The organism is Nocardioides aestuarii (genome assembly GCF_039527245.1).
In the GTDB taxonomy this organism is placed as follows: Bacteria; Actinomycetota; Actinomycetes; order Propionibacteriales; family Nocardioidaceae; genus Nocardioides; species Nocardioides aestuarii.
In genome coordinates this window covers 111552-166617 of record NZ_BAAAJT010000002.1, presented here as the reverse complement: position 1 = coordinate 166617, position 55066 = coordinate 111552, and the positions used below count along the sequence as shown (strand labels likewise).

Annotated in this window: 57 protein-coding genes and 4 tRNA genes (2 of these 61 only partly in view); 35 read left to right on the top strand and 26 right to left on the bottom strand. The window is 71.6% G+C overall.

Annotated elements, in window-relative coordinates; all coding sequences use genetic code 11:
• Together acnA and ABD091_RS00910 are read left to right on the top strand one after the other, a co-directional pair.
• On the top strand, positions 1-920 hold the end of the coding sequence (gene acnA, locus ABD091_RS00915; RefSeq protein ID WP_343915227.1) for an aconitate hydratase AcnA. It extends 1750 nt beyond the left edge of the window; 920 of the gene's 2670 nt are visible here — the last part of the coding sequence; its start codon lies off the left edge, out of view; it ends in the stop codon at positions 918-920.
• Positions 917-1651, top strand: a complete 735-nt coding sequence (locus ABD091_RS00910) for a sulfite exporter TauE/SafE family protein (protein ID WP_343915226.1) — start codon at positions 917-919, stop codon at positions 1649-1651. Before acnA ends, ABD091_RS00910 begins: the two co-directional genes overlap by 4 nt.
• Positions 1652-1661: 10 nt before the next feature.
• Here ABD091_RS00910 and ABD091_RS00905 read toward each other — a convergent pair whose 3' ends face one another.
• Complete coding sequence (locus ABD091_RS00905) at positions 1662-1967, bottom strand: hypothetical protein (RefSeq protein WP_343915225.1); 306 nt, start codon at positions 1965-1967, stop codon at positions 1662-1664.
• Between the two features lie 10 nt (positions 1968-1977).
• Positions 1978-2403, bottom strand: coding sequence for a PaaI family thioesterase (locus ABD091_RS00900; RefSeq protein WP_343915224.1), 426 nt, complete (start codon positions 2401-2403; stop codon positions 1978-1980).
• 68 nt (positions 2404-2471) lie between these two features.
• Between ABD091_RS00900 and ABD091_RS00895 the strand changes: the two genes are divergently transcribed.
• Positions 2472-4199: a DEAD/DEAH box helicase gene (locus ABD091_RS00895; protein ID WP_343915223.1), complete on the top strand. Its 1728-nt coding sequence runs from the start codon at positions 2472-2474 to the stop codon at positions 4197-4199.
• Positions 4200-4207: 8 nt separating this feature from the next.
• Here the strand turns inward: ABD091_RS00895 and ABD091_RS00890 are convergent, their stop codons facing one another.
• Both ABD091_RS00890 and ABD091_RS00885 read right to left on the bottom strand, forming a co-directional pair.
• A complete protein-coding gene (locus ABD091_RS00890; protein WP_343915222.1) occupies positions 4208-5539 on the bottom strand; it encodes a M20/M25/M40 family metallo-hydrolase in 1332 nt (443 codons plus the stop codon).
• Positions 5536-7719: a prolyl oligopeptidase family serine peptidase gene (locus ABD091_RS00885; RefSeq protein WP_343915221.1), complete on the bottom strand. Its 2184-nt coding sequence runs from the start codon at positions 7717-7719 to the stop codon at positions 5536-5538. The genes ABD091_RS00890 and ABD091_RS00885 overlap by 4 nt, the downstream gene beginning before the upstream one ends.
• Here ABD091_RS00885 and ABD091_RS00880 point away from each other — a divergent pair.
• From ABD091_RS00880 to ABD091_RS00855, 6 genes are read left to right on the top strand one after another with little or no spacing between them, the layout of a single operon-like run.
• Entirely contained in the window at positions 7675-9564 is a 1890-nt protein-coding gene (locus ABD091_RS00880; RefSeq protein WP_343915220.1) for an ABC transporter substrate-binding protein, read from the top strand. The genes ABD091_RS00885 and ABD091_RS00880 overlap by 45 nt on opposite strands.
• On the top strand, positions 9561-10631 hold the full coding sequence (locus tag ABD091_RS00875; RefSeq protein ID WP_343915219.1) for an ABC transporter permease: 1071 nt from the start codon (positions 9561-9563) through the stop codon (positions 10629-10631). The genes ABD091_RS00880 and ABD091_RS00875 overlap by 4 nt, the downstream gene beginning before the upstream one ends.
• A gap of 52 nt (positions 10632-10683) precedes the next feature.
• On the top strand, positions 10684-11604 hold the full coding sequence (locus ABD091_RS00870; protein ID WP_343915218.1) for an ABC transporter permease: 921 nt from the start codon (positions 10684-10686) through the stop codon (positions 11602-11604).
• Positions 11601-12572, top strand: a complete 972-nt coding sequence (locus ABD091_RS00865) for an ABC transporter ATP-binding protein (RefSeq protein ID WP_343915217.1) — start codon at positions 11601-11603, stop codon at positions 12570-12572. Before ABD091_RS00870 ends, ABD091_RS00865 begins: the two co-directional genes overlap by 4 nt.
• On the top strand, positions 12569-13588 hold the full coding sequence (locus ABD091_RS00860; RefSeq protein ID WP_343915216.1) for an ABC transporter ATP-binding protein: 1020 nt from the start codon (positions 12569-12571) through the stop codon (positions 13586-13588). Before ABD091_RS00865 ends, ABD091_RS00860 begins: the two co-directional genes overlap by 4 nt.
• Before the next feature lie 5 nt (positions 13589-13593).
• A complete protein-coding gene (locus tag ABD091_RS00855; protein ID WP_343920847.1) occupies positions 13594-14697 on the top strand; it encodes an aromatic ring-hydroxylating oxygenase subunit alpha in 1104 nt (367 codons plus the stop codon).
• Here ABD091_RS00855 and ABD091_RS00850 read toward each other — a convergent pair.
• Positions 14675-15835, bottom strand: a complete 1161-nt coding sequence (locus ABD091_RS00850; RefSeq protein ID WP_343915215.1) for an RNA polymerase sigma factor — start codon at positions 15833-15835, stop codon at positions 14675-14677. The two genes, ABD091_RS00855 and ABD091_RS00850, sit on opposite strands and share 23 nt — an antisense overlap.
• On the bottom strand, positions 15832-16239 hold the full coding sequence (locus ABD091_RS00845) for a YciI family protein (protein ID WP_343915214.1): 408 nt from the start codon (positions 16237-16239) through the stop codon (positions 15832-15834). Before ABD091_RS00845 ends, ABD091_RS00850 begins: the two co-directional genes overlap by 4 nt.
• 136 nt (positions 16240-16375) lie before the next feature.
• On the opposite strand from ABD091_RS00845, the gene ABD091_RS00840 reads away from it, so the two are divergent.
• From ABD091_RS00840 to ABD091_RS00830, 3 genes are read left to right on the top strand one after another with little or no spacing between them, the layout of a single operon-like run.
• Positions 16376-17707, top strand: coding sequence for an HNH endonuclease (locus ABD091_RS00840; protein WP_343915213.1), 1332 nt, complete (start codon positions 16376-16378; stop codon positions 17705-17707).
• A gap of 47 nt (positions 17708-17754) precedes the next feature.
• Positions 17755-18324: a GNAT family N-acetyltransferase gene (locus tag ABD091_RS00835; RefSeq protein ID WP_343915212.1), complete on the top strand. Its 570-nt coding sequence runs from the start codon at positions 17755-17757 to the stop codon at positions 18322-18324.
• A gap of 16 nt (positions 18325-18340) precedes the next feature.
• Positions 18341-18631, top strand: coding sequence for a hypothetical protein (locus tag ABD091_RS00830; RefSeq protein WP_343915211.1), 291 nt, complete (start codon positions 18341-18343; stop codon positions 18629-18631).
• Here the strand turns inward: ABD091_RS00830 and ABD091_RS00825 are convergent.
• The 5 genes from ABD091_RS00825 to ABD091_RS00805 are packed head-to-tail and all read right to left on the bottom strand — an operon-like array spanning position 18621 to position 22747.
• Positions 18621-19340: an MOSC domain-containing protein gene (locus tag ABD091_RS00825; RefSeq protein ID WP_343915210.1), complete on the bottom strand. Its 720-nt coding sequence runs from the start codon at positions 19338-19340 to the stop codon at positions 18621-18623. The genes ABD091_RS00830 and ABD091_RS00825 overlap by 11 nt on opposite strands.
• A gap of 9 nt (positions 19341-19349) precedes the next feature.
• Entirely contained in the window at positions 19350-20093 is a 744-nt protein-coding gene (locus ABD091_RS00820; protein WP_343915209.1) for a sirohydrochlorin chelatase, read from the bottom strand.
• A 16-nt stretch (positions 20094-20109) separates the two neighbouring features.
• Positions 20110-20853 (bottom strand): phosphoadenylyl-sulfate reductase, encoded by a 744-nt coding sequence (locus ABD091_RS00815; RefSeq protein WP_343915208.1) that lies wholly within the window; start codon positions 20851-20853, stop codon positions 20110-20112.
• The gene (locus ABD091_RS00810; protein ID WP_343915207.1) at positions 20850-21020 is read right to left on the bottom strand and encodes a hypothetical protein; all 171 of its coding nucleotides are present in this window, start codon (positions 21018-21020) and stop codon (positions 20850-20852) included. The genes ABD091_RS00815 and ABD091_RS00810 overlap by 4 nt, the downstream gene beginning before the upstream one ends.
• On the bottom strand, positions 21017-22747 hold the full coding sequence (locus ABD091_RS00805) for a nitrite/sulfite reductase (protein ID WP_343915206.1): 1731 nt from the start codon (positions 22745-22747) through the stop codon (positions 21017-21019). Before ABD091_RS00805 ends, ABD091_RS00810 begins: the two co-directional genes overlap by 4 nt.
• Before the next feature lie 275 nt (positions 22748-23022).
• Here ABD091_RS00805 and ABD091_RS00800 point away from each other — a divergent pair, with 275 nt between their 5' ends.
• On the top strand, positions 23023-24471 hold the full coding sequence (locus ABD091_RS00800; RefSeq protein WP_343915205.1) for a glycine hydroxymethyltransferase: 1449 nt from the start codon (positions 23023-23025) through the stop codon (positions 24469-24471).
• A gap of 3 nt (positions 24472-24474) precedes the next feature.
• Here ABD091_RS00800 and ABD091_RS00795 read toward each other — a convergent pair whose 3' ends face one another.
• Both ABD091_RS00795 and ABD091_RS00790 read right to left on the bottom strand, forming a co-directional pair.
• Positions 24475-25158 carry a response regulator gene (locus ABD091_RS00795; RefSeq protein ID WP_343915204.1) on the bottom strand — a complete coding sequence of 228 codons (684 nt, stop codon included), beginning with the start codon at positions 25156-25158 and terminating at the stop codon, positions 24475-24477.
• Positions 25155-26744, bottom strand: a complete 1590-nt coding sequence (locus ABD091_RS00790; RefSeq protein WP_343915203.1) for a sensor histidine kinase — start codon at positions 26742-26744, stop codon at positions 25155-25157. Before ABD091_RS00790 ends, ABD091_RS00795 begins: the two co-directional genes overlap by 4 nt.
• A 122-nt stretch (positions 26745-26866) precedes the next feature.
• Between ABD091_RS00790 and ABD091_RS00785 the strand changes: the two genes are divergently transcribed.
• Entirely contained in the window at positions 26867-28210 is a 1344-nt protein-coding gene (locus tag ABD091_RS00785) for a cation:dicarboxylate symporter family transporter (RefSeq protein ID WP_343915202.1), read from the top strand.
• A 245-nt stretch (positions 28211-28455) separates the two neighbouring features.
• Here ABD091_RS00785 and ABD091_RS00780 read toward each other — a convergent pair whose 3' ends face one another.
• Positions 28456-30117, bottom strand: a complete 1662-nt coding sequence (locus ABD091_RS00780; protein WP_343915201.1) for an acyl-CoA dehydrogenase family protein — start codon at positions 30115-30117, stop codon at positions 28456-28458.
• Positions 30118-30134: 17 nt separating this feature from the next.
• On the opposite strand from ABD091_RS00780, the gene ABD091_RS00775 reads away from it, so the two are divergent.
• The 3 genes from ABD091_RS00775 to ABD091_RS00765 all read left to right on the top strand — a co-directional run bounded on the left by ABD091_RS00775 (position 30135) and on the right by ABD091_RS00765 (position 34213).
• Positions 30135-31061, top strand: a complete 927-nt coding sequence (locus ABD091_RS00775) for a YihY/virulence factor BrkB family protein (RefSeq protein ID WP_343915200.1) — start codon at positions 30135-30137, stop codon at positions 31059-31061.
• Between the two features lie 115 nt (positions 31062-31176).
• A complete protein-coding gene (locus ABD091_RS00770; RefSeq protein WP_379189211.1) occupies positions 31177-32166 on the top strand; it encodes a potassium channel family protein in 990 nt (329 codons plus the stop codon).
• A 52-nt stretch (positions 32167-32218) separates the two neighbouring features.
• A complete protein-coding gene (locus ABD091_RS00765) occupies positions 32219-34213 on the top strand; it encodes an ATP-binding protein (protein WP_343915198.1) in 1995 nt (664 codons plus the stop codon).
• A gap of 15 nt (positions 34214-34228) precedes the next feature.
• Here ABD091_RS00765 and ABD091_RS00760 read toward each other — a convergent pair whose 3' ends face one another.
• Complete coding sequence (locus tag ABD091_RS00760; RefSeq protein ID WP_343915197.1) at positions 34229-34606, bottom strand: response regulator transcription factor; 378 nt, start codon at positions 34604-34606, stop codon at positions 34229-34231.
• Positions 34603-35577: a PAS domain-containing protein gene (locus ABD091_RS00755; RefSeq protein ID WP_343915196.1), complete on the bottom strand. Its 975-nt coding sequence runs from the start codon at positions 35575-35577 to the stop codon at positions 34603-34605. Before ABD091_RS00755 ends, ABD091_RS00760 begins: the two co-directional genes overlap by 4 nt.
• 234 nt (positions 35578-35811) lie before the next feature.
• Here ABD091_RS00755 and ABD091_RS00750 point away from each other — a divergent pair, with 234 nt between their 5' ends.
• From ABD091_RS00750 to ABD091_RS00740, 3 genes are all read left to right on the top strand, one after another.
• Positions 35812-36138 (top strand): hypothetical protein, encoded by a 327-nt coding sequence (locus tag ABD091_RS00750; protein ID WP_343915195.1) that lies wholly within the window; start codon positions 35812-35814, stop codon positions 36136-36138.
• Between the two features lie 48 nt (positions 36139-36186).
• Positions 36187-36555: a VOC family protein gene (locus ABD091_RS00745; RefSeq protein ID WP_343915194.1), complete on the top strand. Its 369-nt coding sequence runs from the start codon at positions 36187-36189 to the stop codon at positions 36553-36555.
• Positions 36556-37305: 750 nt separating this feature from the next.
• Positions 37306-37566 carry a GlsB/YeaQ/YmgE family stress response membrane protein gene (locus ABD091_RS00740; protein WP_343915193.1) on the top strand — a complete coding sequence of 87 codons (261 nt, stop codon included), beginning with the start codon at positions 37306-37308 and terminating at the stop codon, positions 37564-37566.
• A gap of 178 nt (positions 37567-37744) precedes the next feature.
• Here the strand turns inward: ABD091_RS00740 and ABD091_RS00735 are convergent.
• The 3 genes from ABD091_RS00735 to ABD091_RS00725 form a co-directional block, all read right to left on the bottom strand.
• Positions 37745-37819: transfer RNA gene (locus ABD091_RS00735), tRNA-Val, on the bottom strand.
• Between the two features lie 20 nt (positions 37820-37839).
• A tRNA-Cys gene (locus ABD091_RS00730) sits at positions 37840-37913 on the bottom strand.
• 44 nt (positions 37914-37957) lie between these two features.
• A tRNA-Gly gene (locus tag ABD091_RS00725) sits at positions 37958-38030 on the bottom strand.
• Positions 38031-38136: 106 nt separating this feature from the next.
• Between ABD091_RS00725 and ABD091_RS00720 the strand changes: the two genes are divergently transcribed.
• The gene (locus tag ABD091_RS00720; RefSeq protein ID WP_343915192.1) at positions 38137-38958 is read left to right on the top strand and encodes an aminotransferase class IV; all 822 of its coding nucleotides are present in this window, start codon (positions 38137-38139) and stop codon (positions 38956-38958) included.
• 3 nt (positions 38959-38961) lie between these two features.
• Here ABD091_RS00720 and ABD091_RS00715 read toward each other — a convergent pair whose 3' ends face one another.
• Positions 38962-39387, bottom strand: coding sequence for an SsgA family sporulation/cell division regulator (locus ABD091_RS00715; protein ID WP_343915191.1), 426 nt, complete (start codon positions 39385-39387; stop codon positions 38962-38964).
• Positions 39388-39473: 86 nt separating this feature from the next.
• Here ABD091_RS00715 and ABD091_RS00710 point away from each other — a divergent pair, with 86 nt between their 5' ends.
• The 5 genes from ABD091_RS00710 (at position 39474) to thrS (ending at position 43604) form a co-directional block, all read left to right on the top strand.
• The gene (locus ABD091_RS00710; RefSeq protein WP_343915190.1) at positions 39474-39992 is read left to right on the top strand and encodes a PGPGW domain-containing protein; all 519 of its coding nucleotides are present in this window, start codon (positions 39474-39476) and stop codon (positions 39990-39992) included.
• Positions 39993-40055: 63 nt separating this feature from the next.
• Positions 40056-40127 (top strand) — tRNA-Val (locus tag ABD091_RS00705).
• Positions 40128-40222: 95 nt separating this feature from the next.
• On the top strand, positions 40223-40999 hold the full coding sequence (locus ABD091_RS00700) for a hypothetical protein (protein ID WP_343915189.1): 777 nt from the start codon (positions 40223-40225) through the stop codon (positions 40997-40999).
• Positions 40989-41576 (top strand): HAD-IA family hydrolase, encoded by a 588-nt coding sequence (locus ABD091_RS00695; RefSeq protein ID WP_343915187.1) that lies wholly within the window; start codon positions 40989-40991, stop codon positions 41574-41576. The genes ABD091_RS00700 and ABD091_RS00695 overlap by 11 nt, the downstream gene beginning before the upstream one ends.
• Before the next feature lie 39 nt (positions 41577-41615).
• The gene (gene thrS, locus ABD091_RS00690) at positions 41616-43604 is read left to right on the top strand and encodes a threonine--tRNA ligase (protein WP_343915185.1); all 1989 of its coding nucleotides are present in this window, start codon (positions 41616-41618) and stop codon (positions 43602-43604) included.
• A gap of 10 nt (positions 43605-43614) precedes the next feature.
• Here the strand turns inward: thrS and ABD091_RS00685 are convergent, their stop codons facing one another.
• On the bottom strand, positions 43615-44277 hold the full coding sequence (locus ABD091_RS00685; protein WP_343915184.1) for a Type 1 glutamine amidotransferase-like domain-containing protein: 663 nt from the start codon (positions 44275-44277) through the stop codon (positions 43615-43617).
• A gap of 29 nt (positions 44278-44306) precedes the next feature.
• Positions 44307-45698: a sulfatase-like hydrolase/transferase gene (locus ABD091_RS00680; protein WP_343915183.1), complete on the bottom strand. Its 1392-nt coding sequence runs from the start codon at positions 45696-45698 to the stop codon at positions 44307-44309.
• A gap of 128 nt (positions 45699-45826) precedes the next feature.
• Here ABD091_RS00680 and ABD091_RS00675 point away from each other — a divergent pair, with 128 nt between their 5' ends.
• Positions 45827-46531 carry a TetR/AcrR family transcriptional regulator gene (locus tag ABD091_RS00675; RefSeq protein WP_343915182.1) on the top strand — a complete coding sequence of 235 codons (705 nt, stop codon included), beginning with the start codon at positions 45827-45829 and terminating at the stop codon, positions 46529-46531.
• A gap of 9 nt (positions 46532-46540) precedes the next feature.
• On the opposite strand, the gene ABD091_RS00670 is transcribed toward ABD091_RS00675, so the two are convergent.
• Positions 46541-47674 carry an SGNH/GDSL hydrolase family protein gene (locus ABD091_RS00670; RefSeq protein ID WP_343915180.1) on the bottom strand — a complete coding sequence of 378 codons (1134 nt, stop codon included), beginning with the start codon at positions 47672-47674 and terminating at the stop codon, positions 46541-46543.
• Entirely contained in the window at positions 47671-48255 is a 585-nt protein-coding gene (locus ABD091_RS00665) for a TetR/AcrR family transcriptional regulator (RefSeq protein WP_343915179.1), read from the bottom strand. The genes ABD091_RS00670 and ABD091_RS00665 overlap by 4 nt, the downstream gene beginning before the upstream one ends.
• Positions 48256-48417: 162 nt before the next feature.
• Between ABD091_RS00665 and ABD091_RS00660 the strand changes: the two genes are divergently transcribed.
• From ABD091_RS00660 to ABD091_RS00650, 3 genes are read left to right on the top strand one after another with little or no spacing between them, the layout of a single operon-like run.
• Positions 48418-48828 carry a hypothetical protein gene (locus tag ABD091_RS00660; RefSeq protein ID WP_343915178.1) on the top strand — a complete coding sequence of 137 codons (411 nt, stop codon included), beginning with the start codon at positions 48418-48420 and terminating at the stop codon, positions 48826-48828.
• Between the two features lie 15 nt (positions 48829-48843).
• The gene (locus tag ABD091_RS00655) at positions 48844-49383 is read left to right on the top strand and encodes an HIT family protein (protein WP_343915177.1); all 540 of its coding nucleotides are present in this window, start codon (positions 48844-48846) and stop codon (positions 49381-49383) included.
• Between the two features lie 13 nt (positions 49384-49396).
• Complete coding sequence (locus tag ABD091_RS00650) at positions 49397-49711, top strand: DUF2568 domain-containing protein (RefSeq protein ID WP_343915176.1); 315 nt, start codon at positions 49397-49399, stop codon at positions 49709-49711.
• Here the strand turns inward: ABD091_RS00650 and ABD091_RS00645 are convergent.
• Complete coding sequence (locus ABD091_RS00645) at positions 49708-50874, bottom strand: N(5)-(carboxyethyl)ornithine synthase (protein ID WP_343915175.1); 1167 nt, start codon at positions 50872-50874, stop codon at positions 49708-49710. The genes ABD091_RS00650 and ABD091_RS00645 overlap by 4 nt on opposite strands.
• Before the next feature lie 79 nt (positions 50875-50953).
• On the opposite strand from ABD091_RS00645, the gene pgsA reads away from it, so the two are divergent.
• From pgsA to ABD091_RS00620, 5 genes are read left to right on the top strand one after another with little or no spacing between them, the layout of a single operon-like run.
• On the top strand, positions 50954-51574 hold the full coding sequence (gene pgsA / locus ABD091_RS00640) for a phosphatidylinositol phosphate synthase (protein ID WP_343915174.1): 621 nt from the start codon (positions 50954-50956) through the stop codon (positions 51572-51574).
• 33 nt (positions 51575-51607) lie between these two features.
• Positions 51608-52516, top strand: coding sequence for a pyridoxal 5'-phosphate synthase lyase subunit PdxS (gene pdxS / locus ABD091_RS00635; RefSeq protein ID WP_343915173.1), 909 nt, complete (start codon positions 51608-51610; stop codon positions 52514-52516).
• Positions 52513-52941, top strand: coding sequence for a RidA family protein (locus tag ABD091_RS00630; protein ID WP_343915171.1), 429 nt, complete (start codon positions 52513-52515; stop codon positions 52939-52941). Before pdxS ends, ABD091_RS00630 begins: the two co-directional genes overlap by 4 nt.
• On the top strand, positions 52938-53540 hold the full coding sequence (gene pdxT, locus ABD091_RS00625) for a pyridoxal 5'-phosphate synthase glutaminase subunit PdxT (protein ID WP_343915170.1): 603 nt from the start codon (positions 52938-52940) through the stop codon (positions 53538-53540). Before ABD091_RS00630 ends, pdxT begins: the two co-directional genes overlap by 4 nt.
• An 11-nt stretch (positions 53541-53551) precedes the next feature.
• The gene (locus ABD091_RS00620) at positions 53552-54316 is read left to right on the top strand and encodes a YebC/PmpR family DNA-binding transcriptional regulator (RefSeq protein WP_343915169.1); all 765 of its coding nucleotides are present in this window, start codon (positions 53552-53554) and stop codon (positions 54314-54316) included.
• Between the two features lie 36 nt (positions 54317-54352).
• Here the strand turns inward: ABD091_RS00620 and ABD091_RS00615 are convergent, their stop codons facing one another.
• Positions 54353-55066 carry the final stretch of a PhoX family protein gene (locus tag ABD091_RS00615; RefSeq protein ID WP_343915168.1) on the bottom strand. It continues 1323 nt past the right edge of the window, so the window shows 714 of its 2037 coding nt (coding positions 1324-2037); its start codon lies beyond the right edge, outside the window; its stop codon occupies positions 54353-54355.

Genomic DNA, 55066 nt, shown 5'->3' with positions numbered 1-55066 from the left:
TCTGGCCCGCGCCCGACGAGGTCGAGCGGGTCATCGCCGAGGCGGTCAACTCCGACATGTTCGGCGACTCCTACTCCGACGTCTTCGCGGGCGACGAGCGCTGGCGCTCGCTGGAGACCCCCGAGGGCAACACCTTCGAGTGGGACGCGGAGTCCACCTACGTCCGCAAGCCCCCCTACTTCGAGGGCATGCCCGAGGAGCCGGAGGCGGTCACCGACATCGACGGCGCCCGCGTGCTCCTCAAGCTCGGCGACTCGGTCACCACCGACCACATCAGCCCGGCTGGTGCGATCAAGAAGGACAGCCCGGCGGGGCGCTACCTGCAGGAGCACGGCGTCGACCAGCGCGACTTCAACTCCTACGGTTCTCGCCGCGGCAACCACGAGGTCATGATCCGCGGCACGTTCGCCAACATCCGGCTGCGCAACCAGCTGGCCCCGGGCACGGAGGGTGGCGTCACGCGCGACTTCACCAAGGGCGGCGAACAGACCTCGGTCTTCGAGGCGAGCGAGAACTACGTGGCCGCCGGTACGCCGCTGGTCGTCCTGGCCGGCAAGGAGTACGGCTCCGGGTCGTCGCGCGACTGGGCCGCCAAGGGCACCGCGCTGCTGGGCGTGAAGGCGGTCATCGCCGAGTCCTACGAGCGGATCCACCGCTCGAACCTGATCGGCATGGGCGTCATCCCGCTCCAGTTCCCCGAGGGCGAGTCGGCCGAGAGCCTGGGGCTGACCGGTGAGGAGAGCTTCTCGATCACCGGCATCACCGAGCTCAACGACGGCACCACGCCGCGCACCGTGAAGGTGAAGGCCGGCGACGTCGAGTTCGACGCCGTCGTGCGCATCGACACCCCCGGCGAGGCGAACTACTACCGCAACGGCGGCATCATGCAGTTCGTCCTGCGCAACCTGCTGCGCGGGTGATCCTCGGGGTCGAGGCCTGGGTCCTGATGGTCCTGGCGACCGCGCTGCTCGTCGGCGCGGTCGTCCAGGGCACGGTGGGTCTGGGCCTCGGCCTCGTCGCTGCGCCGGTCGCGAGCCTGGTCTCGCCGTCCCTGGTCCCCGAGCTGATGCTCTGGCTGGCGCTCTTGATGGCCCTCCAGACCGTCGCGACCGAGCACCGCGGCACCGACTGGCGCGGCCTCGCGTGGGCGCTCCCGCCCCGGGTGGTCGGCACCGGCCTCGGCGTGTGGGTGGTGGCGACGGCGCCCGACCGGGTCGTCGGGATCGCGGTGGCCCTGATGGTGCTCCTCAGCGTCGCGCTGACGGCGCGCACGGTGACGCTGCCGGTGAACCGGATCACCCTGCCGGTCGCGGGTCTCGTCTCCGGGGTGGCCGGCACGGCGACCTCCATCGGGGGCCCGCCGCTCGCGATCCTCTACCAGCGGGCGGAGCCGCGGGTGCTGCGCCCGACGCTTGCGGCCTACTTCGCGATCGGTGCGGGGATCAGCCTGCTGGGGCTCGGGGTCGCGGGAGAGCTGCGCCTCGACGTCCTGCTGCTCGCGCTCGTCCTCGCGCCCCTGCTCGTCGCCGGCTACCTCCTCGCCCGCCCCGTACGTCGCCGCGTGCCCGCGCAGCGGGTGCGGACCTGGGTGCTGGCCGTCTGCGGGACGTCGGCGACGGTGCTGCTCGTCGTCTCCCTGGCCTCCGGGTAGCGCGCCGTGGTCACGAGCGGCGCTGGAGCTCCCACGCCGCGGTGATCGCGCCGCGGATCGCGTCGGCGTCGCCGAGCTCGAGGTCGGCGAGCACCTTCATGTGAGCCTCGAGGGGAGGGGCGACCGAGAACGTCCCGGGGTGATCCGCGACGAGCTGCTCGCGGGCGTCGAAGTCGCTGCGCACCAGCAGGAAGCGCTCGTCCTCCTGGCGCGCGACGAGCCGGTTGTCGACGTACCACGCCACCCGACCGGGGTGCCCCTTCCGCTTCACGCCGGTCAGCGACTCGGCGTGGGCGGCGACGTCGTCGAGGTCCATCAGGGGTCTGTCAACGCAGGTTCTGGAGCCGGACCTGGCCGTGGGCGACGAGCCTGCCGTCGGCGTCGGTCGTGTCGACGGTCCACACCTGCTGGGAGCGGCCGCGGTGCACGGGGCGGGTCACGGAGGTCAGCCGCCCCTCGGTGACGGCGCGGTAGAAGTCCGTGGTGTTGCTCACCCCGACGACCCTGCCGTCGTCACCGAGCCAGAGCGCCGCGGCCATGCTGCAGAGTCCCTCGACGACCATCGCGTGCACCCCGCCGTGGACGATGCCGTAGGGCTGGTGGGTGTCCGGACCCACGCTCCACGAGGCGTCGATGCCGTCGCCGTCCATCCGGTCGAAGGTCATCGCCATGGAGTCGCGCAGGGGCGCGACGACGGCGAAGGAGGCGTCGAAAGCGGGGCTGGAGGTCACGTCGTCGGTCTGTCGATCCACGTCGAGCACCCTAGTCCGGCCCGGCGAGGAATCCCGCCGGGCTGTCCGCTGGGCCTACCGTTGGCCCCATGCCTGACCCCACGCCCGACTCGCAGCCCGACGAGACGCAGAACCTGACCCCGTTCGACCAGCTGGGTCTCGACGACCGCGTGCTCGACGCACTGCGTGACGTGGGCTACGAGACCCCGTCGCCGATCCAGGCGGCGACCATCCCGACGCTGCTCGAGGGGCGCGACATCGTCGGCCTCGCCCAGACCGGCACCGGCAAGACCGCGGCCTTCGCGCTGCCGGTCCTCTCGCGCCTCGACCTGAAGCAGAAGTCGCCCCAGGCGCTCGTCCTCGCCCCGACCCGGGAGCTCGCCCTCCAGGTCTGCGAGGCCTTCGAGCGCTACGCCGCCCACATGCCCGGCGTGAAGGTGCTGCCGGTCTACGGGGGCCAGGGCTACGGCGTGCAGCTCAGCGCCCTGCGCCGCGGCGTCCACATCGTCGTCGGCACCCCGGGCCGGATCATGGACCATCTCGAGAAGGGCACCCTCGACCTCACCGAGCTCCGGTTCCTCGTGCTCGACGAGGCCGACGAGATGCTCAATATGGGATTCGCCGAGGACGTCGAGACGATCCTCGCCGACACCCCCGAGGACAAGCAGGTCGCGCTCTTCTCGGCCACCATGCCGGCCCAGATCCGGCGGATCTCGAAGAAGTACCTCAAGGACCCTGACGAGATCACGGTCAAGAACAAGACCGCGACCGCCACCAACATCACCCAGCGCTACCTCACGGTCTCCTACCCCCAGAAGGTCGACGCTCTGACGCGCATCCTCGAGGTCGAGAACTTCGAGGGCATGATCGTCTTCGTCCGGACCAAGAACGAGACCGAGACGCTCGCCGAGAAGCTGCGCGCGCGTGGCTTCTCCGCCGCGGCGATCAACGGCGACGTGCCTCAGCAGGTGCGCGAGCGCACGATCGGCCAGCTGAAGGACGCCAAGCTCGACATCCTCGTCGCCACCGATGTCGCCGCCCGCGGCCTCGACGTCGAGCGGATCAGCCACGTGGTCAACTACGACATCCCGACCGACCCGGAGTCCTACGTCCACCGGATCGGTCGCACCGGTCGCGCCGGCCGCAGCGGTGACGCCATCTCATTCGTGACGCCGCGCGAGCGTCACCTCCTGCGCTCGATCGAGAAGAACAACCGGACGTCCCTCACGCAGATGCAGCTGCCGACCGTCGACGACGTCAACACCACCCGGCTCGCGCGCTTCGACGACGGGATCTCCGAGGCGCTCGGCGAGACCGAGCGCGTCGCGTTCTTCCGCGACGTCGTCAGCCACTACGTGCGCGAGCACAACGTCCCCGAGGTGGACGTCGCCGCGGCGCTGGCGGTCGTGCTCCAGGGGGAGACCCCGCTGCTGCTCGAGCCGGAGCCCGAGCGCCCGGCCCGTCGTGAGCGCCCCGACCGCGACGAGCACCGCGAGCGCGGCCCCCGTCAGGCAGGCGGCCACCCGGACGGGGTGCCGATGGCGACCTACCGGATCGCGGTCGGCAAGCGCCACAAGGTCGAGCCGCGCCAGATCGTCGGCGCGCTCGCCAACGAGGGCGGCCTCCACCGCAAGGACTTCGGCAAGATCTCGATCCGCCCCGACTTCTCGCTCGTGGAGCTGCCCGCGGAGCTGCCGAGGGGCGCCGAGCAGCGGCTCGCCGACACCCGGATCTCCGGCAAGCTGATCGAGCTGCGCCGCGACACCGGCGGCCCGAAGGGCGCCCGGAAGCCCTACAAGAAGAAGCACCGCGACTGACGGCTCCGTCAGCCGAGCAGGCGCCTCACGAGGTCGAGGTGGAACCGCGCCGAGAGGGTCAGGTCGTCGACGTGGATCCGCTCGTTCGCGTTGTGGAAGCCGGCGGCGATCACCTCGGCCGGCGTGCTCCGGAACGGCGAGAAGCCGTACGCCGCGGTGCCGCCCGCCGCACGGAGGTGGACCGAGTCGGTGAACCCGGTGCACAGCACTGGCAGCAGCAGCGCCTCGTCGCCCTCCTCGGCCAACCACGCCGCGACCGCGTCGGGCAGCAACCCGGTCACGGGTGAGCTGCTGCCGGGCACCATGTCCTCGCACCACTCCAGCTCATAGCTGCCCGCCCCGAGCCGGGCGCGGACCGCGTCCGCGACCTGCTCGCGGGTGGTGCCGGGCAGGATCCGGCAGTCGAGCTCGACGTGGGCGCGGGCCGGCATCACGTTGCGGGCGGTGGAGGCCCCCAGCACCGTCGGTGCCATCGTGGTCCCCGGGAGCGACGGCAGCTCGTGGCCGAGGGTCGGGTGGAGCGCGGCCGCCTCACGGAGGTCGGCCGCCAGGTCGGTGACCGGACGCTGCAGCAGTGCCTCCACGGTCGCGGTGACCTCGGGGGAGTCGACCACGTCGGGCATCCCGGAGCCGACCCGGGTGATGAGCTCGGCCAGGATCGGCACCGCGTTGTCGCCGAGCTCCGGCATCGAGGCGTGACCGGACTCCCCGACCGCGACGACCCGGACCGGGCAGGTGCCCTTCTCGCCGATCGAGAACGTCAGCGCCTGCCGACCGTCGCTCAGCGGGAGCCGCGAACCGGCGCCCTCGTTGATCGCGAGGTCGGGGCGGATGTCGGGTCGCTGCTCGAGCAGCCAGCGCATGCCGACGTCGGCGCGGCCGTCCTCCTCGTCGGCGACGGCGATGAACCAGAGGTCACCGCGGGGCCGGAAGCCCTCGCGCGCCAGCCGGGCGATGGCGACCGCCCGCGCGGCGACCTCGTCCTTCATGTCGACGGCGCCGCGGCCGTGGAGGAAGCCGTCGTCGTCGACGACGGCGCCGAACGGGTCGTGGAGCCAGTCCTGCCCGTCGACGGGGACGACGTCGGTGTGGCCGACGAGGGCGAGCGAGGGCGCGGACGGGTCGGTGCCGGGGATGCGGGCCACGACGTTGGCCCGCTCCGGCTCCCGCGCGACCAGCTCCACGTCGACGCCGTGGCCGGCCAGGTAGTCGTGGAGGTAGTCGGCGGCGAGCGTCTCGCTGCCGGTGAAGCCACGGTTGGTGGTGTCGCGCCGGATCAGCTCCTGCGCGACCTCCAGCACCTCGGCGGCCAGTCCGACGTCCGTGCTCTGCTCGCTCACTGCTGCTCCTTCGAGGTCGTGTCGGGGTCCACCATGCCGAACCGGTCCAGCAACCACGCGAAGACCTCGGCCTCGTAGGCGAGGTGGCCGGTGCGGCCGGAGGGCCCGACGTGCGCGCCGGCTCCGACCTCGCAGCGGAACAGGCAGCGCGGCGACCACTCCGGGTCGCTCGCCCGGAGTGCGGCCACCCACTTCGCGGGCTCCCGCACCATCACCCGGGGGTCGTGCACCGCGCCGGTCACCAGCAGGTCGGGGCGCCCGCCGGCGGGCGGGATGTTGTCGTAGGGGGAGTAGCCCATCATCCAGCCGAACTGCTCCGGGTCGCGCGGGTCGCCCCACTCCTCCCACTCGGTGATGGTCAGCGGCGTCGTCTCGTCGAACATCGTGGTGACGACGTCGACGAAGGGCACCTCGGCGACCACCGCGCACCACCGGTCGGGTCGCTGGCTGAACACCGCGCCCTGGAGCAGGCCGCCGGCGCTGAGCCCGCGGCTGGCGATCCGGTCGGGGTCGACCAGCCCGGCGGCGGCGAGGCCGTCCGCGACCGCGGCGTGGTCGTCGAAGGTGTGCTGCTTGGCGGCGAGCTTGCCGTCGAGGTACCAGTGCCGGCCCTCCTCGCTCCCGCCCCTCACGTGGGCGTGCACCCACACGACGCCGCGGTCGAGCAGCGACGGCAGTGCGGGGTCCCACTCGGGCTCGAAGGTGTAGCCGTAGGCGCCGTAGGCGTAGAGCACCGCGGGGGCGGAGCCGTCGAGCGGGGTGTCGCGGTGGCGCATCACCGTCGCCGGGACCAGCACCCCGTCCTTGCTGGGGAACAGCATCCGCTCCACGGCGTACGCCGCCGCGTCGAAGCCCGGGGCCTCCCGGCGCAGCACCTCGTGGAGCTCGCCGGTGGCGAGGTCGACCTCGCTCCACACGGGCGGTGACAGCCACGACTCGTCCTCGACCATGATCCGGTCGACGTCGTACTCGGTGGTGGCGGCGAGGTGGACGCCACCGCCCGGGACCCGGGTGGTGACGGGGGTGCCGGTGCCGGCGAGGTCGTCGTGGGGGAGGAGCAGCAGCTGGTGGGACCCGCCGGTGCGGACGGAGAGGACGACGCCACCCCCGAAGGCGTCGGCACGCTCGAGGTGGACCGACGGGTCCTCGGGACGGGCCTCGGTCCACGCCGTGTGGTCGAGCCCGTCGGGTCCGGGCACCGGGGAGGTCATCAGCCGCTGCTCGGTGCGGTCGTCGACGACGACCAGCAGGTCCTCACCGCCGGGGTGGCGCCGGTGGTCCACGCGGTAGCGCACGCCCTCGCGGCGACCGCCGGCCCGGCGGGGCCCCGACTCCGGGTCGTGGGCGTCGACCAGGAAGACCTCGGCCGTCGTGTTGCTCTCGGCCCAGACGACGACCCAGTCGCCCGACCGCGTCGCCCGCAGCCGCAGCTCGAAGCGCTCGTCGGGCTCCTCCTTCACCAGCACGTCGTCGGCCACCGGGGTGCCGACGCGGTGGCGCCACACCTGGAACGGGCGGTAGGCCTCATCGTGGACGGTGTAGAAGAACCACCGGGAGTCGGCCGACCACGCGGCCCCGTAGTAGGTCCGCGGCACCTCGTCGGGCAGGTCCTCGCCGGTGCGGAGGTCACGGAACCGCAGGACGTAGACCTCGTCCCCATCGGTGTCGGCCGACCACGCCAGGAGGTTCTCGTCGGGGCTGACGAGGGTCAGGCCGAGCTCGAGGTAGTCCTGGCCCGCGGCCACCTCGTTGACGTCGACCAGGATCTCGGGTGCTTTCGCTGAGCGGTCCGTAACGTCACCGAAATCGTCGTCTCGCGGGTCGGACGAGAAAGAATCCGTGGTATTGACGGCCGAATCGTTACGAATTTCTCGGCAGATGCGCGGATAGTCCCTTCCGGCGGGCGTCTCGGTGTAGTAGTAAAAACGCGAGCGATTCCAGCGGGGGGACAGCTCGGTCGCTGGCAGGCGGCCGACCATCTCGGACCCGAGGTCCGTGGACAGGGAGTGCAGATGAGCAACCGCAGCGTCATACCAGGACCGCTCGGCCAGGAGATGGGCCCGCACGTCGGGCGCGTCGGCGGCGTGCATCCACGCGAAGGGGTCCGGCCGGGTCACCCCGTGCTCGGTCCAGTCGTGGGGCTCCTGGCGCGCCTCGGGCGGTCGCTGTTCGGTCGTCACGGCGGCCAACGTAGCGCCGTCCGGCTCGTCGGTGTCGCCGCGGTGGTCGCGGCGTCGCTCTCGCCGGTCGCGCCGGCGAGTGCCGCGAGCGACGACGAGGCGGTCTTCACCGTCGCCTACCTGAACGAGGTCGACTCGTTCAACCCGTTCCTCGGGATCGAGGCGTCGTCCTTCGAGATGTGGTCGTTGATGTACGACTCGCTGACCGGCTACACGATGGAGGACATGCAGCCGGCACCGTCCCTGGCCACCGAGTGGGAGGCGTCGGAGGACGGCCTCACCTGGACCTTCACGATGCGCGACGATGCGACCTGGTCCGACGGCGAGCCGCTCACCTCGGCCGACGTCGCCCACACCTACGGCCGGATCCTGGACGGCGGCCCCGAGCGGTCCACGTGGGGTTCCTACCTCAAGGGCGTCACCGACGTCGCCACTCCCGACGACACGACCGTCGAGCTGACCTTCGACAAGCCGAGCTCCTCGATGCCGCTGCTGCCGATCCCGATCGTCCCCGAGCACGTCTGGAAGGACATCTCCGAGGACGACGTGAAGGACTACGCCAACGAGCCCGACGACGGCGGTGTGGTGGGCTCAGGTCCGTTCATCCTGCGCGAGGGCACGGCGGGCGGGTCGACCTACACCTTCGACCCCAATCCCGACTACTGGGGCGGAGCGCCCCACATCGACGGCATCGTCTTCCGCGTCTTCAAGTCCGAGGACCCCGCGATCCAGGCGCTGATCAAGGGCGAGGTCGACTTCGTCGAGGGGATCAGCGCGCTCCAGGTCCAGTCGCTCGAGGGTCAGGACAACATCGAGGCCATCAACGGCGACTCGCCGGGGTTCGACGAGATCGCGTTCAACGTCGGCTCGATCGACACCAAGACGGGTGACCCGATCGGCGACGTCAACCCGGCGGTGACCGACCAGGCGTTCCGCTGGGCGCTCAACTTCGCCGTCGACCGCGACAAGATCATCCAGACCGCCTACCAGGGCGGCGGCCAGGCCGGTTCGACGATCATCCCCCCGGCCTACGACGGCTACCGCTGGGAGCCGCCGGCCGAGGACGCCCCGACGTTCGACCTCGACAAGGCAGGACAGCTGCTCGACGAGGCCGGCTACGCCCTGGGCGGTGACGGCCAGCGCACGATGCCGGACGGCAGCGCGATGACGCCGCTGCGCCTGTTCAGCCGCAGCGACTCCCAGACGTCGCAGGACGTCATGGAGTTCTTCGCGGAGTGGCTCGACCAGCTCGGCATCCCGCACGAGCTCCGGTCGGTCGAGAGCAACAACCTCACCAAGATCATCCTCGACGGCGAGTTCGACGCCTTCGAGTGGGGCTGGTACGTCGAGCCCGACCCGAGCTCGATGCTGTCCTACATGACCTGTGACCAGCTCGGCGGCTGGTCGGACTCCTGGTACTGCAACGACGACTACGACGCGCTCTTCGAGCAGCAGCAGGTCGAGCTCGACACGGCCGCCCGCGAGGAGCAGGTCAAGCAGATGCAGGAGATGCTCTACTACGACGCGCCCTACCTCGTGACCGCCTACAGCAGCGTGGGTGAGGCCTGGCGCACCGACCGGTTCGCCTGCATGCGGCCCCAGCCCGACCCCGGCGGCGTCTACCTGGTCCAGTACGGCGTCTACAACTACAAGAACATGCGGCCGGCCTCCGAGGCCGACGCCTGCGCCGGTGAGGAGGGCGTCACCCAGGCGTCGTCGCCGACCGCCGACGACGGCCTCGGGACGGGCGTGCTGGTCGGCGGGGGCCTCGTGCTCCTGCTCCTGCTCGGTGCCGGTGGTGTGGTGGCGATGCGCCGCCGCGGGTCGGTGGGTGACCGCGAGTGACGGTCGGCGCCCTCGCCGAGGCGGAGGCCTCCGACGGCCACGACGGACCGGAACGGTCCGCCGGTGGTCGTGGGCGCAGTCGTCGCCGCAGCTACGGCCGCTACGCGCTCGGCAAGACCCTCGGGGCGCTGGGCAGCCTGTTCTTCGCCCTGGTGGTCAACTTCTTCCTGTTCCGGGTCCTCCCCGGTGACCCCGGCCGCAACCTCGGCCGGGGTCGGATGGAGTCGCCCGAGGACCTCGCGGCCTTCAACCAGGCCTACGGGCTCGACCAGCCCCTCCCGCTGCAGTTCCTGACCTTTCTCAAGGGGACCTTCACCGGCGACCTCGGCACCTCGCTGCGCTACCGGGTCCCGGTCACCGACCTGCTCGTCGACCGCATGTGGCCGACGTTGCTGCTGGTCGGCACCGCGACCCTGCTGGCGATGCTGATCGGGGTCTGGATCGGGGTCGTCGGGGCGTGGAACCGGGGTGGCGGCTTCGACCGCTTCTCCAGCGGCGCCTCGCTCACCCTCTACTCCATGCCGGAGTGGTGGCTGGGCCTGCTGCTGATCGCTACGCTCGCGGTCGGGATCGGCCCGGTCCCCGGGTTGTTCCCGACCGGCGGGCTGACCACGCCGGGCGTCGACCCGTGGTCGGTCGCGGGGATCGCCGACACGGCGTGGCACCTGGTCCTTCCCGTGCTCACGCTCACGATGGCCTACCTCGCCGACTACTCCCTGATCATGCGTTCCTCGTTGCTCGAGGAGATCGGCGAGGACTACCTGACGACCGCCCGGGCCAAGGGCCTGCGCGACGTCCAGGTCCGCAACCGTCACGCCGTGCGCAACGCGCTGCTGCCGACGACGACCGTCATCGCCCTCAGCTTCGGGTGGGTGGTCGCGGGCGCGATCACGGTCGAGACGGTGTTCTCGATCCCGGGTCTCGGCCTGCTCTCCACCGAGGCGCTGTCGGTGCCCGACTACCCGGTGCTCCAGGGGACCTTCCTGGTCGCCACGGCCGCGGTCATCCTCGCCAACCTCGCGGCCAACCTCGTCTACGGCCTCCTCGACCCGCGGGTCCGCGCATGATGCACCCCATTCGAATGCTCGCTCCGCTCCGCTTCGAACGGGGACCCCGAACATGAGCGCCGCCGAGCAGTCACCGGTGCGCGTCACCGCGCGTCAGCTGGCGCGCCAGCGGCGACGCGCGGCGTGGGCCGACGGGTGGCGCGAGTTCCGCACGCGGCGCGCCGGGATGGCCGGGCTGGTCGTGATGCTGGCCTTCGTCGCGCTCGCGATCCTGGCACCCGTGATCGCCGACCCCGAGGGTCTCGAGGTCACCAAGGCGACCGGCGGCGTCCTCGAGCCGCCCTCGGGCGAGTTCTGGCTCGGCACCGACGACAAGGGCCGCTCGGTGCTGACGCTGCTGATCTGGGGCACCCGGGTCTCGCTGCTCGTCGGCCTGCTGGCGACGGTGCTCTGCATGGTCATCGGCACCCTGATCGGCTTGCTCTCCGGCTACTTCGGCGGTCGGACCGGCGCGATCCTGTTCCGCTTCACCGAGTGGTTCCTGGTGATCCCCTTCCTGCCGCTCGCCATCGTGCTCGCGAGCGTGCTCGGTCCCTCGCTGCTGACGATCGCGTTCGTCATCGGTGTCACGTCGTGGCCGAGCACCGCCCTGCTGATCCGCAGCCAGACGCTCTCGATCAAGGAGCGGGCCTACCTCGAGCGGGCTCGGGCGCTCGGCGGCGGACGGTGGCACCAGATCAGCCGACACATCCTGCCCAACGTGATGCCGATGGTCTTCGCCAACACCACCCTGACCGTGACCATCGCGATCCTGTCCGAGACGACGCTCAGCTTCCTCGGGCTCGGCGACCCCACGCGGATCTCGTGGGGCTCGATGCTCGACGACGCCTACAGCGTCGGGGCGATCACCACCGGCTCGTGGTGGTTCATCGTCCCTCCGGGTCTGGCCGTGGTGCTCGTGGTGCTGGCCTTCAACCTCGTGGGCCAGGCCCTCGAGGACGTGCTCGACCCCCGCCTGAGAGGACGCAAGTGACAGCCAGGCTGCTCGAGATCGAGGACCTCTCGGTCACCTACCGCACGGGAGAGGGCGACGTCCCGGCCGTGCGGGGCGTCTCCCTCACCGTCGACCGGGGCGAGATCGTGGGCGTCGCGGGGGAGTCGGGCTGCGGGAAGTCGACGCTGGCGTCGACGGTGCTCCGCCTCCAGCCGCCGTCCGCGGAGGTGAGCGGCGCGGTTCGGGTGCTCGGCGACGACGTCATGACCATGCGCTGGGGCGACCTGCGGACCCTGCGCTGGGCGGGGGCGTCGATCGTCTTCCAGGGCGCGCTCCACTCGCTCAACCCCGTCCACCGCGTCGGCCGCCAGATCGCCGAGCCGATCGAGCTCCACGAGCCCGACCTCGCCGAGGGTGAGGTCACGAGGCGGGTGGGCGACCTGCTGGAGCAGGTCGGGCTGCCGGCCGCCCGCGCGGCGGCCTACCCCCACCAGCTCTCGGGTGGCCAGCGGCAGCGCGTCATGATCGCGATGGCGCTGGCGTGCAAGCCCGACCTGGTCATCGCCGACGAGCCGACCACGGCGCTCGACGTCATGGTGCAGAGCCAGGTCCTCGACGTGTTGTCGGGGCTGGTCGCCGAGCTCGGCGTCGGGATGCTCTTCATCAGCCACGACCTGTCGGTGCTGGCCGACCTCTGCGATCGCATCGCGGTGATGTACGCCGGCCGGGTGGTCGAGCTGGGCGCGGCGGACGAGGTCTTCACGCGGCCGCTCCACCCCTACGCCGCTGCGCTCTCCGCGGCGTTCCCGCGCATCGGCGATCCCGCCGCGCGCTATGCACCAGCCGGCCTCGGCGGGGACCCGCCGGACCTGCGGCTGCTGCCGGACGGTTGCCCCTTCACCCCGCGCTGCCCGCGTGCGGTCGAGGAGTGCAGCCACGCCGAGCCGCCGCTCGCGACGTACGACGCCGGCCGTCAGGCCGCCTGCATCCGGGTGGGTCAGGCATGAGCGGGGAGCTGCTGACCGCGACCGGCGTGCGGGTCGAGTTCGCCACCCGTGGCGGACAGGTCGCCCGCGCGCTCGACGGCGCCGACGTCCAGCTGTCGCCGGGCGAGGTCCTCGCGCTCGTGGGGGAGTCCGGGTCGGGCAAGACGACCCTGGCCCGCACGCTGATGGGCCTGGAGAAGCCGGCAGCGGGCGAGGTCCGCTTCGGCGACCGGCCGCTCGACTACTCGGTGAAGGGTCTGCGCCACCTGCGGCGACGGGTGCAGATGGTGCTCCAGGACCCCGCGGGCGCGCTCAACCCGCGCCACACGGTCTACGACTCGGTGGCCGAGGGGCTCCGGATCCACGGGCTCGTCGACGGTGACCCCCAGGGTCGGTCGGAGACCGAGACCGTCGCGGCCGCACTGTCGTCGGCCGGGCTCCGTCCGCCGGAGGCCCTGTTCCTGCGCTACCCCCACGAGCTCTCGGGTGGGCAACGGCAGCGGGTCCTGATCGCCGGCGCGCTCGCGATGGCGCCCGACCTGCTCGTCGCCGACGAGCCGGTCTCCTCGCTCGACGCCTCGATCCGCGGCGAGATCCTGGCGCTGCTGCTCAAGCTCCGCGAGGAGCTCGGGCTGGGGGTGCTGGTCGTGACCCACGACCTGGGGCTGGCCTGGAACATCGCCGACCGGGTGGCGGTCATGTATCTCGGCCGGGTCGTCGAGCAGGGTCCCACCGAGGAGGTGCTGTCCGACCCCCAGCACCCTTACACCCAGGCGCTGCTCTCGGTCGTCCCCGAGACCGAGCGGATGGAGCCGGTGGTGCTCAAGGGAGAGATCCCCGACCCGACGCGGATCCCCGGCGGGTGCCGCTTCCACCCGCGCTGTCCGGCGCTCGCCGACGGCACCGCCGCGGCGGCCGGTGTCGCCGACGCCTGCCGCGGCACGGCGCTCCCGGTCCTGCCGGCCGACCCGGCCGGACACGTGGTGGCGTGCCATCTGGCCACGCTGGTCGGTCAGGCGGGAGAATCGTCGTCGTGACCCGCATGATGCCCGCCGTCCGCTACACCTCGCCCGACGTCCTGGCGTGGGAGCGGCGACATCTCTTCGCCGGGATGTGGACCTGCCTCGGCCGGCTCGAGGAGCTGCTCGGTCCCGACGTCACCCAGCGGGCCGTCGCTGTCGGCGACGTCCCGGTGCTCCTCGTGCGCGACGGGTCCACCGTCCGGTCCTTCGCCAACACCTGCCGCCACCGCGGCCACGAGCTCCTCCCCGACGGGGAGACCTCCGGCCGGGCGTCCGTGCTCTGCCCCTACCACGCGTGGACCTACCGGCTCGACGGGTCGCTCCAGGCCGCCCCCGGCTTCCGCGAGTCGCCCGACTTCGCGGGCGGGGAGCACGGCCTCGTCGAGCTGCCGGTCGAGGTGTGGCAGGGGTGGGTCTTCGGCCACGCCCGCGCGGCGCTCGGGGACACCTCGGTGCCGTCGTTCGCCGACCACGTCGGCGCGCTCGAGGGCATCGTCGCGCCGTACGACGTGGCGGCGTTGGTGCTCGGTGACCGCCACTCCTACGAGGTCGCGGCGAACTGGAAGGTGATCGCCGAGAACTACCACGAGTGCTACCACTGCCCGCTGATCCATCCCGAGCTGTGCCAGGTCAGCCCGCCGACCAGCGGCGACAACTACCACGGGCTCCCCGGCCAGTGGGTCGGCGGCTCCATGGAGCTGCGCGACGGGATGGCGACGATGTCGCTGACCGGCGAGTCCGGCGGCCACCCGATCCCCGGGGTGCCGCCCGAGCGCGTGGAGTACGTCCACCTGCTGCCCAACTTGCTGATCTCGGCCCACCCCGACTACGTCATGACCCACCGGCTGGTGCCGCTCTCGCCGGACCGGACCTGGATCGAGTGCTCCTGGTACCTCCAGCCCGGTCCCGACGGCGAGGCGCCCGACGCGTCGTGGGCGACCGAGTTCTGGGACCTCACCAACAAGCAGGACTGGGGTGCCTGCGAGTCCGTCCAACGCGGTCTCGCCTCGCCCCACTTCGTCCCCGGCCCCTTCGCCCCCAACGAGGACGCCGTCGCGGCGTTCGTCGAGCTGGTGCAGGCGGCCTACGACACCGGCGAGGTCACCGCTCCGGTGACTGGTTGAGCCGGGCCGCCTGCCGGGTCAGGTGGTCGCGCTCGGGGATGCTCGGTGCGAGGAGCGCCGCCTCGGCGTAGAGCCTCGCCGCCAGCGCGAGGTCGCCCGCCCGTTCGTGGAGGTACGCCGCCGCGGCGGTGCGGCGGGGGAGCGACCGATCGACCTCGTCGAGCGCGGCGAGGCCGGCCCGCGGACCGTCGGCGTGGCCGACGGCGAGCGCTCGCCCGAGCCGGACGACCGGGTTGTCGGTGAGCGCCACCAGCTCGTCGTACCACTCCACGACCTGGACCCAGTCGGTCTCCGCGGCGGACCGGGCGTCCGCGTGGAGGGCGGCGATCGCGGCCTGCGCCTGGAACTCGCCGAGCTGGTCGCGCGCGAGCGCCGACTGCAGGATGTCGACGCCCTCGGCGATCGCGTGGGTGTCCCACAGCGAGCGGTCCTGCTGCTCGAGCGAGACCAGCCGTCCGGCGGCATCGTGGCGTGCGGCCCGCCGGGCGTGGGTGAGCATCATCAGCGCGAGCAGGCCGGCCACCTCGGGGTGACTGACGCTCGCGGCCAGCCGACGGGTCAGCCGGATCGCCTCGGCGGCGAGGTCGACGTCGCCCGAGTAGCCCTCGTTGAAGACGAGGTAGAGGGTGCGCAGCACCGTCGCGACGTCACCCGGCTCATCGAGCCTGACGTCCGCGACGGTGCGCTTCGCCCGGCTGATCCGTTGCGCCATCGTCGCTTCCGGGACGAGGTGGGCGGCCGCGATCTGCCGGGTGGTGAGGCCGCCGACCGCCCGGAGGGTCAGGGCCACGGCCGAGGCGGGTGTCAGCGCCGGGTTGGCGCACAGGAAGTAGAGCTGGAGCGAGTCGTCGGTGTCCGGGACCGGACCCCCCTCGGGTTCCTCCTCGACCCGCTCCTCGCGGCGTCGCCGTGAGGTCTCGGACCGGGTGGCGTCGAGGAAGCGGCGCCACGAGACCGTGACCAGCCAGGCCTGCGGGTCGCGGGGCGGCTCGTCGCCCCAGGTGCGCAGCGCCTCGACCAGCGCGTCCTGCACCGCGTCCTCGGCCGCCGCGAAGTCGGCTCCGCGGCGGACGAGGATCGCGATCACCCGGGGCACGGCGCTGCGCAGCGCCGCGGTGTCGAGCGGGTCGGCGTTCACCACTCGTTCTGCGAGTGGTCGTGCTCCATGAAGGGCCGGACCTCGAGCCACTCGCCGAGCGGCCGACCACCGGCGGCAGGGGCCGCGGACAGCTCACCGGCGAGCTCGACCGCGCGGGCCTCGCTCTCCACGTCGATGACCATCCACCCGGCGATCAGGTCCTTGGTCTCGGCGAACGGGCCGTCGACGACGGGCGGCTTGCCCTCCCCGTCGTACCGCACCCACATCCCCTCGGGCGCCACCGCCTGGCCGTCGACGAACTCGCCGTTCGCGCGCAGCCGGTCGGCGAAGTCGTCCATGAAGCGGATGTGGGCATCGACCTCGTCGGGCGTCCACTGGTCCATCGGGACGTTGTTGGTCGAGGTCTTGGGCCCGCGGTAGTGCTTGAGCAGCAGGTACTTCACGTCGGTCTCCTCCGGGTGTGGTGCGGCCCATTCTGGCCGCGCTCACCCCGGGGACGGAGACGCCCGGCCGTTCTCGACATGGGGAGGACGCTCGTTGTGCCGCGGGCTGTCAGACCCACCGTCTAGGATCGAACACATGTTCGATGATGCGGTGCGTGTGGGTGAGTGGCAGCAGCAGCTGGCTGCGGCGCTCTGCTCGACGTCCGGTCTGGACGACCGGGGGCGGCTCGACGCGATCCGCGCGCTGGAGGAGCTGGTGTGCACGGCGACCGCTGCCCAGGCGGCGTTGTCGGCCGAGCTCGACACCTCCACCCGGGCCCACCACGCCGCGCTGGGCGAACCGGCGGCGCGTCAGGGGCGTGGGGTCGCGGCGCAGGTGGCGTGGGCGCGGCGGGAGTCGCCCTTCCGGGGCCAACGTCACCTCACCCTCGCCCGGGTCGTTGCCACCGAGCTGCCGTGCACGTGGCAGGCGTGGCGCACGGGCCGGATCACCGAGTGGACCGCCACCCTCATCGCCCGGGAAACCTCCTGCCTGTCCCTGGCGGATCGTCGTCGCGTCGACTTCGAGGTCGCCCGCAACGCCGAGCAGCTCGAGCAGATGAGCCCCCGCCAGGTCGAGGCCGCCTGTGCTGGCTGGGCCGCACGCTTAGATCCTGCCTCGGTGGCCGAACGCCGCCGGCGGGCGGAGAAGGACCGCCACGTCGGACTGCGGCCCGCTCCCGACACCATGACCCGGCTCTCGGCGTTGTTGCCGGTCAAGGACGGGGTCGCGGTCTACGCCGTGCTGTCCCGGGTCGCCGACGCCGCCCGTGCTGCGGGTGACCCCCGCAGTCGGGGTCAGGTGATGGCTGATGCGCTGGTCGCCGCGGTCACGGCGTACGGCCAGCAGACGGGCACGGACTCTTCATCGAGTGGGGTCGGGATCAACCTCGTCATGTCCGACTCAACCCTGTTCGGCGGCTCCGAGGAGCCGGCGTGGGTGGAGGGCTACGGGCCGGTGCCGGCCGACCTGGCCCGCGAGATCATCACCGACGCCTGCTCTCGCGACGAGGCCGTGTGGGTGCGGCGGCTCTACACCAGCCCGACCACCGGCGAGCTGGTCACCATGGACACCCGCGCCCGCCGGTTCCGCAACTCGTTGGCGCGGTTCATCCGGGTCCGTGACCGGGTCTGCCGCACCCCCTGGTGCCACGCGAGGATCCGGCACACCGACCACGCCCACGACCACATCCAGGGTGGGTCCACGTCTGCGGGCAACGGGCAGGGCTACTGCCAGGCCTGCAACCACGCCAAGCAAGCACCCGGCTGGACCGCCGTCACCCTCACCGGACCCGAGACCGATGGTCACGAGATCGAGACCACCATGCCCACCGGCCACCGCTACCGCAGCCGGCCACCACCCCTGGCCCGCATCCATCACCGCACCGACCTGCCACCCATCACCATCGACTACTACCTCGCCGGCTAGCCGCGACGAGGACGCTGATCGTCCGGATCATCTGGCAGCATCCAGCCATGCCGTACACGACCCGGCCGTTGTCCCCGGACACCTGGGAGGACTTCGCCGCGCTCGTCGAGGCCAACAACGGCGTGTGGGGCGGGTGCTGGTGCATCGGCTTCCACGTCGACGGGTTCGGCAAGTCCCCCACGCCCGAGCGCAACCGCGCCGCCAAGCTCGACCACGTCGAGCGCGGAACGGTGCACCAGGTCCTCGTCTACGACGAAGACGGCAGCTGCGTGGGGTGGTGCCAGTACGGCACGCCCGCCGAGCTGCCGAACATCAAGAACGCCGCGAAGTACGCCGCCGGCATGACCGTGCTGCCGGACTGGCGGATCGGCTGCATCTTCACCAGCAGCCGACAGCGCGGCAAGGGCGTCGCCCGAGCGGCGGTCGCCGGCGCCCTGGAGGAGATCCGGGCCGCGGGCGGCGGTGTCGTGGAGGCCTACCCGGAGCAGACCGTCGACCGGAAGCCGCAGCGCGGCGCCTACCTCCACACCGGTCCCGAGGAGCTCTACGAGCGATTCGGCTTCGTGCGCGACCGGCAGATCGCGAAGTGGCGCTGGGTCATGCGGGTCGAGGTCTGACGTGCGATCGACCTGGATGAGGACCGCGGCCCTGGTCCTCGCCGACCTGACCGTCCTCATGGTCGTCGCCACCATGTGGGCCGTACGCAAGGACCTCGATGCCACGTCGGGCTCCGCGACTCCCGTCACCGACGGAGCCTCGGTCGCCGTCCTTGTCGCGGCCGCACTGGTGCTGCTGAACGGCCTCCTGCTCGTCATGTCGCCGCGTACCCGTCACCTCGGTGCCGGGATGCTCGTCGCCGTCGTGGGCGCCATCCCCGTCGGCCTCGTGGTCTGGGTCGTCGGGCTGACGACCTTCACCCGCTGACGAGGAGCTTCGTGGTGCTGACCGGCGTCACCGCGTCGCCCACGGTGAGGTCGCCTCGCGTGACCACGTCGGCGTAGACGGCCAGGCAGAGGTCGCGCTCCCGGCCCAGCGGCTTCAACCAGCGGGTCGGGCTGGCCAGCCCGTCCTGCGCCAGGTCGATGGTCCGGCAGCGCTCGACCCGCTCCACGACGTGGAGCACCACGTCGCCGACAGCGAGGTCGCGGTCCACCCACGACTCCTCGACGAACGGCTCCTCGGTCTCCACGAGGAGGTTCACGCGCAGCCGCTGCGGGTCCGCGTCGACGCCCCAGCGCTCGGCACACCAGCGCAGGGTCGCCGTACCCACCAGGGACACGGCGCCGGCGTCCTGGTGGGGGACGTGGACCTCGGTGCGGGGGCTCACCGCCGTGCCGAGCCGGGACGACAGGGCCGCGTCGAGACCCGGGTCGCCGACGGTCCACGTCGTCCCGTCGGGACCGACCACGCGGACCGAGCCGTCCTCGGACGTGGCGGCTGAGAACTCCTCGATGCCGTCACGGCGGCGAAAGCGGCGCGAGTCCTTGTGCGAGGCGAGCCGTCCTTCCGCGTCGGTGACGGCCCACCACCGGTCACCGGCGAGCCCTCGGTCGTCGACGAGGACGGCATCGAGGGACTCACCGGTCATGGCCTTGACCGGGTAGCGGCGGATGGAGCGCAGGGTGGCGGTCACCCGCCGAGGCTAGACCGGGACCAGCTCGACGGCGCCCACCGCGTAGCGCGCCAGCACGGCACGCGCCAGCTCCGGGTGGGCGCCCAGCGGCTCGGACACCGCGATCGCACCGGCCTCGAGTGCCAGCTCCTTCGCCCGATCGGGCAGGAAGCCCGGGGCGAGGAAGAGCGAGGCGACCGCGATGTGGCGGCGGCCCTCGGCGCGGAACTGCCGCACGGCCTCGCCGGTGGTCGGGGGCGCCGCCGACGCGAACGCCGCCGTCACCGGCAGCTTGTGCTTGGTGCCCCACAGCCGCGCCAGCCGGGCGACCGCCTGGTTGGCCATCGCGTCGGAGGAGCCGGCGCCGGCGAGCACCAGCGCGTCGAGCTCGCGCACCCGGGAGGCCTTGAGGGCCTCACGCATCCGGATGTCGAGGATCTCGAGGAACTGGGTCTCGAGGCCGAGGATCGCCGAGGCGGTGATCTTCACGCCCGGGTGGCGCTCGGAGGCCTCCTTGACGGCGGCCGGGACGTCGACCTTCGCGTGGTAGGCCTCGGTGAGGAGCAGCGGGACGACGACGATCTCCTCGTGCCCCTTGCGGACGAGCCGGTCCACGACCGTCTGGAAGGACGGCTTGGACAGCTCGAGGAACGCCTTCTCGATCGTGAGGTCGGGGCGCAGCGCCTTGACCTCGTTGACGAGGGCGTTGATGGTCTCGGCGGAACGCGGGTCACGGCTTCCGTGAGCCAGCGCCACCAGTGCCGGAGCAGCCATGGTGTTCATTCCTCCTTCAGTGGATCCCGCACTCGGTCTTCGACGTGCCTGCCCAACGCCCGCTGCGCGGGTCGTCGCCGGGGGCCACCCGGCGCGTGCAGGGCCAGCAGCCGATCGACGGATAGCCGTCATGGACCAGCGGGTTGACGAGGACGCCGTTGTCCGCGATGTACTGCTCCACCTGCTCGTCGCTCCAGCGCGCCAGGGGAGACACCTTCACCTTGCCCTTGCGGGCGTCCCAGCCCACGACCGGCGCGATCACGCGGTTGTGGGTCTCGGCCCGTCGCAGCCCCGTCGCCCACGCGTCGTACGACGCCAGCGACTCCGCGAGCGGGGTGACCTTGCGCAGCTGGCAGCACAGGTCGGGGTCGGTCTTGTAGAGGTCCTTGCCGTGGGCCTCGTCCTGCTCGGCCACCGTCTGCTTCGGGGTGATCGTGAGCAGGTTGACGTCGAGCGTGGCCTCGACGGCGTCGCGCGTGCCGATGGTCTCGGCGAAGTGGTAGCCGGTGTCGAGGAAGACGACGTCCACGCCCGGAGCGACCTTGGCGGCGAGGTGTGCCAGCACGGCGTCGCCCATCGACGACGTCACGCAGAAGCGCTCGCCGAAGGTGGCCACCGCCCACTCGATGATGTGCTCGGCCGGGGCGAGCTCGAGCTCGGCGCCGACGTGGGAGACCAGCTCGCGCAGCTCCTCCGACGACCGACCCTCGGTGTGGGTGCCGCGCGCCTCGCTGGCGCGACGGGTGGTCGCGGCGGTCATGACGTGCCTCCCGGTCGGAGCAGGCCGAGGAGCTTCACGCTGAAGGCCCGCTGGCAGCCGCGGCACTCCCACTGGCCGTGACCGGCCGAGCCGTCCGTCGCCTCGTGGGGCCACAGGTCGGTCTCACCGCAGTAGGGGCAGTGGAACGGCACGGCGCGCTCGCTCATGAGGCACCCGCCAGGGTCTTGTCGCCGCGCAGCAGCTCCTCGTCGGCCCGGGCGACCCAGGTCGCGAACCGCTCGCCCTCCTCGCGGTCGGCGAGGAAGTTGGTGACGACGGCGGTGACGTAGTCGTCGAGCCCGGCGCTGGTGACCTTGTGGGCGCGCAGCTTGCGCCCGAAGTTGGCCTCGAGCCCCGTCGCGCCGCCGAGGTGGACCTGGAAGCCCTCGACCTGCTCGCCGTCGTGCATGACGAGCTGGCCCTTGAGCCCGATGTCGGCGACCTGGGTGCGGGCGCAGGCGTTCGGGCAGCCGTTGACATTGACCGTGATGCCGTCGGGCACCTGCGCGTCGAGGTCCGGGAACCGCTTCTCGAGCTCGGTGACCAGGTCGCGGGCCCGGTTCTTCGTGTCGACGATCGCGAGCTTGCAGAACTCGATGCCGGTGCAGGCCATCGTGTTGCGCCGCCACGCCGAGGGCCGGGCGGAGAGGCCGATGGCGTCGAGCCGGTCGAGCAGCTCGTCGACGACCGCGGGGTCGACGCCGATCAGCACGATCTTCTGGTAGGGCGTGAGCCGCGCGCCCTCGACCGCGTACTCGTCCATCAGGTCGGCGAGCTGGACGAGCAGCGTGCCGGAGACGCGTCCGGCGGTCGGTGCGATCCCGACGTACTTGTTGCCGTCGCGCTGGTCGTGGACGCCGATGTGGTCGCGGTGGCCGGTCGGCGAGGCGGGCGACTCGCAGCGCACGAGCTCGCGGCCGAGGTACTCGTTCTCCATCACCTCGCGGAACTTGTCGACACCCCAGTCGGCGACGAGGAACTTCAGGCGGGCGCGCGAGCGCAGCCGGCGGTAGCCGTAGTCGCGGAAGATCGAGGCGACCGCCTGCCAGGCGTCGGGGACCTCGTCGAGCGGGATCCAGACGCCGAGCTTCTGCGCCAGCATCGGGTTGGTCGACAGTCCGCCGCCGACCCAGACGTCGAAGCCGGGGCCGTGCTCGGGGTGGACGGTGCCGACGAAGGCCACGTCGTTGGTCTCCGGGGAGACGTCGTGGGAGGGGTGACCGGTGAGCGCTGTCTTGAACTTGCGCGGGAAGTTCGCGAAGTCGGGGTTGCCGATGTAGCGCCGCTCGATCTCCTCCAGCGCCGACGTCCCGTCGATGATCTCGTCCTGGGCGACGCCGGCGACGGGCGAGCCGAGGAAGGGACGGGGCGAGTCGCCGCATGCCTCGAGGCTGTGGAGGCCGGAGGCGTCGAGCCGCTCCCAGATCGCGGGGACGTCCTCGATCCGGATCCAGTGGTACTGGATGTTCTCGCGGTCGGTGACGTCGGCGGTGTCACGCGCGAAGTCGACGCCGATGGTGCCCAGCGCCCGCACGGTGGCCGGCGTCAGGAGCTTGCCGTCGGAGCGGACCCGCAACATGAAGTAGCGGTCGTCGAGCTCCTCCTCCTCGAGCACCGCGGTCTTGCCGCCGTCGATGCCGGGACGGCGCTGCGTGTAGAGACCCATCCAGCGGAAGCGGCCGCGCAGGTCCGCGGGGTCGATCGAGTCGAAGCCCCGCTTCGAGTAGGTGTGGAGGATCCGGTCGCGGACGTTGAGCGGGCTGTCGTCCTTCTTGGACTGCTCGTTCTTGTTCAGCGGCTCGGTGTAGCCGAGCGCCCACTGGCCCTCACCGCGCTTCGGGCGCGGGATCTCGGTGCGAGTGGCCGGCTGTGCGGTGTACCGGAGGTCTGACATGGGGGAGTGTCCTCAGCTGGAGTCGAGTGGTGGTCGAGAGCTCTCAGCGCGGACACATCATGCTGCGGGTTCGCCCGAGGTCCACGTGGCGTCGAACCACGAGGAAGGCGTGCGTCGCAGCAGTGATCATGGAACGAGTCTCAGGGCGTGGACCCCCCTTCCACAAACCGAAATCTCATGATGTGAGATCAAGCGCCGAATAATGAGACGCTGGGCCGCTGTTCACGCGGTGGGCGTGTTCCGCCTCACACCGCGAGCGTCACTAGGGTGTCGCCATGAGCGAGCAGTCGGTGAACCAGAGCATCAGCAGCGCCTATTCCCAGATCCTCGACGTCATCGGCGGCGTGGAGCCCCGGATCGCCGCGGCCACCCGCCAGGAGCTCGAGGACCAGCGAGGTTCGCTCAAGCTCATCGCCAGCGAGAACTACGCCTCGCCGGCCGTGCTCCTGACGATGGGCACCTGGTTCTCGGACAAGTACGCCGAGGGCACCGTCGGCCACCGCTTCTATGCGGGCTGCCAGAACGTCGACACCGTCGAGTCGGTCGCCGCCGAGCACGCGCGCGAGCTCTTCGGCGCTCCCTACGCCTACGTCCAGCCCCACTCGGGCATCGACGCCAACCTCGTCGCCTTCTGGTCGATCCTCGCCCACCACGTCGAGGGCCCGTGGCTGCAGAAGTTCGGGGCCAAGAACGTCAACGAGCTCTCCGAGGAGGACTGGGAGACGCTGCGCACCGAGCTCGGCCACCAGCGCCTGCTCGGCATGAGCCTCGACGCCGGCGGTCACCTCACCCACGGCTTCCGGCCGAACATCAGCGGCAAGATGTTCCACCAGAACCAGTACGGCACCGACCCGGAGACCGGGCTGCTCGACTACGACGCCGTCCGGGCGAAGGCCCGCGAGTTCCAGCCGCTGGTGCTCGTCGCCGGCTACTCCGCCTACCCGCGACGCGTGAACTTCGCCAAGATGCGCGAGATCGCCGACGAGGTGGGCGCCACCCTCATGGTCGACATGGCCCACTTCGCGGGCCTCGTGGCCGGCAGGGTGTTCACCGGCGACGAGGACCCCGTGCCCCACGCGCACATCGTCACCACGACGACCCACAAGTCGCTCCGCGGCCCGCGCGGCGGCATGGTCCTCGCGCAGGAGGAGTTCGCGCCCGACGTCGACCGCGGCTGCCCGATGGTCCTCGGCGGCCCGCTGTCGCACATGATGGCCGCCAAGGCGGTCGCGCTCGCCGAGGCCCGGACCCAGGAGTTCCGCGACTACGCCCAGCGCATCGCCGACAACGCCCAGTCGCTGGCCGACGGCTTCCTCAAGCGCGGCGCGACGCTGGTCACCGGCGGCACCGACAACCACCTCGTCCTGCTCGACGTCTCCTCCTTCGGCCTCACCGGCCGCCAGGCGGAGACGGCGCTGCTCGACGCGGGCGTGGTCACGAACCGCAACTCCGTCCCGGCCGACCCCAACGGCGCCTGGTACACCTCCGGCATCCGCTTCGGCACCCCGGCGCTGACGACCCGCGGCTTCGGGGCCGAGGAGTTCGACCGCACGGCCGAGCTCGTGGTCGAGGTGCTGTCGAACACGCAGCCCGGCACCACGAAGGCCGGCGAGGTGTCGAAGGCGTCCTACGTCCTGGGCGACGGCGTCGCGGACCGGGTCCGGTCGGCGTCGGCGGAGATGCTCGACAAGCACCCCCTCTACCCCGGTCTCGACCTGGCATGACGCTCAGCTGAGCCAGCGGTACTCCACCTCGGGCCGGCCGCTGCGGCCGTAGCGGGGACGCCGCTCGGCGACACGGGTGTCGGCGAGGTGCTCGAGGTAGCGCCTCGCCGTGACCCGCGAGCTGCCGATCCGCTCGGCGACCTCGGCCGCCGACATCGGCTCGCTGCCCTCGCGCAGCGCGGTCGTCACCTGCTCCAGCGTCTCGGGCGTCATCCCCTTCGGCAGCGGGGTCTGCGCCACCGAGGGGCGCAGCGAGCCCAGCAGCCGGTCGACCTCGTGCTGGGCGATCTGCTCGGGAGCCGCGGCGAGCTGGGCCCGGTAGGCGGCGTACTGCTCGAGCTTGGCGCGGAACGTCGGGAACGTGAACGGCTTGATGAGGTACTGCACCACCCCGAGGGTGGCGGCGGCGCGGACCACGTCGGCGTCGCGCGCCGCGGTCACGGCGATGACGTCGCACGGGTGGCCGGCGGCCCGCAGTCGCTGGAGCAGGCCGAGCCCGTGCCCGTCGGGCAGGTTCATGTCCAGCAGCAGGACGTCGATCGCCGGGTCCGCCTGGAGGAGCCGGAGCGTCTCGGCGACCGAGTGGGCGACACCGGCGACCTCGAACCCCGCGACGCGGTTCGTGTACGCCGCGTGCGCCTCGGCCGCGACCGCCTCGTCCTCGACGACCAGGACCCGCGTGGTCATCGGCGTACCTCCACGGTGAAGGCCGCGCCACCGAGGTCGGAACCGGTGATCGTGACCCGGCCGTGGTGGCGTCGCGCCACCTGACCGACCAGCGCCAGCCCGATCCCGCGGGCGCCGGCGTCACCGCGGCCCTTGGTCGTCCACCCGCGCTCGAGGACGTGCTGGGCCTCGTCGTCGGTGAGGCCGGGGCCGCTGTCCTCGACGACGACGGCCAGCGCGTCCGTGTCGCCGGCCAGGGTGACCGAGACCCGGCGTTCCTCGCTGTCGGCCACCGCGTCGAAGGCGTTGTCGACGAGGTTGCCCAGCACGGTCACGAGGTCGCGCGAGGGCAGGGGACCACCCTCCGGCAGCTCACCCGCGACCGTGAGGACGACGCCCCGCTCGGACGCCTCGGCGGTCTTGCCGAGCAGCAGGGCGGTCACGACCGGGTCACCGACCGCGGCGACCACGCGGTCGGTCAGCTTCTGGGCGAGCAGCAGCTCCTCGGTCGCGAAGGTCACCGCCTCCTCGGCCCGGCCCATCTCCAGCAGGGCGACGACGGTGTGGAGCCGGTTGGCGTGCTCGTGGGTCTGGGAGCGCAGCGAGTCGGTCAGTCCCTGGACGACGTCGAGCTGACCCGTGACCGCCCGCAGCTCGGTGTGGTCGCGGAGGGTCACGACCGCCCCGACCTCGCGGCCGCGCCAGGTCGCGGGGGAGGAGCTGACCAGCAGCAGGTGGTCGCCGGCGGTGTAGAGCTCGTCGGCCTCCGCGTCCTGGCCCAGTGCCGCAGCGACCAGGCCCGGTGCGAGACCGAGGTCGTGGACCGACCGGCCCACGACGTCGTCAGGCAGGTCGAGCAGCCGTCGGGCCTCGTCGTTGACCAGCTGCACCCGCCCGTCCTCGTCGACGAGGAGCAGTCCCTCGCGGACGGCCCGGAGCACGGCGTCGTAGTACTCGTACATCCGCGTGATCTCCTGCTCGCCCAGGCCGTGGGTGAGCCGGTCGAGCCGGCGGCTGACCAGCCAGGCGCCGGCCACGCCCGCGAGCAGCACGATCCCGCCCACCCCGAGGACGAGGACCAGGTCGTCGCGCAGCTGGTCGTCGATCGCGGCCACGGTGATGCCGACCGAGACCATCGCCACGACGCTGCCGTCGTCGACCACCGGCACGACCGAGCGCATCGACGGCCCCAGGGTGCCGGCGTACTCCTGGGCGAACACGCGACCCTCGGGTGCGCCGCCGAGGTCACCGATGAAGGGCTTGCCGATCTGGGCGGGGTCCGGGTGGGTGAAGCGGGTGCGGTCGAGTGCCATGACCACGACGAAGTCGACGTCGGTGTCGACCCGGACCTGCTCGGCGTAGGGCTGCAACCGCTCGGTGGGGTCCGCCGAGCGCAGCGCGCCGAGCGTGGTCGGGGAGTCGGCGACCGACCGGGCGACGGCGACCGCCCGCTCGGTCGCGGTCGCCCGTGCGTCGTTGCGCGCGTCGTACGCCGCCAGCCCGAGCGCGCAGGCGACCAGGAGCAGCACCAGCAGGACCTGCAGCGCGAGCACCTGCCGCGCGACCGAGGGCTCCCGGGTCGGGCGGCGGGGAGGGCGGCTGGGCACCGCGGCATTGTGCCGCACGGTGCGTGAACTCAACGAACACAACGGTGACGGCCGTCACAGCCGCGGACACCCTGAGCGGGACGGAGCCGGCAGGGAGCCGGCCCACGCCCAGGAGGAACCTCATGAGCGCCACCACCCCCGAGCGGCCGCGTACGCGCGACCGGTCGCACTACCTCTACCTCGCGGTCATTGCCGCCGTGCTCGCCGGCGTGCTGGTCGGCATGGTCGCCCCGGCGTTCGCCGTCCAGCTCAAGCCGCTGGGCGAGGCCTTCGTCGCCCTGATCAAGATGATGATCCAGCCGGTCATCTTCTGCACCATCGTGCTCGGCGTCGGCTCGGTCGCCAACGCCGCCCGCGTCGGCAAGGTCGGCGGCCTGGCTCTCGGCTACTTCCTCACGATGTCGACCGTCGCCCTGGCCATCGGCCTGGTGGTCGGCAACATCCTCCACCCGGGCTCCGGGCTCCAGCTCGACGACGCCGCGATCAGCGCCGGCCAGGAGCAGGCCGCCGCCGGCCACGGCAGCACGACCGAGTTCCTCATCGGCATCATCCCGACCTCGTTGCTCTCGGCCCTGACCTCCGGCGAGGTGCTCCAGACGCTGCTGATCGCGCTGCTGGTCGGCTTCGCCCTCCAGCAGATGGGCAGCGCCGGCGAACCCGTGCTGCGCGGCATCGGCCACGTCCAGAAGGTCGTCTTCCGGGTGCTCGCGATGATCATGTGGGCCGCCCCGGTCGGCGCCTTCGGTGCCATCGCGGCCGTGGTCGGCGCCACCGGCCTCGACGCCCTCAAGAGCCTCGCGGTGCTGATGGTCGGCTTCTACGTCACCTGCATCCTCTTCGTCTTCGTGGTGCTCGGGACGCTGCTGAAGGTCACGACCGGCGTCAACATCTGGTCGCTCTTCCGCTACCTGGGCCGTGAGTTCCTGCTGATCCTGTCGACCTCGTCCTCCGAGTCGGCCCTGCCGCGCCTGATCGCGAAGATGGAGCACGCCGGCGTCGACAAGCCGACCGTGGGCGTCGTCGTGCCGACCGGCTACTCCTTCAACCTCGACGGCACCGCGATCTACCTGACGATGGCCTCGCTGTTCATCGCGGAGGCGCTCGGCGACCCGCTGAGCATCGGCGAGCAGGTCTCGCTCCTGCTCTTCATGATGATCGCCTCGAAGGGTGCGGCGGGTGTGACCGGCGCCGGCATGGCGACCCTGGCCGGCGGCCTGAGCAGCCACCGCCCCGAGCTGGTCGACGGCGTCGGCCTGATCGTCGGCATCGACCGCTTCATGTCCGAGGCCCGCGCCCTGACCAACTTCGCCGGGAACTCCGTGGCCACGGTGCTCATCGGCCACTGGACCGGGGGCCTCGACCGCGCGAGGCTCGACGGCGTCCTGTCCGGCGACGACCCGTTCGACGAGGCGACGATGGTCGACGACGAGGAACCGGTGCGCGCACCCGAGCCGGCGAGCGCCTGACCGACGACGCGTGGGACCCGGTTGTGGCAGTTTTGTTGCCACACCGGGTCCTTCGCGCGGGAGTACGCCGCGTGGCGGCGCCGTAGCATCGCAGCTGACCCACTGGCAGCCTGGGACGCGACCGCCTCGCGGCGCGTCCCATCCCTCAGGGTGCCGACCAACAGTGGGCGCACGCCTCGGGTGCGGACCTCCACGGCCCACGGTGTCGAGGTAGCACCCGGGGCGTGCTCGGCCCGCCGGACGGTTCAGACCGCGGGTGTCGCCCGCTCCACCAGCGTGGCCAGGTCGCCACCGGCGAGCATCCCGTAGGTGCCGTCGTGGCCGTCGGCCAGGCGCGAGGCGCAGAAGGCGTCGGCCACCTCGGGCGGCGCGTGCCGCACGAGCAGCGCGCCCTGGAGGCAGGCGGCCATCCGCCCGGCCAGTCGCCGCGCCGAGACCTCGAGGCCGGCGCTGTCACCCAGCAGCCGGAGCGTGTCCTCCACGGCCAGGTCGAGACGGGCATCGCCGCCGCGAGCGGCCCCGACCTCGGTGATCCACGCGTCGAGGACCTCGGGCTCCCGCGAGAGCGCACGCAGGACGTCGAGGGCGTTGACGTTGCCGGAGCCCTCCCAGACCGAGTTCAGCGGCGCCTCGCGATAGAGCAGCGGCAGACCCGACTCCTCGACGTAGCCGTTGCCACCGAGGCACTCGAGAGCCTCGGCGACGAACCCGGGGGTGCGCTTGCAGACCCAGAACTTGGCCAGCGGCAGCGCGATCCGGCGCAACGCGGCCTCGTGGGGGTCCGACGCCCGGTCGACCGCGGCGGCGAGCCTGACGGCGAGGGCGGTGGCCGCCTCGACCTCGAGCTGCAGGTCGGCGACGACGTTCTGCATCAGCGGCTTGTCGGCCAGCAGCCCGCCGAAGGCCGAGCGGTGGGTGACGTGCCATGCCGCCTCGTTGAGCGAGTGGCGCATCAACGACGTCGAGCCGAGGACGCAGTCCAGCCGTGTCGCCGCGACCATCTCGATGATCGTCCGCACGCCCCGCCCCTCGTCGCCGAGACGCACGGCGACGGTGCCGTCGAGCTCGAGCTCGCTGGAGGCGTTGGAGCGGTTGCCGAGCTTGTCCTTGAGCCGGACGACGTCGAGCCGGTTGCGGCTGCCGTCAGGCAGCACTCGCGGGACGACGAAGCAGGTCACCCCATCCTCGGCCTGAGCGAGCACCAGGAAGACGTCGTTCATCGGGGCGGAGGTGAACCACTTGTGGCCGTGCAGCGTGTACTCGCCGTCGGTGCCTGTCGGGACGGCCCGGGTGACGTTGGCCCTCACGTCGGAGCCGCCCTGCTTCTCGGTCATGCCCATCCCGGCGAGCGCGCCGCGCTTCTCGGCGAGGGGCCGCAGGCCGGGGTCGTAGGTGGTGCTCGCCAGCAGCGGGGTCCACTCCTTGGCGAGCGCGTCGTCGGCGCGGAGGGCCGGCACCGCGGCGTACGTCATCGAGATGGGGCAGCCGTGGCCGGGATCGGTGTGCGACCACGCCATGAAGCCGGCCGCGCGTCGGACGTGCGCGTGGGGTGAGTCGGACTCCCACGGCGCAGCGGCGAGCCCCTGGCCCACCGCCCGCTCCATCAGCCAGTGCCATGACGGGTGGAACTCGACCTCGTCGACGCGGTTGCCCCAGCGGTCGTACGGCGTGAGCTCCGGGTGGTGCCGGTTGGCGAGCATGCCGTGCTCCCGCGCCTCGGCCGATCCGGCGAGCAGCCCGAGAGCGCTCAGGTCGTCGACGACCTCGGCGGACGCGTGCCGCGTCACGGCCTCGACCAGCGCGGCGTCGGAGGCGACCACGTCGTGGCCGACCAGCAGCGGGGCCTGGTTGGTGCTCGCGCGAAGGTCGGGCCGAGGGGCCCCACCTGCCGGGTTCGGGCTGCTCATGCCGATACCGTAGGCGCATGCGGGAGACGCTGTGGCGACTGGTCGTCACGACCTTCGGCTCCTGCCTCCGCTACCGCGTGACCGGCCTCGCCGCGGAGGCGGCGTTCTTCGCGATCCTGTCGGTGCCACCGCTCGTCTTCGCGCTCGCCGGCATGATCGGCTTCGTCACCGGTCAGTTCTCGCCCGCCGACATCGAGCAGGTGCGCCAGGGCGTCATCGACATCTCCTCACGGGCGCTGACCGAGGACGCCGTGCGCAAGATCATCGAGCCGACCATCGACGACGTGCTCTCCTCGCGTCGCTTCGACGTCATCTCGCTCGGCTTCGTGCTGTCGTTGTGGGCGGGGTCGCGCGCCCTCAACGTCTTCGTCGACACCATCACGATCATGCACGGGCTCGGCGGTCACCGCGGGATCGTGAAGACCCGCGCCCTCTCGTTCATGCTCTACCTCCTGGCGATCATCACCGGGGTGTTCACGCTGCCCCTGGTGGTCGCCGGCCCGTCGCTGGTCAGCGACCTGCTGCCGGAGCGGGCCCTGTTCGTCATGGAGTTCTACTGGCCGACCGTCGTGGTGGTCTCCGTGTGCTTCCTCGCGACGCTCTACCACGTGTCGGTGCCGGTCCGGACCAACTGGAGCTTCAACCTCCCGGGCGCCGTCTTCGCGATGCTGTCGTGGATCGGCGGCTCCTTCCTGCTCCGGTGGGTGCTCACCACGACCGCGGCCGACTCCGGCTCGATCTACGGCCCGTTGGCCTCGCCGATCGCGGTCCTGCTCTGGCTCTACCTGCTCTCCGTGGCGGTGCTGATCGGGGCGGCGGTCAACGCGGCCTTCGACTCCGTCTTCCCCCAGAAGTCGACGACGAGCGCGCGCAGCGAGCTGGTCCAGCGACTCAAGGAGCGGATGACGCCCGCCTCCCGCTCCACCGACCAGGTGACGGACTAGATTCAGGCTCGTGACCGACGACCTGCTCGACGCCCACGAGGGCCCGATCCGGGGTGAGGTGTCGCTTCCCGAGCACCAGCGCTCCCCGTGGTGGGAGCTGTCGCGCCGGCTGCTGATGGCGCTGGGCATCCTGCTCTCCGTCGTCCTGGTCGTCTACTTCGACCGCGACGGCTACAACGACACCTACGACGGCGAGGTCGACCTCCTCGACGCGATCTACTACACGACGGTCACGCTCAGCACGACCGGCTACGGTGACATCGCGCCCACCTCCGACGTGGCGCGCATGGTCAACGCCTTCTACATCACCCCGGCACGCATCGCCTTCCTGGTGCTGCTGATCGGCACCACCCTCGAGGTGCTCGCCTCGCAGGGACGCGAGATGATCCGGGTAGCCCGGTGGAGGAAGAACATGGGAGAGCACGTCGTCGTCGTGGGCTACGGCACCAAGGGCCGCAGCGCCGTCGAGACGCTGGTCAACAACGGGTCCGACAAGGACTCCATCGTCGTCGTCGACACCGGGTCGGTCGCCGAGCAGGAGGCGCACGCCGACGGGCTCGCGATCATCAAGGGCGACGCGACGCGGCGCGACGTCCTGCGCCGCGCCGGGGTCGCCCGGGCCCAGCAGGTCATCATCACCACCGACCGCGACGACTCCAACGTCCTCGTGACGCTCACGGTGCGCCAGCTCAACCCCGACGCCTGGATCGTCTCCTCGGTGCGCGAGCAGGAGAACGCGCCCCTGATGAAGCAGTCGGGCGCCGACTCGGTCATCACCTCCTCCGACGCCGTCGGCCGGCTGCTCGGCCTCTCGACGCTCTCGCCGACCCTGGGGTCGGTGATGGAGGACCTGCTCACCTACGGCGAGGGCCTGGAGGTCGCCGAGCGCGACCTGCTGGTCTCGGAGGTGGGCCAGCAGCCGCAGTCCCTGCCCGACCAGGTGATCGCCGTCGTGCGCGACGAGAAGGTCTACCGCTACTTCGACCCGGTCGTGACCCAGCTGGCCCGTGGCGACCGGCTGGTCGTCGTCCGGCCGGCCAAGGAGCTGCCGTGGGCGCCCCGGCCCGGCACCCACGACGAGGAGTTCGCCACCGACGAGCCCTGAGCCGCTAGTGTTCGTCCCGACTCTCGGAGGGGATGACGAGTCGCGAGGACGCATGGCTGAAGTGGGGGGCACCCGGTCGGGAGACCGGTGGCCGTTGATGGCGCTGTTCCCGGTCGCCTGGGTGGCGGTCGGGCTGCTGTCGCGCCTGCTCACCGTCGACGGCTCCCTGGCCGTGATCTGGCCGCCAGCGGGGGTGGCCGTCCTGTGGTTCCTCGTGAGGGGCGCGACCTGGCGCTCGCCCGACACGGCCGTCCTCGCCGTCGCGGCGTTCGGCGTCAGCCTCGCCACGGGCGCGTCGTGGCAGCTGTCGCTGGCGCTGACCGTCAGCAACACCGTTCAGACGCTCGTGGCCGTGACGCTCCTGCGGCGGTGGTCGCCGTCGCTGTGGGGCTGCGGCGGCACTCGCGGGTTCGACTCCCTCAAGGTCGTGTTCCGGGCACTCGGTGCGGTGGTGGTGGGCATGGCGGTGGGTGCCCTGGTGGGCGCCGTCGGCAGCCTGCTCGCCGGCGTCGGGACCGGGTGGGTCGAGACCGGGCTGTGGTTCAACCGCCAGCTCGGCGGGGCGATGCTGGTGACCCCCCTCGGACTCCTGGTCGGCCACCACCTGAGCCGCCCCCGGCCACGCCCGGCGTGGCTGGGTCGCCGCCTCGGGCCGGTGGAGTACGCCGCCGCGGTGCTGTTCACGGTCGCGCTGCAGGCCGTGGGACTCGGTGCGGTGAACCTGCCCGTCGGGTTCCTGCTCCCGATCGGGACGGTCTGGGTCGGCGTGCGCTTCCGGCCTCTCGCGACCGCCCTCCACGCCTCGCTGACCGGACTGGGCGCCGTCGTGGTCACACTGGCCGGGGTGGGCCGCTTCGCCGAGATCAGCTCGCCCGCCGTGCAGGCGGCGCTCGCCCAGGGTTACGTCGTGACGCTGCTGTTCATCGGCCTCGCGCTGTCGACCCGGCGCGAGGAGAACCGGGTGCTCGAGTCGGAGCTGCGCACGGCCGGTCAGCGGTCCCGCTTCCAGGCCGAGCTGCTCCAGACCGTCATCACGTCGATGACCGAGGGCGTGGCCGTCGTCGACCGCGACGACCGCGTGGTCATCAGCAACCCGGCGGCCGATCGACTCGGCTACGCCGACCCGACGCGCGGCGACGACGACCACCCGGGCTTCGACGTCTACTTCCCCGACGGCACCCGGGTCCCGCCCCGGCAGCGGCCCAGCCAGCGCGCGATGCGCGGGGAGACCGTCGAGGACGAGGAGGTCGTGCTCGCCCCGGACGGCCTCGGCCAGGTGCTGTCGGTCTCGGCCGTGCCGCTCGTGGGCGAGGACGGCGAAGCACGCTCGCAGGCGCTGCTGATGTTCCGCGACACCACCGACGCCTACACACGGCGTACGGAGCTGGCGAACTTCGCCGGCACCGTCGCCCACGACCTCCGCAACCCGCTCGCGGCCATCGAGGGGTGGACCGAGATGCTCGAGGACGAGGCGGAGGCCGGCGAGCTCGAGCCGGTGATGGTCCGCAGCTTCATCCAGCAGCTGCGGCTGGCCAGCGGTCGCATGCACTCGCTCATCGCCGACCTCCTCGACCACGCCTCGTCCGGCAACCGGCGGCTCGAGCTCGGCAAGGTCGACCTGGTCGAGCTCGTGACCTCGATCGCCGCCGCCCGAGGAGCCGGCGACCTGGTCAGCGTCGGCGACCTGCCCTGGGTGAGCGCCGACCGCGTCCTGGTGTCCCAGCTGTTCGAGAACCTCGTCGGCAACGCCCTCAAGTACGTCGCGCCCGGCACCACGCCCCACGTCGTCGTCGCGGGGGAGCGGGCCGCCGCGGGATGGGCCCGGATCACGGTGACCGACAACGGGGTCGGCCTGCCGGCCGGTGAGCAGGAGCGGATCTTCCAGGAGTTCCACCGGGCCCACGGCGCCGACTACGAGGGCACCGGTCTCGGGCTCGCGATCGTGCGGCGCATCGTGCTCCGCCACGGCGGCAAGGTGCACGCCCACAACCGCACCGACGGCACGTCCGGAGCCGTCTTCGAGGTCACCCTCCCGGCCTACGACTGAGACGCTGGCCTCGCGTCACAGCGACTCGAGCAGCTCCACGAGCTCGCCCAGCGGTGCGCCCTTGACGACGTAGTGCTCGGCGCCGGCCGCCAGGGCGTTGCGAGCCATCGTTGCCTCGTTGAACCCCGAGAGGACCACGACCCGCACGCCCGGCACCGCCTCACGGATCAGCGGCAGCGCCTCGAGCCCGTCCATCCGCGGCATCGAGACGTCGAGGAGCACGAGGTCCGGCTGGAGCCGCGCCGCCTGCTCGACGGCGTCGATGCCGTCCTCCGCCTCGCCGACGACCACGAGCTCGTCGGAGCGGTCGAGCTTGATGTGCAGCAGCGTGCGCAGGTCCTCGGCATCGTCGACGAGGAGGACCCGCCGCGGCGCGGGCGGCGCCACGGTCACCGCTCCGGCTCCGGCTCGTCGAAGCTGGCGGGCGCGCTGCGGACGAGGTCGCCGGGGGCCAGCTCGTCGTCCTCGCCGGGGTCGAGGAGGTCGTCCATCATCGCCCGCGCTGCGCCGAGGGTGCCGGCGACGTGGCGCACCGCCTGGTCGAGGTCCTCGAGCTCGAGCGCGTAGGTCGCGGCGACGAGTCCCTGGACGACGGAGTCGTTGAGCTCGAGCGCCTGGCGCCGCCGGTACGCGTGCTCGGCGGCCCGGGCCGCCGCCTCCTCACGCTCCTGCTCGGCGAGGACGCGGTCGGTGATGTCGATGCAGGTGCCGCGGAACCGCAGCGGCGTGCCGCCGGCGTCCATGAGCACCTGCCCGTTGGAGGCGAGGTAGCGCAGCTCGCCGTCAGGGCGGATGACCCGCTCGGTCATCTGGTAGGGCTCGCCGGTCCGGTAGGCCTCCTGGTGGACGGCCGTGATGCGGTCGCGGTCGTCCGGGTGGAGCATCGAGAGGAACCGCTCATAGCTGGCGTTGAACGACTGGGGCTCGTGGCCGTAGATCCGGTAGAGCTGGTCGGACCACCGATTGGTGTCGCTGGCGATGTGCCAGTCGTAGTCGCCCATGTTGGCGAGGTGCTGGGCGTAGTCGACCCGGGCCGCGAGGTCGGCGTGCTCAGCCTGGGCAGACCGGCGTCCCACGGCGGTGTCGACGATCGCGAGGGCCGCCGCGGCCATGGGGTCCGGCCCCGATCGTTGCTCGGGCCAGGCAACGAGCAGGGTGCCGGCGAGCCCGGGGAGCTCGTGGGCATCGACCCGGGCCGGCACCGGAGGTCCCCACGGCTCGGGCTCGGTGCCGGGCGGCACGTGCTGGACCGCGGCTCCGAGCAACGCCGGCAGGGCGGAGACCGCCGCCTCGAGCACCTGCACGACATCCTCGGCGCGAGCGCAGCGGACCGCGAGGTCGGTGATGCCGACCAGCTCGTCCATGGGCTTGACTCCTTCCCCCACGCGAGGGGTCGCGGGGGTTCGTCTGCTCGCAGTATGGCGCCCGCGTGACGGACCCGGGAAGAGTCGCACGTCAGGGCCGTCCTGTCGTGCGAGGTGGTATAGGCCGATCGGGTCAATTCCGCCGAAGACGACGTACCGCGCTCGTGGGCGCGTCACGCTCGAGAGGACGCCCCCCGGTCGACGGGGAGCGCGCGCGTCACGGAGGAAGCGCTCATGACGATCACCGTAGAGCCGATCACCACCCAACCGTCCTGGACCGACCTCGCCGGCCTCGTCGGCCGGCTGGTGCGGGTGACGCCCTGTGCGGCTCCGCTGGCCGAGCCCGTGCCGCTCACCGTGGCGGACATCTCCGACGAGCTCGTCTCCGACGACTGGCGGACCTTCTGGGTCTCCCTCGTCGGCACGTCGGAGGCGCGACTGGTGGCGCCGGGGCACTACCGCGCGAGCATCGACGGCCGCGCGTTCGACGTCGTGCTGACCTGGGGGCCTCCTCAGGTTCCGCACCAGCACTACCGCGCCACCCTGGTCCGCGAGGCCTGACCGGGAACTCGGTCGACCGCCCCGCGCCTGGCGCCCTATCGTCGGCGTGTGGCAGCTCTCCGGCAGGTCCAGGTCACCTTCGACTGTGCAGATCCGGAGCGGGTGGCCGCGTTCTGGGCCGAGGTGCTCGGCTACGAGCAGCAGCACGGCGTGGTGGCGGCCGACCCGACCGGCGTCGGACCACGGCTCTACTTCCAGCAGGTGCCTGAGGGCAAGATCGTGAAGAACCGCGTGCACCTCGACGTGCGCGTCGGGACGGGGCTGGTGGGGGAGGAGCGGCTGGCGGCGCTCGAGGCCGAGGCGGTCCGGCTCGAAGCCCTCGGCGCGACGCGCGGAGCCCTGCTCCTCGCCGACGACGTGAACGAGTCGTGCCAGGTCATGCACGACGTCGAGGGCAACGAGTTCTGCCTGGACTGAGGGGCTGCCGTGCAGCGGTGCCCGGCGCGGGGGCGAGGGGTGATGTCGGCCGTGGTGGCCGCCGCCGGACGGACGGCCCGCCGAGTCTCGGAATTCTCCACGGGCCGCCCTGCCGGAGCCAGCATGGCCGTCTCCGGCAGCCGCAATCCCCCGGTTGCGGTCGTCGGTCGCGGAGCCCCCGTCCCGATCGCGACCCCATGAAACTAACGCTACGTGAGGGTTGTTGCCCACTCTGAGTGATCACGGTGGACGCCTCGCGTCCGCGTGGTGAGACCAGCCGCGAGGGCCATCGTGCCCCTGGCTCGCCGCGGTGACCGCTGGCCGGGGGCGGCGCCGCCTCGCGTGCAACGGGTTTGCTGCCGGGATAGCGAGACGACGCCTACTTGCAGCGAAGCGTTTGGGGGCTTCGAACCAAGCATGAGCAGTCTGCGGGACGGCGGGCCTGGTGTTCGCCACTTGGCTGTTTTCGAGACGAACCCATCCGCGGGCGCCTCGGTGACGAAGACGAGAAGTCCCGACACCGCAGGGGAGTGCCCGGACGAACAGGCTGGCGCCGCTCCCGTGTCCTGGAACCCCCCGGTTGAGGACAGGGAAGCGGCGCCACGTCGGCAACTACGGGGGAGAGGCCACCAACAGGCCCAACCCTGCGGCACGTCAGCCACAGAGGGCATCACCGGTATTGGGGGAGTCCAGGTCTGCCCCCGAGCGCGGATGAAGCACGCGCGAGGCCCACCCGCGTAGGCTCGCTCCATGATCGGATTCCTCGTAGCAGGCCTCATCATCGGCGCGCTCGCACGCCTCATCAAGCCCGGGAAGCAGAACCTCGGCATCCTCGCCACCCTCGGACTGGGGCTGGTCGGGTCACTCATCGGCGGGATCATCGCCCAGTTCTTCGGCACCGGAAGCATCTGGGAGCTGAACGTTCTCGGCTTCGTCCTGGCAGTCATCGCAGCCGTGCTGCTGATCGGTGTCGCCGAGAGTGTTGCCGGCAAGGGCAAGACCCGAGCCTGACGTCGCTCGAGCAGCAAACCGCCCCCGGACTTCCGCGGAGCCGGGGGCGTTGCTGTGTCTCGACCATGCCCGGCGTCCATCGGGTTGCGGTCGGGGGCGCTCTGGTCGTCACTGCCGATCTGAAAGGCGCGAGGCCAGTTTCCTGTGATGGAAACCGGCCTCTGACCTGCGGTCATGCTGGTGGGCGATACTGGGTTTGAACCAGTGACCTCTTCCGTGTCAAGGAAGCGCGCTACCACTGCGCCAATCGCCCGGGTCTTGAGTTGTGGTGGGTGGAGGTGGGTACGGGATTTGAACCCGTGTACACGGATTTGCAGTCCGTTGCCTCGCCTCTCGGCCAACCCACCGTGGAGGCCAGACACAGTCCCGGAAGACCGTCCTGTGTCCCCAGAGCGGACGACGAGGCTCGAACTCGCGACCTCAACCTTGGCAAGGTTGCGCTCTACCAACTGAGCTACGTCCGCTTGCGTTCCGGGCCTTGCGGCTCGGTGCGGTCAGAACAGTAGCCCATGCCCTGATCGGCGCAAAATCCACCCCCTGGGGGCGTGTTCGCGGCCCTAGGGTGGCGCCATGCGCGCATGGGTGGACGGTCAGATCCTCTCCGATCCGAGGGGTCCGGCGGTCGCCGTGAGCGACCACGGGTTCACCGTCGGCGACGGTGTCTTCGAGGCGATCAAGGTGGTCGACGGGCGGCCGTTCGCCCTCACACGGCACCTCGATCGGCTTGCCCGCAGCGCGTCCGGGCTCGGACTCCCGGAGGTCGACGACGCTGTCGTGCGCCGCGCCGTGGCGGCCGTGCTGGCGGACCACGACCTCCCGCTCGGACGCATCCGGGTCACCTACACCGGTGGTCCGGCACCGCTGGGGTCCGGGCGGGGTGACGCCCCGCCGACCCTGGTCGTCGTCGCCGATGCGATGACGCCGTTCCCCGACGTGACGGCGGTGTCCACCGTGCCCTGGCCCCGCAACGAGCGTGGGGCCCTGGCGGGCCTCAAGACGACCTCGTACGCCGAGAACGTGGTCGCACTGGCCCACGCACGCGAGCGAGGCGCCTCGGAGGCCGTCTTCGCGAACGTCGCCGGTCATCTCTGCGAGGGCACCGGCAGCAACGTCTTCTACGTCGTCGACGGCGAGCTGCGGACGCCGACACTGGCCTCGGGCTGCCTCGCCGGCGTCACCCGGGCGCTGGTGCTGGAGTGGTTCGGCGGTCGCGAGGTCGACGAGCCGATCGGCGTCGTCCGCAGCGCCAGCGAGGTCTTCCTCGTCTCGACGACGCGCGACGTCCAGGCCGTGTCGCGCTGGGACGACCTCGACCTGCCCGCCCCGGGTCCGGTGACGGCCGCGGCCGCGGAGCGCTGGCGTGAGCGCGAGCCGGAGCTGCTGGGCGACTAGTCCTCAGCCCGGCTCGGAGGTGAGCAGCTGCTCGACCAGTGCGTCGAGGTCCAGCCGCTCGCTCTCGGTGCCGAGCGGGACGAGCGCGGTGGTGCGCCCGAGGAAGCGGTCGAGCTGGGTGGTGAGGACCTCCGCGACGAGCTCGCCCTGCGGAGACTCGAGGTGGAGCACGACGAGCGACCGACCGGCGTCGTTCACGATCGGCCAGACGCGGGCGTGGCCCGCTCCGGCGACGCCTGTGATGCCCTGGACCAGCACCGTGCGTGCCAGCTCCCAGGACTCCCCGCCCGCGTCGGCGAGCGTCACGGTCACCGAGAACGGGTCGTCGACGTCGTAGCCGAACTCCGCCTGCTGCATGCCCTCCACCGGCGCCAGGCAACGCATGAACAGCTGCTGCGCGACCGTGGTCTCGGCCTGTCGTCCCTCCATGCCCGGGTCAACGAGGACACGACTCGCGGGCTAGGGGTGGTCTAGATCGGCGTGGGTCCGACCGGTCGTTCTATAGGGTCTGCGACGTGAACGTGCCCGGAGGGGGAGCCGCCAAGCGGGTCGTGCTGGAGACAGCTGGTTGGGTGCTGCTGCTGGCCGGCATCGCCGCCATGGTGCTGCCCGGACCGGGGCTGCTCGGCGTCTTCGCCGGCCTGGCCCTGCTGTCGCAGCAGTACGACTGGGCCGAGCGGAGGACCGACCCGATGAAGTACCGCGCGCTGAAGGCTGCGGCCGAGGGCGTCGAGAACTGGATGCGGATCTCGCTCTCCCTGCTCGGCGTGCTCGTCCTCGTCGGCTGCGGCGTGCTGTGGATCTGGAGCCCGCCGGCCCCCGACTGGTGGCCGCTCTCGGACTTCTGGTGGCTCTTCGGCGGTCTCGGCACCGGCATCACGCAGATCGCGTCGGCCCTGATCGCGCTCGGGCTCATCGTCTACAGCTATCGCCGCTACCACTCCGACCCGGACGCTCTCGAGACGCTGGAGGAGAAGATCAAGAAGGCGGACGAGGCGGCCAAGCGCAAGGAGAAGCCGGTCAGCGAGCGGTGAGGTGCGGCAGGCGCGTCCCGGTTTCGTGGCCGCGCGGAGCGGGTTGTACAGTCTGACCGCCGAGGGCGATTGGCGCAGTGGTAGCGCGCTTCGTTCACACCGAAGAGGTCACTGGTTCGAACCCAGTATCGCCCACCGGACACACGCGAGGCCGGCCCCACGAGGGCCGGCCTCGTGTGCTGTGACGGCGGGACCTGTCCTCCGGGGGGCGTGCGTGGTAGACCCGGTGGATGGAGTGGCTCATGCTGCTGGTGCTGGGCGCCGGCGGAGGTGCCGGGGCCTATGCCGCGCAGCGGGTCCGCGTCGTACGTGCGGAGCGGCGCGAGCTGGCCGCGGAGCTCGAGCAGGTGCGCCGCGTCGCCGACCAGGACGTGACCGTCTTCGGAGAACAGCTGCAGCGCCTCGACGACCACGTGGCCGACCGCCGGCTGGACCCGGCAGCACGTGAGGACTACCAGGTCGCCCTCGACGCCTACGAGCACGCCAAGCGCGAGGTCGCGAGGATCGACCACTTCGACCAGGTGAGCGCTCTCGTCGACACGTTGGCGACCGGCCGCTACGCCATGGTCTGCGTGCGGGCCCGCGTTGCCGGCCGCGCGGTCCCCGAGCCCACCGTGCCGTGCTTCTTCAACCCCCAGCACGGCCCCTCCGACGGCAAGGTGATGTGGACCAGCCCCCGCACCGGGACGCGCTCGGTGCCGGCCTGTACCCGGTGCTCGGCGCAGCTACGGGCGCGGGAGAAGCCGGAGGTGTTCACCATCGGGATCGGCGGCCGCAAGGTGCCCTACTGGGAGGCCGGGGCCACGTTCCACCCCTGGAGCCGCGGCTACTTCCCCGAGGGCCAGGCCTCGGCCAGTGCGATGATGTGGATGTACGCCACGCCCGACATCGCCCTGATGGGCGGGGTCGGCGGTTTCGACGGCTTCGGGACGAACGGTGGCGGCTTCGACGGTGGCAGCTTCGACGGTGGCGGGTTCGACGGGGGTGGGTTCGACGGTGGCAACTGAGCGGGTCGAGGCGGTCGTGCTCGACATCGGAGGCGTCCTCGAGGTCAACGACGACGCGTTGTTCCCGCCGGAGATCCCGGACGTGGGACTGCTGCAGGGTGACGCGCTGCGCGGCAAGGTCTCGCCCGAGCAGGTGCGCACGGCCTGGCAGCACGGGCTGGGCCTCGACGATGCCGGGGTCGACGACCTCCTGGCCCGATTCTGGCGCTGGTACGTCGGCGAGCTCGACGTGGGGATGGCGCAGTGGTTCGCCGCGCTGCGTGGTCGGGGCTACCGGACCGGCATCCTGAGCAACTCCGGTCCCGGCGCCCGGGAGGCCGAGCGGCACCACGGGTTCGAGGACATGGCCGACGTCCTCGTCTACTCCCACGAGGTGGGGATGGCCAAGCCCGACCGGGAGGTCTTCGACCACACTGCCTGCGAGCTCGGGGTCGACCCGGGACGGATCGTCTTCCTCGACGACTGGGAGGGAGCGGTCGAGGGCGCCCGCTCCGCCGGGTGGCGGGCCGTGCTCCACGAGGAGACCGCACGGTCTATCCGGGATATCGAGTCGTTGCTGGCCGGCGGTGCTCGATAGGCTCGACGGGTCATCCCGACCCCGAACGAGGAGCACCCTGTGTCCGAGATCAAGATCGCCCTGCTCGCTGCTGACGCACGCGAGGAGCGGACGGTCACGACCGGCACCAAGGCCTGGGAGCTCTTCACCGAGCAGCCCGACACCGTCGCGGCCCGCGTCGCCGGCGACCTGAAGGACCTCGCCTACGTCCTCGCCGACGGCGACGAGGTCGAGCCGGTCGCCATCGACAGCCCCGACGGTCGCGACATCCTGCGCCACTCCACCGCCCACGTCCTCGCCCAGGCCGTGCAGCAGCTGTGGCCGGAGGCGAAGCTCGGCATCGGGCCGCCGGTCGAGAACGGCTTCTACTACGACTTCGACGTCGAGACCCCCTTCGTGCCGGAGGACCTCGACAAGCTCGAGACCGCGATGCGCAAGATCATCAAGGAGAACCAGCGCTTCGAGCGTCGGGTCACCACCGACGCGGCTGCGCTCGACGAGCTCCAGGACGAGCCCTACAAGGTCGAGCTGATCGGCCTGAAGGGTGGCGCCGGCGCGGAGGATGCCGCCGAGGGCGCGTCCGTCGAGGTGGGAGCCGGTGAGCTCACCATCTACGACAACGTACGACGCAACGGCGAGGTCGCCTGGAGCGACCTGTGCCGTGGCCCCCACCTGCCGACCACCAAGCGGATCCCCGCCTTCAAGCTGATGCGCACCGCGGCGGCCTACTGGCGTGGGGACGAGAAGAACAAGCAGCTGCAGCGGATCTACGGCACCGCCTGGGAGTCGAAGGAGGCGCTGGCCGAGCACCTCCACCGGATCGAGGAGGCGGAGCGTCGCGACCACCGCAAGCTCGGTCGTGACCTCGACCTCTTCTCCTTCCCGGACGAGCTCGGATCCGGCCTGGCCGTCTTCCACCCCAAGGGTGGCGTGATCAAGCGTGAGATGGAGGACTACGTCCGCCGCCGTCACATCGAGGAGGGGTTCCAGTACGTCGGCACCCCCCACATCAGCAAGGACGGCCTCTTCCACACCTCCGGCCACCTGCCCTACTACGCCGACACCATGTACCCGCCGATGAAGATGGAGGGGGCGGAGTACCGGCTCAAGGCCATGAACTGCCCCATGCACAACCTGATCTTCCAGAGCCGAGGCCGCTCCTACCGCGAGCTGCCGCTGCGGTTCTTCGAGTTCGGCGGTGTCTACCGGTTCGAGAAGTCGGGTGTGGTGCACGGCCTGACCCGCGTGCGCGGCATGACCCAGGACGACTCCCACTCCTACGTCACCAAGGAGCAGGCGCCTGACGAGGTCAAGCACCTGCTCGGGTTCGTGCTGTCCCTGCTGCAGGACTTCGGTCTCGACGACTACTACCTCGAGCTGTCGACCCGCGACGACCGCAACAAGGACAAGTTCATCGGTTCCGACGACGACTGGGCGACCGCGACCGCGGTGCTCGAGGAGGTCGCCAGCGAGACCGGTCTCGAGCTCGTGCCCGACCCGGGTGGCGCGGCGTTCTACGGCCCGAAGATCTCGGTCCAGGCGCGCGACGCCATCGGTCGCACGTGGCAGATGTCGACGATCCAGTACGACTTCAGCCAGCCCAAGGGCTTCGGTCTCGAGTACCAGGCGGCTGACGGCTCGCGCCAGGAGCCGGTGATGATCCACTCGGCGAAGTTCGGCTCGATCGAGCGGTTCATCGGCGTCCTGGTGGAGCACTACGCCGGCGCCTTCCCTCCGTGGCTCGCGCCGGTCCAGGTCCAGCTGATCCCGATCGCCGAGCGCCACCACGACTACCTCGCCGAGGTGGCCGACCAGATGCGTGCGCTCGGGCTGCGGGTCGAGGTCGACGACTCCGACGACCGGATGCAGAAGAAGATCCGCAACGCACAGCTGCAGAAGGTGCCGTTCATGGTGATCGCCGGCGACGACGACATGGCCGAGCACGCCGTGTCGTTCCGCTATCGCGACGGACACCAGGAGAACGGGGTCGGCGTCGACGAGGCGATCCAGCGCGTCCTCAACGTCGTCGCCACCAAGGGCCAGGTCTGAGCGACGCCGCCTAGCTCCTGAGCAGGTGCCACTCACCTTCGGAGACGACGTCCACGACGCCGTCGACGACGGTGAGGGCACTCTGCTCGTCGAGCGCGTACGCCGGATTGTCGAGGTCGGCGGCCCAGCGCTCGGCGTGCTCGAGGGAGTTGCCGGGGAACGCGCCGAGGTGGGGGAAGATCGAGAAGTCGACGACGCCCAGGGTGCGGTCGTCCGGCGCTCCGGCCCACTCGACGAAGTCCTGACCGATCCGCGGCGTGAGCGCCATGCTGCCTGCGCTCATCCCCACCCACACGGTCCCGTGCAGCTCCGGCAGCAGTGCCGCGAGGCCCGACTCGCGCAGCCAGTGGGCGAGGTAGGTCGCGTCACCGCCGTCGACCAGCAGCACGTCGGCCGCCTCCACCCAGGGGACCCATCGATCCTTGCCGACGGTCGGGAGGGCGGTCAGCTCGAGCACGCCGAGAGAGGCCCAGGGCAGGGCGGTGAAGTGGCGGAACGACGGCGTGGCCGCGACCAGGCCGCGCACCGAGGCGGGGCCGCACATCGGGTGGCCCCACTGGGCGGTCGGCACGACGAGCGCGTCGGCCTCACCGACGGGCATGCCGAGGAGGTCCTCGAGGGCGGCGTGGATCGAGTCGTTGGTGATCCCGCCGGACGTCAGCAGCAGCTTCACACCCGTGGAGCCTGCCACAGCTCCCGACGTCAGGGAGCCGTCGTCACGCACTCGCTGCCGGCGCAGTTGCGCAGCGACTGGTAGACCCCGGCCAGGCGCTGCTGGTCGTCGAGGTGTGCCGGACGGCCGGCCAGGTTCTCGAGCTCGGCAGGGTCGCTCGCCCGGTCGTAGAGCTCGACCTCGCCGGTGGTGTGCTCCACGTAGGTCCACCGTCCGGTGTAGACGCCCCGCCAGTCCCACTCGGCGTCGTCCGCCCCGGACTGGATCAGCACGGCGCGGTCGTCGGGCGCGGCGAACGCGTCGACACCGTCCTGCAACCGGCCGGGGGTGACGCCCGCGAGGGACGCGAGGGTGGTCGGGATGTCGACCGTCGTCACGAGGTCGTCACGCGGGCCCGCGGCCACGCCGGGCCCGCGGACCATGAACGGGACCCGCAACGACTGCTGGTAGGGCTGGTCCTTGTTCCACAGTCGGTGCTCGCCGAGCTGGAAGCCGTTGTCGGAGGTGAAGGCGATGATCGTCTCGGACAGCTTGCCCTCCCGCTTCAACGTGCGGACCGTCGACCGGATCGCGTCGTCGACGGCGTAGAGCGACAGGACACGGGCCTTGTGGTGGCGCCTCACGGCGTCGCGGCTGGTCTTGTCCCGGCCGGAGATCGTCGAGGGCTTGTCGGACATGTCCGCCTCGTTGAAGGCCGGGTCGTCGAAGGAGGGCGGCCGCCGGTCACGGCGACGGAGGTGGTCGTAGCCCTCCGGCGGGACGGGCGGGATCCAGTTGCCGTGCCACTTGTTGGCGTGGGGAGCGAGGTAGGCGGCGGTGAGGAAGAAGGGCCGACCGGCGGGCGAGTCGCGGATGATGTCGCGCGACCGGCGGGCCATCCACGTCGTCTGTGCCTCGCGGTGTCGGCGCACCGTGCCGTGCTGCCACGTCGAGTAGAGGGTCGGTGCGTAGGTGCGGCGCATCAGCACCTCGCTCGAGTCGGTGCCCGGGATCTGGCCGCCGTCGTAGCCGTTGAGGTACTTGCCGACGTAGGACGTCTGGTAGCCGGCGTCCTGGAACCACCCGGGGAGGAGGTGGTCGTCGCCGGCGCGCACCAGTGCCTCGTTGCCGCCCCACTGTCCGCGGTTGTGGTGGACGCCGTTGTTCTGGGCGTACTGGCCCGTCATCAGCTCGGCGCGCGCCGGGCAGCACAGCGGGTGGGGGCTGATCGCCTGGCTGAACCGGGTGCCGCCGTCGAAGAGCGAGCGCGTGTAGGGCATGAAGGCGAGGTCGTCGGCGCGCATGTCGTCGACGTAGATGAGCAGCACGTTCGGGTGAGGACCCGCGGTGGCCGACGACGGCCTCGCGGTGGCTCCCCGGTTGGCTGTCGGGGTGAGGAGCGCCAGCGAGATCAGGAGGGCGACGGTGAGGATCCGAGACATGGTTCTCCGGATGGGCAGGCAGGGGGTGACTGCTGGTGAGCGGGGCAGGGGAGACCGTAACCCGAGGAGGGCCGAACCACGGTGCTTTCGACACCGATGGGCGGTGGGTCGTCGCTAGGCTGCTGGACGTGTCCCCTGAGCTGTCCGCCACCGACGGTCGTCGGCGTCGTTGGGACCAGCACAAGGCGGAGCGACGGCGGGCCGTGCTGGCCGCCGCGCTCGAGGTGATCGAGGAGGTCGCGCCCGGGGAGGACGTCCACGTCCAGCAGATCGCCGACCGGGCCGGCCTCAGTCGCACGGTCCTCTACCGCCACTTCGCCGACCGCGCCGACCTCGACCGCGCGATCCAGGCCGAGATCGTCGACCGCGTCTGGGGCGAGATCGTGCCGGTCCTCTCGCTCGACGGGACCCCCGTCGAGGTCGTGCGACGGATCGTGGCGACGTACGTCGAGTGGGCGGCCGCCCACCCGGCCCTTCACCGCTTCGCCGAGGCCGACGTGCCCGGCGAGGGACCGAGTGCTCTCGCACGCATGGTCGAGCAGGCAGCCGCCCAGATCGAGGGCCTGATCACGCTCGGCGCCGAGCTGCTCGAGGTCCCCCTCGACGACGACCTGCGCAGCGCCCTCGACCCGCTCGTCTTCGGCCTCGTGGGCGCGGGCATGGCGTCCGTGCGGCGGTGGACGGCCCAGCCGGACCGCGTGGCGACCGACGTCTTCGTCGACCTGCTCACCCAGGCGGTCTGGCTCCAGATCGCCGGGATGGCCGCGGCGCGCGGCGTCGTCATCGACCCCGACCGTCTCGTCCAGGACCTCTTCGACACCCGGGCCGGCTGACCGCGACCCTCAGGCGAGCGGAGCGAGTGCGAGCTCGGCGAAGCGCTCGCCGATCAGCCGGTGGGTCGCGGGGTCGGGGTGGAGGTCGTCGGGCATGGGGAGTCGCGCCGCGTCGTCGGCGCCGTAAAGGGACAGCCCGTCCACCAGGACCAGCCGGCCGTCGCCGCGCGAGTCCACCACCTCGGCGAGGACCTCGCGCACGACCCGCAGCGTGAGCTTTCCCGACGCGACCTCCGTCGGGTCGCCGGCTGCGACGAATCGCAGCCGACCGGTCGCGAGCGAGGCGGGGTCGAACGCGGTGGGTCCCGGGGTGTCCTCGTGGATCGCGCAGTGGATCGGCGTGACGAGCAGCAGCGGCGCGTCCGGGTGGCCGTCGCGGATCGTGTCGAGGAAGCCGTGGACGGCCGGGCCCAGCGCGCGGACGCGCAGGAGGTCCTGGTTGACCAGGTTGATCCCCAGCTTGAGGCTCACGACGTCCGCCGGCGTGTCACGCATCGTCCGCGCCACGAAGGGGTCGAGCAGCGCACTGCCGCCGAGCCCGAGGTTGACCAGGTCGAGCCCGGCGAGGCGGGCGGCGACGGCCGGCCACGTCCCGGTCGGAGTCGTGGCGTTGGACCCGTGGCTGATGGAGCTGCCGTGGTGGAGCCACACCGGACGGCTGCGGGGGAGTGCGGTGACCGGGGCGTCGCTGCGCAGGGCGACGAGCTCGGTCTCCTCGTCGTGGGGGAGCCACCACTCGACGTCGTGGCCGCCCTCGGGCAGCTCGACGGTCAGCGTGGTCGCCTCGCCCTGACTGCGCCGGGCCGTCTGGGTGGCCAGGTCGATCGTGACGGTGTCGCCCCCGTCCGCGGTCCGCCGGTGGAGCACGGCGCCGTCGACGACGATCTCGTGCACGCCGTCCGGCCGCGGTGGGGCGCCGGGATAGACGCGCTTGGTGGGGACCAGGTCGAGCTCGACCCGTCGCGCCGACGTGTGGAACTCCAGGCGCACCCCCGCGGGCTGCCCCTCCGACTGGTGGAGCTGCCCGTCGGTCGTCTGGGCGCGCGCCGTCGTCGGCAGCCGGTGGAGGCGGAGGCCGCGCGGGGTCGGCTCGAGCTCGGCGACGCCGCGGACGAGGTCGGTGGTCAGGGGAGTGGTGATCACGGGTGGGCTCCGTCGGTGGTGGTCCAGCTGGTCAGGGTGTGGTGGACGGCGTCGAGGATCGCGGTCCAGCTCTCGGTGGGGTCTGGCGCGCTGTGGTCGAACCCGCCGCCGAGCTCGAGCGAGACGAAGCCGTGGACCACGCTCCCGAGCAGGCGGACGGCGTGGGTCTGGTGGTCGCCCTCGAGGTCGTAGCCGCGCAGGACAGCCCGGAGCAGTGCGGCATGGCGGGGGCCGGCGCTCGCTGCGGCCGTCTCCGGGTCGAGGGGCGTCCGCAGCGCGGCGTACCGCCCGGGGTGGGAGCGGGCGTAGTCGCGGTAGGTGTCGCCGAGCGCCTGCAGCGCGTCGCGGCCGGAGCGGCCGGCGAGCGCGTCACCGAGGAGGTCGGCGCTCTCCTCGAGCGCGAGCAACGCCACCCGGCGTCGCAGGTCGGGCGTGCCGCCCACGTGGGAGTAGACGCTGGCCGTGCGGACGTCGAAGCGCCGGGCGACCGCCGCAGCCGTCACGGCGCCGAGGCCCTGGGCGTCGGCCAGGTCGGCCGCCGCCTGGACCAGGCGGTCGGGTGTCAGTCCAGCCCGGGGCACGGTGATCCTCCTGATATCAGGTAATTGCCTAATGAGTATAGGCATACCCGTCACGCGGAACAATCTCCCGCCCGGTCTGGTCCGGCGGTGCCGAGACGGTCCGTCAGGAGGATCCTGACAAGATGGGCGGGGGAGACACCCCCGCTTCGGGAGGGAGGTCCCATGAGAGGGAAGTCCGCATCGGCCTCGGTCCTGGCGCTCGCCGGATGCCTGCTCCACGCCACGCCCGCCGAGGCGGCGGAGGCCGTGCACATCGAGGCGGCCACCGTGTTCGACGGTTCGGCTGCGTTCACCAGCAACCTCGACGGCTGCGAGTCGGGCACGGTGGAGAACGGTTCGTTCCGGGTCCAGGGCAGCCGGAACTCGGGCATCTTCAACGGGTTCAAGGTCTTCACCTGCGCGAGCGGTGACGAGTTCGTGATCCGGCTCCAGGCGCGGTTCGGTGAGGGCGGGTCGACCGGGACCTGGGCCTTCACCGGCGGCTCCTACGCCGGGAACGGCACCCTGGTCGGGATCCCGTTCGCGGTGGGCGAGGGCATCACGGACGTCTACGACGGGACGCTGCGCCCCTGACTCTAGAGTTGCGGCATGGCCGACGACGCGCTGCGCCAGCAGGGAGTGGGGGAGCCCGACGGGCTCGAGCGGTTGTGGACGCCCTACCGGATGGCCTACATCCGCGGGGAGGAGCGGCCGTCGTCGACCGACGCCGAGGAGTGCCCCTTCTGCCGGATCCCCACGATGGACGACGCCGACGGCCTCGTCGTCCACCGCGGCGCCACGGCGTACGTCGTGCTCAACCTGTTCCCCTACGCTGCAGGCCACCTGATGGTCTGCCCCTACCGCCACATCCCCGACTACACCGACACCACCGACGCCGAGGTCGCCGAGATCGGTGCGCTGGCGAAGCGGGCGATGGAGGTGCTCCGGTCGGTGTCGAACGCCGAGGGATTCAACCTCGGCATGAACCAGGGGCAGGCCGGCGGGGCGGGGATCCGTGCCCACCTCCACCAGCACGTCGTGCCGCGCTGGGTCGGCGACGCCAACTTCATGCCGATCATCGGCAGGACCAAGACCATGCCCGCGCTCCTCGCCGACACCCGACAGCTGCTCGCCGATGCCTGGGCGTGAGGTGTCGCCCGGGTTGGGTTGGACCGTCCTCGCCCTCGTCTTCCTCGACGAGGTGCTGGCCGTCGTGGCGCTGGGCTACGCCTGGGGCTTGCTCGCTGCGGTCGTCGGCGTGGCGGTGTGGGGGATCTTCGCCTCGCCCAAGGCGCCTCTCGGCAACGCCGTCACGCGGCCGGTGGCGAAGGTCGTCGTGTTCGGAGCGGCGTCTGCCGGCCTGTGGCTCGCCGGGCACGAGGTGCTCGCGGTCGCGTTGCTCGTCTTCTCGGTGGTCGTCAACGCGCTGGCACTCCTGCCGGGCGTACGCGCGCTGGCGGTGGGAGCGACCGGCTAGGACACGAGGTCGACGACCCGGTGCGGGGGAGCGGCCTCGCGGCCCTGGAAGGTGAGGATGGCCGGGTTCACGACGCGCCCGTCGCGGACCTCGATGGCCCGGCGCAGCGTCTCGTCGGCCTCCCACGCAGCGGGCCCCTCGAGCACGCGTCGCAGGAAGGGGATCAGGGCGAGGCTGTTCTCCCAGGTCGCGGACTCCCAGAGGTAGGACGGGCTGTGGTCGACCGCGTAGTAGTCGAGGTTGCCGACCGCGAACATGGGGGAGTCGAAGGTCGTGGGCGTGGCCCACTCGAAGCCCATCCCCTCGTCGCACGACACGTCGACGACCAGGCTGCGGGGCCGGAAGAGCCCGGCGTCGGCCGTGGCGAGGTAGGTCAGCGGAGCCGAGGTGTCCTGGAAGGTGCAGTTCACCACCACGTCCCGCTCGGCCAGGAAGGCCGCCATCGGGACCCGGCCCGCGTCGGTGATCACGTGGCTCGGACGCCCGTGCTCCTCGTGGTCGATGTGCAGGATCCTCACTGAGTGGATGGGTGAGCCCACGGCTGCCACCCCGCGGCTGGTCAGCACGGACACGTCGTGCACCCCGAGCGCGTTCAGGGCCGTCACCGCCCCGCGGGCGGTGGCGCCGAACCCGATGACCACGGCGCGCAGCGGACGGCCGTAGCTGCCGGTGCGGCCCGTCAGCTGCAGGGCCTGGATCACCGAGCAGTAGCCCGCGAGCTCGTTGTTCTTGTGGAAGACGTGCACGCCGACGTGTCCGTCGCCGGTCCAGTGGTTCATCGCCTCGAAGGCGATCAGGGTCTGACCGCGGTCGATGGCGACCTGGGTGAGCCGGGGGTCCTGCACGCAGTGGGGCCAGCCCCAGAGCGTCGCGCCCCGGCCGAGCGACTCGAGGTCGGCGACCCGCGGCTTGGGCAGCAGGACGACGTCGGACCCGGCCAGGATCTCCTCCCGGGACGCGAGACCAGCCACGACCCCCGCGAGCTCGTCGTCGCTGCCGCCGAAGCGAGCGCCGTACCCGTGCTCCAGCGTGATCCTCGCGCGCAGGTCGGCGTCGAGGCCCGCCAGGTGCTCCGGGTGGAGGGGCAGGCGGTGCTCGTTCTCCTTCGCGGACGTACCGAGGACTCCGAGGCTCAGGAGAGGGGACGGGGACGGGTCGCTCACGGTGACTCCCGGGCTGGGGAGCCTGGATGACTCCGTACCGCCACCGTACGCCCCGGTCGACGGCCGGTAGCCTCGCGGCGTGCTCGACCGATTCAAGGCGTTCTGGCAGGGCGTCGTCCTCGCCCCCGTCGTCTCCCTCTTCCTGCGGCTCGGGATCAGCCCGGACGCCGTCACGCTCGTCGGCACCCTCGGTGTTGCCGCGGGAGCGCTCGTGTTCTTCCCGCAGGGGATGCTGTGGCAGGGGGTCGTGTTCATCACGGTCTTCGTGTTCAGCGACCTGGTCGACGGCCAGATGGCGCGCCGCTCCGGGAAGAGCTCGGTGTTCGGGGCCTTCTGGGACTCCACGCTCGACCGGGTCGGTGACGCCGCGATCTTCGGCGGCCTGCTGCTCTTCTTCGCCGGCCCGGGCGACTCCTTCCTCTACCTCTGCCTGTCGCTGTACTGCCTGGTCGCAGGGTCGCTGACCTCGTACGCGCGGGCCCGCGCCGAGGCGCTGGGCATGGACGCGAAGGGCGGCATCGCCGAGCGCGCCGACCGCCTCGTCGCGATCCTCGTCCTCACCTTCTTCGGGGACGTGCTCGGCCTGCCGGTGCTCTACGAGGCGACCCTCTGGCTGCTCGCCGCGGCCAGCACCTACACCGTGCTGTTCCGGATTCGGAAGGTACGCCGCCAGGCGCTCGGACGACCTCTGCCCGAGTAGGGGAGCGGGCGCCGCCGGTCCTACGATGTGGACATGAGCGAGAGCACCACCACCCCCGCCCAGCAGACCGGCACCTCGCGCGTGAAGCGCGGCATGGCCGAGATGCTGAAGGGCGGCGTCATCATGGACGTCGTCACCGCCGAGCAGGCCAAGATCGCGGAGGACGCCGGCGCCGTGGCCGTGATGGCCCTCGAGCGCGTGCCCGCCGACATCCGGGCCCAGGGCGGGGTGTCGCGGATGAGCGACCCCGACATGATCGACGGCATCGTCGAGGCCGTCTCCATCCCGGTGATGGCCAAGGCCCGCATCGGTCACTTCGCCGAGGCGCAGGTGCTCCAGAGCCTCGGCGTCGACTACATCGACGAGTCGGAGGTCCTCACCCCGGCCGACTACAGCAACCACATCGACAAGTGGGCCTTCACCGTCCCCTTCGTCTGCGGCGCGACCAACCTGGGCGAGGCGCTGCGCCGCATCACCGAGGGTGCGGCCATGATCCGCTCCAAGGGCGAGGCCGGCACCGGCGACGTCTCCAACGCCGTCACGCACATGCGCACGATCCGCGGCGAGCTCAACCGGCTCCACGGGATGGCCGAGGACGAGCTGTTCGTCGCGGCCAAGGAGCTGCAGGCGCCCTACGAGCTGGTCAAGGAGGTCGCGGCCGCGGGCACGCTGCCGGTCGTGCTCTTCACCGCCGGCGGCATCGCGACCCCGGCCGACGCGGCGATGATGATGCAGCTCGGCGCCGAGGGCGTCTTCGTGGGCTCGGGCATCTTCAAGTCCGGCAACCCCGCCCAGCGTGCCGAGGCGATCGTGAAGGCGACGACCTTCTACGACGACCCCGACGTGGTGGCCAAGGTCAGCCGCGGCCTGGGCGAGGCGATGGTCGGCATCAACGTCGACGACATCCCGGTGCCCCACCGGCTCGCCGAGCGGGGCTGGTGACCGGCCCCGGACCTGTCCGGCTGGTGCGGGCGCCGTCCCTGGCGCCCGCGCCGTACGCCGCCGCGTCCGTGGTCGGCCCGGGACACCTCGTGCTGACCGCCGGGGCATGCCCGCTCGACGCCGACGGCGTGGTCGTGCACCCCGGCGACGTCGCAGCGCAGGCACAGCAGGTGATGGACAACCTCGTGGTCGCCCTGGCCGCCGCCGGCTGCACGCTGGCCGACGTTGCGCGGACCACCGTCTATGTGGCCTCGTCCGACCGCGCCGACCTGGTGGCTGCCTGGGGGGTGGTGCGCGGTGCCTTCGGCGACCACGACCCGCCGAGCACGCTGCTCGGGGTCGCGGTGCTGGGCTACCCCGGCCAGCTGGTCGAGGTCGATGCGGTCGCGGTAGTCGAGAGTCGCCGTCCTACGCTGAGGGCGTGACCCACCAGCCGACCGTCGGCGTCTTCGCCCTCCAGGGCGACGTCCGCGAGCACGTCCACCTCCTCGAGGGACTGGGCGTCCGCGCCCTCGCCGTACGCCGCCCGAGCGAGCTCGACCACTGCGACGCCCTGGTGCTCCCCGGGGGCGAGTCGACGACGATGGCCAAGCTGGCCCGGATCTTCGAGCTCGACGACCCGATCCGGAAGCGGATCGCCGACGGCATGCCGACGCTCGGCACCTGCGCCGGGATGATCCTGCTCGCCGATCGGATCGAGGACGGCGCCTCCGGCCAGGAGACCTTCGGCGGGCTCGACGTCACCGTGCGCCGCAACGCGTTCGGTCGCCAGGTCGACTCCTTCGAGGGCGATCTCGCCTTCGACGGGCTCGACGAGCCCGTGCACGCGGTGTTCATCCGCGCCCCCTGGGTCGAGCGGGTCGGCGACGACGTCGAGGTGCTCGCCCGGGTGGCCGACGGCGAGGCCGCGGGTAGGATCGTCGCGGTCCGCCAGCGGCACCTGCTGGCGACGTCGTTCCACCCCGAGGTGAACGGCGACCCGCGGGTGCACCGGCTGCTCGTGGACCTGATCCCGACGTCGTAGAGAAGGAACGCATGTCCGGCCACTCCAAATGGGCGACCACGAAGCACAAGAAGGCCGTCATCGACGCCAAGCGCGGCAAGATGTTCGCCAAGCTCATCAAGAACATCGAGGTCGCGGCCCGGATGGGCGGCGGTGACCCCGCCGGCAACCCCACGCTCTACGACGCGATCCAGAAGGCCAAGAAGTCCTCGGTCCCCAACGACAACATCGACCGCGCGGTCAAGCGCGGGTCGGGCGCCGAGACCGGCGGTGCCGACTACCAGACGATCATGTACGAGGGCTACGGCCCCTCGGGCGTCGCGATGCTGATCGAGTGCCTCACCGACAACCGCAACCGCGCCGCCATGGAGGTCCGCACCGCCATGACCCGCAACGGCGGCTCGCTCGCCGACCCGGGCTCGGTGTCGTTCCTGTTCCACCGCAAGGGCGTCGTCGTCGTGCCGAAGTCCCAGGAGGGCACCGACGTCGACGAGGACGCCGTCCTTGAGGCCACGCTCGAGGCGGGTGCCGAGGACGTCAACGACCTCGGTGAGTCCTTCGAGGTCATCTCCGACTCCAGCGACCTCGTCGGCGTTCGTACGGCGCTGCAGGCCGCGGGCGTCGACTACGACTCGGCCGAGGCGTCCTTCGTCCCCGACATGCAGGTGGAGCTCGACGCCGACGCGGCCGCGAAGGTCTTCCGGCTCATCGACATCCTCGAGGACCTCGACGACGTCCAGAACATCTTCGCGAACTTCGACGTCCCCGACGCAGTGATGGCCGAGCTCGACGCCTGATCGGCGCCGAGCCCGGCCACCCGGGTGCTCGGCGGGTCAGCGCCGGTAGACCGTCACGACCGAGGGGCGCGGGAAGCCCTCGTCGTTCGGCCAGGTGCTGCTCTGGTCCTCGAACGTCGCGCCGTCGGTCTCGCCCGGGTGCTGCGGGGCGAGGAAGACGGTCAGCTGGTCGTCGCTGATGAACGGTCCGCAGCACTCCGCCCCGAACGGCGTGGACGCGAACTGCTGCACCTGTCCCCGGTTCGGCCCGCGGGTCGGGACCCGGAAGAGACCGTCGTTGCTGGCGAGCACGTTGCCGTCGGTGGAGATCCACAGGTTCCCGGCGCCGTCGAAGGCGACGTTGTCCGGGCAGCTGATCGGGCTGACCTGGTCCTTCGGGAAGTCCGCGAAGTAGGTCTCGGGGGCCTCGGGGTCGCCGCACACCAGCATCAGGCTCCACTGGAAGTCGGTGCCGGCGTGGTTGTCGTTGCCCGGCGTCATCTCGAGCACGTAGCCGTTGCGGTTGCCGCTCGCGCTCGTGAGCGGGGCGTCGGGGGCCGACCGCACCTGGGAGGTCGTGATCGGGTTCGCCTCGTCGGCAGGGAAGGTGGTGCCGCGGTTGGAGTTGTTGGTCAGCGCGGCGTAGACGCGGCCGTTGACCGGGTTGACCTCGACGTCCTCGGGGCGATCCATGCGGGTCGGGCTGACCGTGTCCGCCGCGAGCCGGGTGTTGAGCAGCACGTCGGCCACCGTCATGCCCTCGACGAACGA

Coding starts and splice junctions, on each gene's coding strand:
- ABD091_RS00905 (WP_343915225.1), bottom strand. CDS start 1,967: ATGGACCTCGACGACGTCGCCGCCCACGCCGAGTCGCTGACCGGCGTG.
- ABD091_RS00720 (WP_343915192.1), top strand. CDS start 38,137: ATGCGCGCATGGGTGGACGGTCAGATCCTCTCCGATCCGAGGGGTCCG.
- ABD091_RS00895 (WP_343915223.1), top strand. CDS start 2,472: ATGCCTGACCCCACGCCCGACTCGCAGCCCGACGAGACGCAGAACCTG.
- ABD091_RS00770 (WP_379189211.1), top strand. CDS start 31,177: ATGGCGCTGGGCATCCTGCTCTCCGTCGTCCTGGTCGTCTACTTCGAC.
- ABD091_RS00855 (WP_343920847.1), top strand. CDS start 13,594: ATGATGCCCGCCGTCCGCTACACCTCGCCCGACGTCCTGGCGTGGGAG.
- ABD091_RS00860 (WP_343915216.1), top strand. CDS start 12,569: ATGAGCGGGGAGCTGCTGACCGCGACCGGCGTGCGGGTCGAGTTCGCC.
- ABD091_RS00620 (WP_343915169.1), top strand. CDS start 53,552: ATGTCCGGCCACTCCAAATGGGCGACCACGAAGCACAAGAAGGCCGTC.
- ABD091_RS00680 (WP_343915183.1), bottom strand. CDS start 45,698: ATGTCTCGGATCCTCACCGTCGCCCTCCTGATCTCGCTGGCGCTCCTC.
- pdxS (WP_343915173.1), top strand. CDS start 51,608: ATGAGCGAGAGCACCACCACCCCCGCCCAGCAGACCGGCACCTCGCGC.
- ABD091_RS00835 (WP_343915212.1), top strand. CDS start 17,755: ATGCCGTACACGACCCGGCCGTTGTCCCCGGACACCTGGGAGGACTTC.
- ABD091_RS00870 (WP_343915218.1), top strand. CDS start 10,684: ATGAGCGCCGCCGAGCAGTCACCGGTGCGCGTCACCGCGCGTCAGCTG.
- ABD091_RS00660 (WP_343915178.1), top strand. CDS start 48,418: ATGAGAGGGAAGTCCGCATCGGCCTCGGTCCTGGCGCTCGCCGGATGC.
- ABD091_RS00775 (WP_343915200.1), top strand. CDS start 30,135: ATGCGGGAGACGCTGTGGCGACTGGTCGTCACGACCTTCGGCTCCTGC.
- ABD091_RS00840 (WP_343915213.1), top strand. CDS start 16,376: ATGTTCGATGATGCGGTGCGTGTGGGTGAGTGGCAGCAGCAGCTGGCT.
- ABD091_RS00750 (WP_343915195.1), top strand. CDS start 35,812: ATGACGATCACCGTAGAGCCGATCACCACCCAACCGTCCTGGACCGAC.
- ABD091_RS00740 (WP_343915193.1), top strand. CDS start 37,306: ATGATCGGATTCCTCGTAGCAGGCCTCATCATCGGCGCGCTCGCACGC.
- ABD091_RS00810 (WP_343915207.1), bottom strand. CDS start 21,020: ATGAGCGAGCGCGCCGTGCCGTTCCACTGCCCCTACTGCGGTGAGACC.
- ABD091_RS00655 (WP_343915177.1), top strand. CDS start 48,844: ATGGCCGACGACGCGCTGCGCCAGCAGGGAGTGGGGGAGCCCGACGGG.
- ABD091_RS00765 (WP_343915198.1), top strand. CDS start 32,219: ATGGCTGAAGTGGGGGGCACCCGGTCGGGAGACCGGTGGCCGTTGATG.
- ABD091_RS00820 (WP_343915209.1), bottom strand. CDS start 20,093: ATGGCTGCTCCGGCACTGGTGGCGCTGGCTCACGGAAGCCGTGACCCG.
- ABD091_RS00755 (WP_343915196.1), bottom strand. CDS start 35,577: ATGGACGAGCTGGTCGGCATCACCGACCTCGCGGTCCGCTGCGCTCGC.
- ABD091_RS00800 (WP_343915205.1), top strand. CDS start 23,023: ATGAGCGAGCAGTCGGTGAACCAGAGCATCAGCAGCGCCTATTCCCAG.
- ABD091_RS00715 (WP_343915191.1), bottom strand. CDS start 39,387: ATGGAGGGACGACAGGCCGAGACCACGGTCGCGCAGCAGCTGTTCATG.
- ABD091_RS00815 (WP_343915208.1), bottom strand. CDS start 20,853: ATGACCGCCGCGACCACCCGTCGCGCCAGCGAGGCGCGCGGCACCCAC.
- ABD091_RS00795 (WP_343915204.1), bottom strand. CDS start 25,158: ATGACCACGCGGGTCCTGGTCGTCGAGGACGAGGCGGTCGCGGCCGAG.
- ABD091_RS00780 (WP_343915201.1), bottom strand. CDS start 30,117: ATGAGCAGCCCGAACCCGGCAGGTGGGGCCCCTCGGCCCGACCTTCGC.
- ABD091_RS00700 (WP_343915189.1), top strand. CDS start 40,223: ATGGAGTGGCTCATGCTGCTGGTGCTGGGCGCCGGCGGAGGTGCCGGG.
- ABD091_RS00830 (WP_343915211.1), top strand. CDS start 18,341: ATGAGGACCGCGGCCCTGGTCCTCGCCGACCTGACCGTCCTCATGGTC.
- ABD091_RS00785 (WP_343915202.1), top strand. CDS start 26,867: ATGAGCGCCACCACCCCCGAGCGGCCGCGTACGCGCGACCGGTCGCAC.
- ABD091_RS00805 (WP_343915206.1), bottom strand. CDS start 22,747: ATGTCAGACCTCCGGTACACCGCACAGCCGGCCACTCGCACCGAGATC.